The sequence below is a fragment of the Mesorhizobium huakuii genome, assembly GCF_030160235.1.
Lineage (GTDB): Bacteria > Pseudomonadota > Alphaproteobacteria > Rhizobiales > Rhizobiaceae > Mesorhizobium > Mesorhizobium huakuii.
On sequence record NZ_BSNY01000008.1, the window covers coordinates 1 to 57,671 of the forward strand.

The 57,671-nt window shown below is 62.5% G+C and carries 46 protein-coding genes, 1 tRNA gene and 2 pseudogenes (1 of these 49 running past the window's edge); 16 read left to right on the top strand and 33 right to left on the bottom strand.

The window, feature by feature from the left end; all coding sequences use genetic code 11:
- Window positions 1-214 precede the first annotated feature (214 nt).
- A complete protein-coding gene (locus QQK95_RS02050; RefSeq protein WP_284268330.1) occupies window positions 215-463 on the top strand; it encodes a helix-turn-helix domain-containing protein in 249 nt (82 codons plus the stop codon).
- Window positions 464-1,876: 1,413 nt separating this feature from the next.
- Here the strand turns inward: QQK95_RS02050 and QQK95_RS02055 are convergent.
- The 4 genes from QQK95_RS02055 to QQK95_RS02070 form a co-directional block, all read right to left on the bottom strand.
- The gene (locus QQK95_RS02055; protein WP_284268333.1) at window positions 1,877-2,068 is read right to left on the bottom strand and encodes a hypothetical protein; all 192 of its coding nucleotides are present in this window, start codon (window positions 2,066-2,068) and stop codon (window positions 1,877-1,879) included.
- Between the two features lie 290 nt (window positions 2,069-2,358).
- Complete coding sequence (locus QQK95_RS02060; RefSeq protein ID WP_284268048.1) at window positions 2,359-2,607, bottom strand: DUF6894 family protein; 249 nt, start codon at window positions 2,605-2,607, stop codon at window positions 2,359-2,361.
- On the bottom strand, window positions 2,604-3,329 hold the full coding sequence (locus tag QQK95_RS02065; protein ID WP_284268335.1) for a Crp/Fnr family transcriptional regulator: 726 nt from the start codon (window positions 3,327-3,329) through the stop codon (window positions 2,604-2,606). The genes QQK95_RS02060 and QQK95_RS02065 overlap by 4 nt, the downstream gene beginning before the upstream one ends.
- Before the next feature lie 1,001 nt (window positions 3,330-4,330).
- Window positions 4,331-4,606 (bottom strand): hypothetical protein, encoded by a 276-nt coding sequence (locus QQK95_RS02070; RefSeq protein ID WP_284268337.1) that lies wholly within the window; start codon window positions 4,604-4,606, stop codon window positions 4,331-4,333.
- A 988-nt stretch (window positions 4,607-5,594) separates the two neighbouring features.
- Between QQK95_RS02070 and QQK95_RS02075 the strand changes: the two genes are divergently transcribed.
- The 3 genes from QQK95_RS02075 (at window position 5,595) to QQK95_RS02085 (ending at window position 10,222) form a co-directional block, all read left to right on the top strand.
- Window positions 5,595-6,221: a helix-turn-helix domain-containing protein gene (locus QQK95_RS02075; RefSeq protein WP_284268339.1), complete on the top strand. Its 627-nt coding sequence runs from the start codon at window positions 5,595-5,597 to the stop codon at window positions 6,219-6,221.
- A 156-nt stretch (window positions 6,222-6,377) separates the two neighbouring features.
- Window positions 6,378-6,734 (top strand): hypothetical protein, encoded by a 357-nt coding sequence (locus QQK95_RS02080; protein ID WP_284268341.1) that lies wholly within the window; start codon window positions 6,378-6,380, stop codon window positions 6,732-6,734.
- An 812-nt stretch (window positions 6,735-7,546) separates the two neighbouring features.
- The gene (locus tag QQK95_RS02085; protein ID WP_409371646.1) at window positions 7,547-10,222 is read left to right on the top strand and encodes an erythromycin esterase family protein; all 2,676 of its coding nucleotides are present in this window, start codon (window positions 7,547-7,549) and stop codon (window positions 10,220-10,222) included.
- Between the two features lie 895 nt (window positions 10,223-11,117).
- Here the strand turns inward: QQK95_RS02085 and QQK95_RS02090 are convergent.
- From QQK95_RS02090 to QQK95_RS02140, 11 genes and pseudogenes are all read right to left on the bottom strand, one after another.
- Window positions 11,118-12,160: pseudogene (locus QQK95_RS02090) on the bottom strand (IS110 family RNA-guided transposase).
- 633 nt (window positions 12,161-12,793) lie between these two features.
- Window positions 12,794-12,997: a hypothetical protein gene (locus tag QQK95_RS02095; RefSeq protein WP_284268345.1), complete on the bottom strand. Its 204-nt coding sequence runs from the start codon at window positions 12,995-12,997 to the stop codon at window positions 12,794-12,796.
- A gap of 73 nt (window positions 12,998-13,070) precedes the next feature.
- Complete coding sequence (locus tag QQK95_RS02100) at window positions 13,071-13,382, bottom strand: hypothetical protein (RefSeq protein ID WP_284268347.1); 312 nt, start codon at window positions 13,380-13,382, stop codon at window positions 13,071-13,073.
- A gap of 67 nt (window positions 13,383-13,449) precedes the next feature.
- A complete protein-coding gene (locus QQK95_RS02105) occupies window positions 13,450-13,671 on the bottom strand; it encodes a DUF768 domain-containing protein (protein WP_284268348.1) in 222 nt (73 codons plus the stop codon).
- A gap of 45 nt (window positions 13,672-13,716) precedes the next feature.
- The gene (locus tag QQK95_RS02110) at window positions 13,717-13,917 is read right to left on the bottom strand and encodes a hypothetical protein (protein ID WP_284268350.1); all 201 of its coding nucleotides are present in this window, start codon (window positions 13,915-13,917) and stop codon (window positions 13,717-13,719) included.
- Window positions 13,914-14,132, bottom strand: coding sequence for a hypothetical protein (locus tag QQK95_RS02115; protein ID WP_284268537.1), 219 nt, complete (start codon window positions 14,130-14,132; stop codon window positions 13,914-13,916). Before QQK95_RS02115 ends, QQK95_RS02110 begins: the two co-directional genes overlap by 4 nt.
- A pseudogene (locus QQK95_RS02120) lies at window positions 14,119-14,508 on the bottom strand (ArdC-like ssDNA-binding domain-containing protein); the annotation flags it as partial. The pseudogene QQK95_RS02120 and the gene QQK95_RS02115, both read right to left, overlap by 14 nt.
- A gap of 762 nt (window positions 14,509-15,270) precedes the next feature.
- Window positions 15,271-15,498, bottom strand: a complete 228-nt coding sequence (locus tag QQK95_RS02125) for a hypothetical protein (protein WP_240565061.1) — start codon at window positions 15,496-15,498, stop codon at window positions 15,271-15,273.
- A gap of 7 nt (window positions 15,499-15,505) precedes the next feature.
- Window positions 15,506-16,867 (bottom strand): DUF6538 domain-containing protein, encoded by a 1,362-nt coding sequence (locus QQK95_RS02130; RefSeq protein WP_284268353.1) that lies wholly within the window; start codon window positions 16,865-16,867, stop codon window positions 15,506-15,508.
- A gap of 129 nt (window positions 16,868-16,996) precedes the next feature.
- Window positions 16,997-17,073 (bottom strand) — tRNA-His (locus QQK95_RS02135).
- A 356-nt stretch (window positions 17,074-17,429) separates the two neighbouring features.
- Window positions 17,430-17,888, bottom strand: coding sequence for a phasin (locus QQK95_RS02140; protein ID WP_019860319.1), 459 nt, complete (start codon window positions 17,886-17,888; stop codon window positions 17,430-17,432).
- A gap of 250 nt (window positions 17,889-18,138) precedes the next feature.
- Here QQK95_RS02140 and QQK95_RS02145 point away from each other — a divergent pair, with 250 nt between their 5' ends.
- Window positions 18,139-22,182, top strand: coding sequence for a PAS domain S-box protein (locus QQK95_RS02145; protein ID WP_284268360.1), 4,044 nt, complete (start codon window positions 18,139-18,141; stop codon window positions 22,180-22,182).
- 246 nt (window positions 22,183-22,428) lie between these two features.
- Here QQK95_RS02145 and QQK95_RS02150 read toward each other — a convergent pair whose 3' ends face one another.
- Window positions 22,429-24,387, bottom strand: a complete 1,959-nt coding sequence (locus tag QQK95_RS02150; RefSeq protein ID WP_284268362.1) for an acetoacetate--CoA ligase — start codon at window positions 24,385-24,387, stop codon at window positions 22,429-22,431.
- Window positions 24,388-24,584: 197 nt separating this feature from the next.
- Between QQK95_RS02150 and QQK95_RS02155 the strand changes: the two genes are divergently transcribed.
- Entirely contained in the window at window positions 24,585-26,438 is a 1,854-nt protein-coding gene (locus QQK95_RS02155) for an AsmA family protein (protein ID WP_284268365.1), read from the top strand.
- A gap of 12 nt (window positions 26,439-26,450) precedes the next feature.
- Here the strand turns inward: QQK95_RS02155 and QQK95_RS02160 are convergent, their stop codons facing one another.
- From QQK95_RS02160 to QQK95_RS02185, 6 genes are all read right to left on the bottom strand, one after another.
- Window positions 26,451-27,269 carry an ABC transporter permease gene (locus tag QQK95_RS02160; RefSeq protein ID WP_284268367.1) on the bottom strand — a complete coding sequence of 273 codons (819 nt, stop codon included), beginning with the start codon at window positions 27,267-27,269 and terminating at the stop codon, window positions 26,451-26,453.
- Entirely contained in the window at window positions 27,266-28,234 is a 969-nt protein-coding gene (locus QQK95_RS02165) for an ABC transporter permease subunit (protein WP_284268369.1), read from the bottom strand. Before QQK95_RS02165 ends, QQK95_RS02160 begins: the two co-directional genes overlap by 4 nt.
- A gap of 9 nt (window positions 28,235-28,243) precedes the next feature.
- The gene (locus QQK95_RS02170) at window positions 28,244-29,386 is read right to left on the bottom strand and encodes an ABC transporter ATP-binding protein (protein WP_284268371.1); all 1,143 of its coding nucleotides are present in this window, start codon (window positions 29,384-29,386) and stop codon (window positions 28,244-28,246) included.
- Between the two features lie 81 nt (window positions 29,387-29,467).
- Complete coding sequence (locus tag QQK95_RS02175) at window positions 29,468-30,565, bottom strand: polyamine ABC transporter substrate-binding protein (RefSeq protein WP_284268372.1); 1,098 nt, start codon at window positions 30,563-30,565, stop codon at window positions 29,468-29,470.
- 326 nt (window positions 30,566-30,891) lie between these two features.
- Window positions 30,892-31,842, bottom strand: a complete 951-nt coding sequence (locus QQK95_RS02180) for a DMT family transporter (RefSeq protein WP_284268374.1) — start codon at window positions 31,840-31,842, stop codon at window positions 30,892-30,894.
- A 136-nt stretch (window positions 31,843-31,978) separates the two neighbouring features.
- Window positions 31,979-33,427, bottom strand: coding sequence for a helix-turn-helix domain-containing protein (locus QQK95_RS02185; RefSeq protein ID WP_284268376.1), 1,449 nt, complete (start codon window positions 33,425-33,427; stop codon window positions 31,979-31,981).
- 238 nt (window positions 33,428-33,665) lie between these two features.
- Between QQK95_RS02185 and aceA the strand changes: the two genes are divergently transcribed.
- From aceA to QQK95_RS02200, 3 genes are all read left to right on the top strand, one after another.
- Entirely contained in the window at window positions 33,666-34,955 is a 1,290-nt protein-coding gene (gene aceA, locus QQK95_RS02190; protein WP_202356091.1) for an isocitrate lyase, read from the top strand.
- A 57-nt stretch (window positions 34,956-35,012) separates the two neighbouring features.
- Window positions 35,013-35,255 (top strand): SMc00767 family acetate metabolism repressor, encoded by a 243-nt coding sequence (locus QQK95_RS02195; protein ID WP_006202762.1) that lies wholly within the window; start codon window positions 35,013-35,015, stop codon window positions 35,253-35,255.
- A gap of 242 nt (window positions 35,256-35,497) precedes the next feature.
- Window positions 35,498-35,941 (top strand): ANTAR domain-containing protein, encoded by a 444-nt coding sequence (locus QQK95_RS02200; RefSeq protein ID WP_284268445.1) that lies wholly within the window; start codon window positions 35,498-35,500, stop codon window positions 35,939-35,941.
- Window positions 35,942-36,029: 88 nt separating this feature from the next.
- Here the strand turns inward: QQK95_RS02200 and QQK95_RS02205 are convergent, their stop codons facing one another.
- Entirely contained in the window at window positions 36,030-36,746 is a 717-nt protein-coding gene (locus QQK95_RS02205) for an HAD family hydrolase (protein ID WP_284268446.1), read from the bottom strand.
- Window positions 36,747-36,887: 141 nt separating this feature from the next.
- Between QQK95_RS02205 and QQK95_RS02210 the strand changes: the two genes are divergently transcribed.
- From QQK95_RS02210 to QQK95_RS02220, 3 genes are all read left to right on the top strand, one after another.
- Window positions 36,888-38,324, top strand: a complete 1,437-nt coding sequence (locus QQK95_RS02210) for a glutamine synthetase family protein (protein WP_284268447.1) — start codon at window positions 36,888-36,890, stop codon at window positions 38,322-38,324.
- 132 nt (window positions 38,325-38,456) lie between these two features.
- Window positions 38,457-39,743, top strand: coding sequence for an NAD(P)/FAD-dependent oxidoreductase (locus tag QQK95_RS02215; protein WP_284268448.1), 1,287 nt, complete (start codon window positions 38,457-38,459; stop codon window positions 39,741-39,743).
- 356 nt (window positions 39,744-40,099) lie between these two features.
- Window positions 40,100-40,972 (top strand): SH3 domain-containing protein, encoded by an 873-nt coding sequence (locus tag QQK95_RS02220; protein WP_284268449.1) that lies wholly within the window; start codon window positions 40,100-40,102, stop codon window positions 40,970-40,972.
- Window positions 40,973-41,085: 113 nt separating this feature from the next.
- On the opposite strand, the gene QQK95_RS02225 is transcribed toward QQK95_RS02220, so the two are convergent.
- Window positions 41,086-41,832, bottom strand: coding sequence for an SDR family oxidoreductase (locus tag QQK95_RS02225; protein ID WP_284268534.1), 747 nt, complete (start codon window positions 41,830-41,832; stop codon window positions 41,086-41,088).
- Window positions 41,833-42,141: 309 nt separating this feature from the next.
- On the opposite strand from QQK95_RS02225, the gene zwf reads away from it, so the two are divergent.
- The 3 genes from zwf (at window position 42,142) to edd (ending at window position 46,203) form a co-directional block, all read left to right on the top strand.
- Window positions 42,142-43,611, top strand: coding sequence for a glucose-6-phosphate dehydrogenase (gene zwf, locus QQK95_RS02230; RefSeq protein ID WP_284268450.1), 1,470 nt, complete (start codon window positions 42,142-42,144; stop codon window positions 43,609-43,611).
- Window positions 43,593-44,309 (top strand): 6-phosphogluconolactonase, encoded by a 717-nt coding sequence (gene pgl / locus QQK95_RS02235; RefSeq protein WP_284268451.1) that lies wholly within the window; start codon window positions 43,593-43,595, stop codon window positions 44,307-44,309. Before zwf ends, pgl begins: the two co-directional genes overlap by 19 nt.
- Before the next feature lie 70 nt (window positions 44,310-44,379).
- The gene (gene edd, locus QQK95_RS02240; protein ID WP_284268453.1) at window positions 44,380-46,203 is read left to right on the top strand and encodes a phosphogluconate dehydratase; all 1,824 of its coding nucleotides are present in this window, start codon (window positions 44,380-44,382) and stop codon (window positions 46,201-46,203) included.
- Between the two features lie 64 nt (window positions 46,204-46,267).
- Here the strand turns inward: edd and QQK95_RS33410 are convergent, their stop codons facing one another.
- The 6 genes from QQK95_RS33410 to QQK95_RS02265 all read right to left on the bottom strand — a co-directional run bounded on the left by QQK95_RS33410 (window position 46,268) and on the right by QQK95_RS02265 (window position 54,273).
- Complete coding sequence (locus tag QQK95_RS33410) at window positions 46,268-46,528, bottom strand: hypothetical protein (RefSeq protein ID WP_322791203.1); 261 nt, start codon at window positions 46,526-46,528, stop codon at window positions 46,268-46,270.
- Between the two features lie 11 nt (window positions 46,529-46,539).
- Window positions 46,540-47,925, bottom strand: coding sequence for a vWA domain-containing protein (locus QQK95_RS02245; protein WP_322791204.1), 1,386 nt, complete (start codon window positions 47,923-47,925; stop codon window positions 46,540-46,542).
- Between the two features lie 85 nt (window positions 47,926-48,010).
- Window positions 48,011-49,405 (bottom strand): TPR end-of-group domain-containing protein, encoded by a 1,395-nt coding sequence (locus QQK95_RS02250; protein WP_284268455.1) that lies wholly within the window; start codon window positions 49,403-49,405, stop codon window positions 48,011-48,013.
- A 199-nt stretch (window positions 49,406-49,604) separates the two neighbouring features.
- Window positions 49,605-50,603 carry a GlxA family transcriptional regulator gene (locus QQK95_RS02255; RefSeq protein WP_032938715.1) on the bottom strand — a complete coding sequence of 333 codons (999 nt, stop codon included), beginning with the start codon at window positions 50,601-50,603 and terminating at the stop codon, window positions 49,605-49,607.
- A gap of 28 nt (window positions 50,604-50,631) precedes the next feature.
- Window positions 50,632-51,531: a bifunctional methylenetetrahydrofolate dehydrogenase/methenyltetrahydrofolate cyclohydrolase FolD gene (gene folD / locus QQK95_RS02260; RefSeq protein WP_284268457.1), complete on the bottom strand. Its 900-nt coding sequence runs from the start codon at window positions 51,529-51,531 to the stop codon at window positions 50,632-50,634.
- A 183-nt stretch (window positions 51,532-51,714) separates the two neighbouring features.
- Window positions 51,715-54,273: a GumC family protein gene (locus QQK95_RS02265; protein ID WP_284268459.1), complete on the bottom strand. Its 2,559-nt coding sequence runs from the start codon at window positions 54,271-54,273 to the stop codon at window positions 51,715-51,717.
- Between the two features lie 198 nt (window positions 54,274-54,471).
- On the opposite strand from QQK95_RS02265, the gene QQK95_RS02270 reads away from it, so the two are divergent.
- Window positions 54,472-55,767: a lipopolysaccharide biosynthesis protein gene (locus tag QQK95_RS02270; RefSeq protein WP_284268461.1), complete on the top strand. Its 1,296-nt coding sequence runs from the start codon at window positions 54,472-54,474 to the stop codon at window positions 55,765-55,767.
- 39 nt (window positions 55,768-55,806) lie between these two features.
- Here the strand turns inward: QQK95_RS02270 and QQK95_RS02275 are convergent, their stop codons facing one another.
- The 3 genes in view from QQK95_RS02275 to QQK95_RS02285 are tightly spaced (each overlapping or abutting the next) and all read right to left on the bottom strand, a layout consistent with a single transcriptional unit that may run on beyond the window.
- Window positions 55,807-56,730: a DUF6492 family protein gene (locus QQK95_RS02275; protein ID WP_284268463.1), complete on the bottom strand. Its 924-nt coding sequence runs from the start codon at window positions 56,728-56,730 to the stop codon at window positions 55,807-55,809.
- Window positions 56,727-57,521, bottom strand: a complete 795-nt coding sequence (locus QQK95_RS02280) for a WecB/TagA/CpsF family glycosyltransferase (protein WP_284268465.1) — start codon at window positions 57,519-57,521, stop codon at window positions 56,727-56,729. The genes QQK95_RS02275 and QQK95_RS02280 overlap by 4 nt, the downstream gene beginning before the upstream one ends.
- Window positions 57,518-57,671, bottom strand: the 3' portion of a protein-coding gene (locus QQK95_RS02285) for a glycosyltransferase (RefSeq protein ID WP_284268467.1). Its footprint extends 1,019 nt past the window's final position; the window shows 154 of its 1,173 coding nt (coding positions 1,020-1,173); the start codon falls outside the window, past its right edge; the stop codon is at window positions 57,518-57,520. Before QQK95_RS02285 ends, QQK95_RS02280 begins: the two co-directional genes overlap by 4 nt.

Here is a 57,671-nt window from a genome sequence, read left to right on the forward strand (position 1 = left end):
TCGGAATGACTGGCCGGCTTCAAATCGGAATCGATGGCCGGCTTCGTCGGAATACGCAAACAATCGGCTTTTTCGCTGCCACGTCATGGTCTCCTTCCGTGGAACAAGTTTCCCGCGAAGTGGTCCAAACCAAGCCCGGTACCCGGTTTGCTAAATGTGATTTGTTGAGAATACTCCGTGGTGAAATACTCTGCAAGGCACTGTTCTCGGAGGCATGGAAATCCGAGAAGCGTTTGCGCAAAACCTAAGAGCCTTGCGGCGGGCTAGAGGCCTGTCCCAGGAAGAGCTTGCGCACCAGGCTGGGATCGATCGCACCTATATCAGTGCGTTGGAACGCAACGTGTACAACGCGAGCATCGATGTCGTTGACCGGCTGGCTGAAGTGCTGGGTGTGGATGTCGGAGAATTGCTGAAACGACCCTCAGCGGATCCGCAGAGATCGAAGTCTGAGCCTGATGAATAGAAACGCACAGACATCCCGTCAGCTAACTTCGCACGTATTCAGCGAAAGACAGGCCCGAGGCAGGAAAACGTTGAAGCGTGCTCTGGGTTCAGTCAGCCTAGCCCGTTTCTATAGAAATATAAGTGCAAGCCGCGCGCCATTAACACGGCGCAGTAGCGTGCGAGCGGCGGCGGCGCGCTTCATGTTGGATAGCGAGGCTAAATTCTTAAGCGCCTTGAACCTGACAATCGCAGCGGCATTCCTGCCAAACAGGCTCGCCGCCTACATGAACGAAATCAAAACCTTCCGACCTGGTCGAGGTCTAGCCCCCAAAAAGCTTCTTTCAGAAAGACCCGAACCTCACCTTCCAATTCTTGGGCCGCAGCCCCATCCGGTAACCGTAGTGCTCGATGCCAACCTTTTGTAATGGGGAGTCAAATGCATGACGGGCGCCCTTGAGGACTTCAAGCTGCACGGCCCTTCCCTTGCCGCTGCGCTCTGCCACCATCTCTTGGCATTTTTGACCGAGAAAGCATAATCAAGCTCGCCGATCACAATCAAGGTCGGAGCCTCCATGTTGCCATGTATGCGAGCAGTCAGGATAATAGGCTACCGCTGTATTGAACGTGCGCTCCATAAACTCCTCGGCTCCGCCAAGCGGCTAGAGGAGAACTTGATCAATGCTATGCGCCGCAGGTCTACAAAACTATCTTTAGACAGGAAGCCCAGAGCGCTGTTGGCGTCATCGAGGCGCGCTTCTGAAAAGAGCGCCATCATTTGTAGCTCAGGATTGAAACACCGATGCGGTCGTCGGTCACGCGCGAATGAAGTGGCCATGATTGCCATCTCGTCGACGACCTTGATGCTCCCCCGTGCCATGCCTTGATTGTGGAGTGGCCAATTTAATCGCAACGCGCCGTGATGGGCGCTGGGCTAGTTTGACAGTGTGTCGCGCTAGCTCGCCTCGCCGTTCGAATGATGCCAGTCCCTTGGGCTCGGTGCACACCCCAACAAAAGCCGGTTACCCGAGAGCTGACCGAGTGCCCCAAATCGCCGACCGCCGGGGCCGTCAGGTTTTATGCTCCATGCGGAGGGAAGCGCCGAATTGATTGATCCGCCTGATGGGCCAGACGTGATGGCGCCCCGCGGCTGCCAGGCTGTTGCTGAAATTTCAGGTGGGCTGCAAAAATCGAAAGCTTCTTTTCATAGCCTATACGCACCATAGATTTGCAGCTGTCGCATCTGAAACTTCCGACTGTGCGGAGCCAGGAACCAGACCTGACCATAGGGTGTGAACAGGCTGGACAGTGGAACTGCATCGGCACGTTGCTCAGCTCATCGCACAAAGCCATTTCCGTCGTTCTCCCCAACCGGTGTTCCGGCCCAGTTCGGCGTACGTCCACCAAAGCCCCACTCGCATCCCCAGCAGTCAGCTTAAAGCCGGTCGAAATCGACAAGTCCGAGACGTCTTCGCTGGCCCTCGGCATAGGCCAGGGCGAATGACTCCAGTTCGAATGCTCGCGTTAGTTCTTCGTCGCCATCGACTACGCGGACGAACCACTCTCCGCAGGCTTCCATGACTTCAACGCAAGGATTGACATTGCTGCCAGGCGTCACGCTGTCCATCGCAAGCTCCACAGAAAGAATGGGTGTCTCAAGGTGACCAGAATATGATGATTATCCGCAACTTATGAGCGCCATCGCCATCGACAGGAACCGCGTTTTGCGTCGCGAGAGCACGTAGGCTTCGGCAGCCCTTTCAAGCGTCACTGTTTGAAAATCGTGGACCATCAACACTCCTCCCTTGAAACACGTTAGGGCGGGCTCTCTTCGCACTTCAAGGCTTGGTATGAATCCGAACAGTTAGGTTGAGGACATATTGAGCGATCTTCCAGGGGAGCTAGGTCGATGCCACATCAGGTTTCTGAAACCACCTCGCCGAACGGCATCACCAGCACAGTTCTGCCGCTCTCGTCGGTCACTTCGAAGTTGCAGTCGAACCAGCTGCGGAGCGCGTCCATGCGGTTGTGAAAGACGAGATCATAGGCGTTTGCGAGCGCATGGCCCCGCACAGCTTCCTCGTTCTCCAGCTCATCGCCGTCAGGGTCCGGTATGAGCCGGCCGCGATAGCGAACATTCATGAAGTAGCGCAAGATCCACCTCATCTGTCTCGCTTGATCGGGAACTGAAATACGTTGGAATATTCCTTCTCTGCGAACCCGTAAGCTTGGCCGGCGATCTGCTCCAGCTTCTCGCGATCTCTCACCGTGACGTGGCCGCGCGTGGCCCGGATCACGCCCGTTCCCTCCAGCATCTGCACCGCCAATGTTACACCAGGACGACGCGTGCCCAGCATGACGCTCATAAACTCATGGGTCACGGGCATATCGTCTTTTTCCAGACGATCGTGGGTCATCAGCAGCCAGCGGGCCAGCCGCTCCTCGATGGAGTAGCCGGCGTTGGCATAGGCGGTCTGACTGACCTGGACGATGAAGGTGTGCACGAAGCGCAGAAGCAGCGCGCGCAGCGTGGCGCTGTGGTCCATCGCTGCCTGGAGTTCGGCCACCCCGATGCGAAACGCTTCGCCCGCAGCCTGTACCATGCAGGTGTGAGGCGTGCGATCCACGCCGAGCACCACGGCCGTGCCCACCAACCCCTCCGATCCCACCATGCCGACCTCGAAGCGACCTTCTTCGGTATCGGCGACGATCGAGGCAATGCCATATTCGGGGAAGGTGACATGCGTGATCGTCTGTTCCGCCCGGAACAGGTGTTCACGCACCTCAAATGTGACGGCTTCGATATGCGGCTGCACGAGCGCGAAATCGTCGCGCGAAAGGGATGCAAGCAGGCGATTTCGGACGCTGGATTGCTGAAGCTGAGCCATGCTCTCGCCTCCCGTTTGGGGCAAGAGCACACGCATCTCTCAGCCGCTTGCGCCCACTCAGATCGGCAAGCGATGGCTCACCATCCTCTCAAGTCGGGCGGCAGGCAATTGCGAATGTCGCTTTTGGGCTTCGGAAATATCCTTGGGTACGATTTCGAACAGTGGGCGAAAGTGCAGGCGAGGTTTTCGAACCAGCACTGCATGGTTCTGCCGGAACAATTCCAAACTGGCCGGGTTTGAGAACAAAGGTGGCAACAATGGCCCGAGAGCACCCTCGCAACCTCGCCGAATTGTTGCGACGGCAATTTTCGAGTGAAGTTTTGAGACGGCATTTGCGCGGCCTGCCCATCTTTCGCGTCGAAAGATGGCTTCCCGATCGACTGCGCAATCTGATGGATCGCTTGTCGCGGAAGGCAACAAAAAAGTAGGCGCGGCGCGTTTGGTCTAGCTCTTGATGAAACCAGAGCACACCCTATTCGACCCGCTGGATACGGCCGTTGTTCAGGCGGAAGACGCCAGGTGACCGCTCTGTCTCTCAAAGTGGGTCTGGAGTTCATCCCAGGTGCCCAGATAAGTATGATGGCTGGGAAACGCTAGTCAAATCAAGTATCGGCCTTTGAGGACCATATTCGCGGCAGCTTCTACGCCATTCCCCTATGGCTGGGTAGCGCCAGAAATGTACGATTTCTTACCAAACAGACTGATTGCCTTCCCGGATGCTATTGTGGCGGCGTGACGTCTCCATGATAGAGGATCGCACGATGGCAAGCAGCGAAGCTGAGTTCGTGCACCGCGAAAATATCAAGCACTTCGAAAAGAAGCTGGAGACCGAAACGGACTCGGCCACTCGAAGGGTGCTCTTCAAGCTTCTGGACGAGGAACGGACGAAACTTGCTCGGGTACAGCATCGGACGCCTGGGCCATCTCATTCCGATCATTTAGAGCGTTAGCCAAAGCGGGGACTTTGGGGCAGCAATTAGGAATCGGTAGCCTGTGACGCACTACGCCAAGGCAAACGCCTTGAGGTTCGCTATGACGGCTTCTTTCGAGTGGTAGAGGTCCACATCGTTGGTGTCACCAAGGCAGGGAATGACGCCATGAGCGTCTACCAGATGCGTGGCGGCAGCGATAGCAATGGGCGTGTCGGTTGGAAGACTATGCGGCTCGATGAAGCATTCACCGTCACTGTGATCAACGAGAAATCCGAAGCGCCCGTACCGGGTATTGCCGTGGGCGAAAGCCTTCCGGGCGATGTATTGCCAGATCTGGACCGCCAAAGTCGCATGCCTCTTCAGCATGAAATGCGCAGTCTGATAGATAGATTATGGTGGCCGGCCTGTCGAGGACAGTATTCCTATCCTTCTTCGTGTTTGCCAGCCAGATAACAATCGCCGACGATGCCCGCGAGTGCTTCAAGCGGATGGCGTCATTGTAGCACACACGCCTGTTGATCGAAATCGCGAGCGTCATACGCAAAGGAATGTCTACTTTTCTGGTATCGCTTCCGAAAATCAGCCGTTCTGTTGACGGCCCCAAAGCCGTCGGACGGCAATGCGCCTGATCTCGGCCGTCCAGAGTGGCTTACGGCAGTTCCGATAGCTGCTGTTGGAGCGGAAAGAATTAGGGCACGTGCTTGTCGGGGATGACGTCACTGCGGCGAACTGCCGGCGTGTGATTTGCATCAGACAAGTGTGCGGAGACATGGTGACCGGTCACGACATCGCGGAGTTCCTCCGCGCCCCACGGGCCAATTCTGTGACCCTCTCCTCCGTCAGCGGCCGTTCTGTCGCGACTTGAACTCGCGACACGTGGTCCGAGAGGGGCTAACCGACTGCAAGTCCTATCCCTGTCACAATGATTGCAAGCGCGAAAACAGAACCGAGTAGCCATTCGCATCGTGGACGCTGTTCATGGTGTGCCTCTTCAATGAATATGAAACCACATTGAAGGGACGTGATCTCGGCACCTTGATGCGAGCCAATGGCGCGTCGACTCTGCGGGCTGTTGGCCCGGCTTTGGCTGTATGGGTCTCTCCCTTGACAGGATCGGCAAAGGCAAGACGTGCGTTCACCATCCCAGCGCGAATAACGATAGGTTTCCGCAAAGCACCTTTGGCGACGCTCGACTGGCATCGCCCCACCTCCGAAGCGGCATTGGCACCATGCTAACCGTCAGCCTAGGTAGTTTCCCGTAGGGACAAAACCGAATTTCGCCACCCCCCGATTCGCGCGATTTGTGTGTCACGGATCAACCGGGAAAACAGCCATGCACGCATACACGGCCTCCAGAACTGCCCTGTCATCGCCTGTGGCATTCGAGCCCACACTGCTGCAACCGCTTAGCTTCTATCCCGCCAGCGCGGAGATCTATGCCCACGGGGAGAAGGCCGGAGCCGTCTATCAGATCGAGTTCGGCGCCGTGCGTGTCTACCGCCTGCTTGCTGACGGCCGCCGGCAGATAAGCGCCTTCCACCTGGCTGGAGAGACATTCGGCTTCGAAGCCGACACGACGCACCATTTCTTCGCGGAAGCAATCAATGCCACGGGTGTCCGCGTCTTCCGCGCCACTGCTGGAACGGACATGTCCCATCAGTTGTTGCCATTGGCGCTCAAGGGCTTGACCAGGGCTCAGGAACACCTGCTGGTCCTCGGTCGTCAGAACGCCATCGAACGTGTTGCCGCCTTCTTGGTCGACATGGCCGAGCGGCAAGGCGGGTTGCGGCAGATCGAACTGCCCATGTCGCGCATGGACATCGGCGACTATCTGGGACTCACCATTGAGACGGTCTCACGGGTTTTCACCCGGCTGAAGGACAAGGGCGTCATCCGACTGCTCGGCCTACGAAGTATCGAGATCGTCAAGAGCGACGCCCTTCAAGACATGAGCGAATGACTGGACCTCGTCCAGCACATGGCGCTGAAAGCTAGGAGATCACGCAGGTAGCTCGATAGTGGGGTACGAACCGTCGGCAATTTCGACATTGACCGTGATCGGACGAAGCATTGGCCTCATCTATTTGGCGAGCGCACTGCAATCGGAGGTGACGCCATGAAGAAAACCGGACTTCAGATTATCAAGTTGGCAGTCTCGGCCACTGTTGCCGTGGCGAGCATCGGTATCGGTGTTGGATTGTCGGCGCTGTTGACCGGTTCCGACCTTCGTCAACATCAGCTTCATCCGGTCATCCGCGTTTCAAGGGCCGACGCCAGGATTTGGGAAGTGGCTCAGCCTGACAAACCGTACGAACCGCCGCCGTCATCCAGTGCCCGCTTGCTTTTGATGGCCCGGCTTTTGCCGAGTTGGGTTCGCATTCAGTGCGAGACGAACACCGGCAAGGAGAATTGCTCGAGCAGGGGTCTGGTCATCCCGCCGAACAAGGCCTCACGGATTCGCGAATGGCTGTAAGCGCCGGTCGGTCTCGGCTTTAACGCCATGCATAGCCTGCTATCAAATCGTGCCCTCGCTCATGGATCGTGGCATGGACTCTCGACGTCAGCTTTTGCTGCCTCTGGAACCCTCAGCCATTCGTGCAGGAAGTTGATCCGGCTGTCTTCGTCCTTTTCAGGCCAACGAAAGACTAGCGAGCAACACCGCGATCAAGATTGAAACGGGGACCGAGAGAAGCAGTCCAACCTCAACCAATCGCGTCTCCTTGTCGCCAAACATTGGGATCGCCCTATTCATGTTTTTCGTTCGGGTGAAGGCACCATTTGCCATGCAAACGCAACAGCAAAGCCCCGTGCGCCAAAATATGTCGAAACGAGGCCTGCGCCATTGATCCAAATCAATGGCAATGCGGCGGGCCTGGGAAGAATGTTCCTCAAATGAGGGAACTTCAATGCAGCACGAGGCGATTCATTTCCACTCTTCGAGGCGAGTGAATTTAGCTTGGCATGCACAACACCCGGCGCCTGCCGAAGGGACGTCCGAGGATGGCTTGGCGTGGCATCTAATGAATGCTGCTCGCTGCAACTGCCTTCAGCTTCCCACGGAAGTCGGACAGGAACTTGAGAGACGCCAGATCTTTACATTCATTTCTGAGCCGGCGTGATCGGGGCGGGCATACGCTGGACGGTGCCTGCTGACGCATCGCCTCCTTCACGGATTTGAACAGGGCGGCCGAAACACACCGCCAATTGTCGGCGCGACCGACTGGAAGACGATGCCTGTTGCGCGAAATCAATGTGGAGACGCCTGGGTCGGGTAGGATTTGTGTCATGATAGCGTCTAGCATCAGATTTGCCGATCGCCCCGATGCCGGAAGACAGTTGGCGGCGCGGCTGTTGCCGATGGGGCTGGACAAGCCGGTGGTCTATGCCCTTCCCCGCGGCGGCGTACCCGTCGCCTTGGAGATCGCGCGCGCCTTGCGGGCGCCACTTGACCTCATCCTTGTGCGCAAGATCGGCGCACCGGGCGCTCCAGAAGTGGCGCTAGGCGCCGTCGTCGACGGCGCGGATCCTCAGACGGTCATCAATGAGGAGGTGCGCCGACGCTCTGGCGCGGATGACATCTTCCTGGAGCGTGCCCGCGCACGCGAACTGGCCGAACTCGAGCGTCGCCGGTCTCGCTACTCGGGCAGCCGCCTGGGGGTGGACCCTGCCGGGCACACAGCGATCATCGTCGACGACGGCCTGGCAACCGGAGCGACCATGAAGGCGGCCATACTCGCGATGAAGCGGCGAGGAGCCAAAAAAATCTGCGTAGCGATACCGGTGGCGCCTGCCGAAGCTGTGGAGGCCATCGGCGAGCAGGCTGATCTGGTCGTATGCCTTCATCGCGCAGAGAATTTCTATGGCGTAGGCGGCTTCTACGACGATTTCCACCAACTGACCGACGAGGAAACGGTCGGTCTGCTGCGACAGGGTTGGGCAGAGAGCCCGGACGCCTCGCGAAGTTTGCCAGCCGGTCTTGCGAAACGACAGGTTGCGGTGCCGCCGCTCGGCCTGGTGGGAGACCTCTGCGTGCCCGCCGATCCTCGCGGCATTGTCCTGTTCGCCCATGGAAGCGGATCGAGCCGGCTCAGTCCCCGCAACGTCGCGGTTGCGGATACGCTCAATGCCCATGGCTTTGCCACTTTGCTGTTCGACCTGCTGACGCCAGCCGAAGCGCACGACCGGCGCAATGTCTTCGACATTTCCCTCCTGGCGGAGCGTGTGACCGAGGCCGCGCTCTACATCAGCAGCGAGCCCGACATCGCCGATCTGCCACTGGGTCTGTTCGGCGCCAGTACCGGCGCCGCAGCGGCTCTGCTTGCCGCGGCCGAACTCCGTAACCGCATTGCCGCGGTGGTGTCGCGGGGAGGCCGCCCTGATCTAGCCGGGACGCGGCTGGCCGAAGTCGTGGCGCCAACGCTGTTGATCGTTGGTGGTGAGGACCGCCATGTCCTCGAACTGAACCGGCAAGCTCTGGCGGCGCTGACCTGCGAGAAACTGCTGAAAATCGTTCCGAAGGCCGGCCACGTCTTCGAAGAGCCCGGCGCGCTCGAGACGGTCACGGAGATGGCGAACGCCTGGTTCCAGCACTACCTGTCGCCGGCCGCGCTGGAGCCCGCTCCAGTGGCGCCGTCGGCGGAGCCAGGCAAGCCCGCGCAGCCGGTGTCGATCATCAGTGCGCTTCGCGACGCAGTTGAGCCGCTGCCCGCTCCTGACGATCCGGCCTTTGCCAGTGCCTTCGACCGTTTTGCATCGTCACGTGTCGTTCTGCTCGGTGAGGCCTCTCACGGCACGTCTGAGTTCTATCGCGCCCGCGCCGCCATCACCCGGCGGCTAATCGAGCACCATGGCTTCACTGTCGTTGCCGTGGAGGCGGACTGGCCGGATGCCGCGACGATCGACCGCCACATACGCCAATTGCCTTACCAGCCGACACGGGTGTCTCCATTCACCCGGTTCCCGACCTGGATGTGGCGGAATCGGGATGTCGACGACTTCATCGGTTTCCTGCGCCGGCACAACGACGCGAAGCCGCCCGAAGAACGGGTCAGCTTTCACGGACTGGATCTGTACAGCATGACTGCCTCAATCGCCGCGGTACTCACATATCTCGACCGCGTCGACCCTGCTGCCGCAGCGGAGGCGCGCGCCCGATATGGCTGCCTCGCGCCTTGGTCGCGGGAATTGGCGGCCTACGGCCGGGCGTCGCTGAGCAAGGGCTACGCGCTGTGTGAACTGCCCGTGGCCCGCACACTTGTCGATTTGCTGCAAAACGAGTTCCGGTATGCAAGCAGGGACGGTGAGCAGTTCTTCGACGCGACGCAAAACGCCCGCCTGGTCGCCAACGCCGAGCGCTACTATCGGGTCATGTACTATGGCTCTAACGAATCGTGGAACCTGCGCGACCGGCACATGTTCGAAACGCTTCAGCGGGTGCTTGCTTGGGCCGGACCGGACGGGAAGGCTGTAGTCTGGGCCCACAATTCGCATGTCGGCGACGCCCGCTTCACAGACATGGGGGCTGAACGGGGCGAGGTCAACATCGGCCAGTTGTGCCGGCAGGCCTATGGCTCCGAGGTTGCCCTGATCGGTTTCGGCACCCATTCCGGCACGGTTGCAGCGGCTTCCGAATGGGACGCACCCATGGAGATCAAGACCGTTCGCCCCTCCCGTCCGGACAGCTATGAGTGGCTATGCCATCAACTCGGCCACGAGCGGTTCCTGCTGGACCTGCGCCGAGGTCTTGAGAGTAGCCTGCGCAGCGCTTTGGCGCAGCCCCGACTGGAGCGCTACATCGGCGTCATATACCGACCCGAAACCGAACGCTGGAGCCACTACTCTTCAGCATCGCTTCCCGATCAATACGACGCTTTCGTATGGTTCGATCAAACGCATGCAGTCGTACCGTTGCCGACCCAAGTCACGGCCGGCGAGGACGAAACATATCCATTCGGGCTCTAAAGAGACGCCGTCTGGCGTCTTTCGAAACCACGACCCATGACGTCATACCTACCGCCGCAGAGAGGTTCGATGCTCACGGTGGAAATCAGCGGGCACCTGCCGGCACTACAAAATTGTCCGCTGCGATCGCGTCGTTAGGAAGCGCTCGGTTGACCTGCCGACGGTGATCGGCACGCGCCAGTGAACTTGCCACCCTGCGCGTTGTCCCAGAGGAATTGGGCTGGACCACCATCAGAAGCGGAACGACCGCTTTTTTGTGTCGGCTTTGCCAAACCTGACAGTCCGGTTCCGGCCCAGTACAGACCTTTGAAGGACAAGCGGCGAGGACGCACTGTTCAGCGGACGCGCTTCGCACCTTTTAGATTCCCATACCATATCAATAGTTTAATACGACAACGTACATTGCAGCATAGGCTCGCAATGTGCGAGAAATGACGAAAAGTCAAACAAGAACAACCGCCCGACCGCCGCGCAATGTGCGCGCTTTTATCCTGCCGTCTTAATCGGTTGTGCTTCGCGAGATTTCTTCAACATCGTCGTTCCTCTTCTACAGTGCGATAATATACGAATCTATTCTCTGCGTCACGATCCGGGATTCCGAGGTCGAGTTCCGATGCGCCGTGCAGTCTTCCGCGCTCTGCGACGGGGTGTTTGGGCTGCACGAATGCAGCGCTCGAGCCGTCGTGGCGCAATTTGCCATCGGTCTGACGGAGCAGCGTCACAGGCAATCGAGCGCGGTCCGGCCGTCTTGCGATCGGCGCGGCCGCAGGCAGGATAACGTGCGTTCCGTCGTTCCTGGTCTGCATCGGTCCTCATCCGCCGGAGCGGATCTCCTTGTCTCAGATGGCGTCCGTCAGCGTGCGGACGCCATGCATTTGAACTGTCGGTCTTCTGCTCATCGATGTGCACCCAGCAGCTTGCGGGCCTTGTCGTGCGCGCGCCGACCGGCGTCCGCCTGACTTGCCGCCGGATCGCCGACATAGAACGTGCCGTCGCTCCAGAGCGCGTGCATGATCACGGCCAGCTTGCGTGCCACAGCCACACAGGCCTTGCGGTGGCATGAGCGCTTGGCGATCGCCTGACCCCAGCTCTTGACCTTGTCGGCGCCCTTGAAGCGCGTCATCAGGCCCGAGGCCGCCTCGTAGAGCGCGCGCCGCACATCCGCGTCGCCCGCCTTCGAGATCCGACCCTGGACGTCGATCGTGGAACCGGATTGCCAGCGTCGCGACGTCAGCCCGAAGGAGGCCGCGACGTCGCGCGAGCGGCGGAAGCGCGACGGGTCGTCGATCGCGGTCATGAAGGAGAGCGCCGTCACCGGGCCGACACCGGGGATCGCCATGAAGCGCCGGCACGTCTCGTTGCGGGCGACGATTTTCACGACGACATCGTGCAGCCGGCAGTACTGTTTCCACAGCGCCGCGCGCGCCGTCAGCATGGCGTCCATCAACTCGGCCGACAGCGGATCGTCCGCCACCGCCTTGCGCACCGCCTGCTCGAAAGCCGCGCGTCCGACCTTGCTCAGGCGGATACCGAATGACTTCAGCGAGTGCCGGATGGCGTTCTCCAGGTCGAGGAACTTGGCCTTCAAATTGCGCCGGTGCGTCAACAGAAGCTTCGTCCGGTAGCAATCTTGCGACTTGATGTAGGCCTGGCGGAACCAGCCCGTGCGCATCAGATGGGCGATGCCGAGCGCATCGGCCTTGTCGGTATTGTTGCGCTGCGCCGACATCGCTGCGCGCACATGCACGGTCTCCAGGCAGATCGCCGGCAGGCCTAGCTTCTTCAGCTCCGGATGCAGCCACGGCGACAGCGAGCCCGCCTCGTGGCCACGCGGCGCAGCCGCTCCAGGAAGGGTTTGAGCGCCTCGCCGGCGAGCAGAATGAAGCGCCTTGCGGCCAACACATCGTCTGTATCAGCGAGGCCGAGCCGGCCGCCCATGTCGGCGACCGCCACTACAAGAACGCACAGTGGGATCCGGCATTGGGGCGAAGAAGATGAGGAAGCCTAGTTCGGGTGCGTCTCCTTCCGCGATCACGCCATTATGCTCCCCTAATAAATCGGCCATCTGTGCGGCGCGGCGGACAAATTTCCGCCTGGCCGGCGCCTTTTACCCCAACACCCCCGCCCAACGAGGTGTCGGCCATTTTTCAAGGGAACATCCCGACATCAGGGCCGTTTTCACGGATGGCTCTCGTTACCGGGTTCGCGTCAGCAGTGGTGGTTCTCTTTGTGGTGTTGCTGTTCACGCATGCAGCCCGAGACCTTCAAAGCTCGCCGATCTATCACAGGATATGCCGCCGACTGCGCAGAGCCTTTTAGTCTTATATTTCCCTCAGCTTAAATAATGGCAGGACTAAAGTCCGGCGCATTACCAGATAAGGTCTGGCGTTACCGCTTTGGTTCCGGTAACATTCGTTGGACGTTCCAGTACTTTAGCCGATCAGCATATTAGGGCTTCATGAAACCGTCATGAAAGACGAGGCAAGATTGGCTAGCCGATGGGGCGCGATCCTCCCAAGTTCGGTGTTCCCGACTGACCTCCAGAGCCCGGCTAGAAACCGGGCTTTCTTTTTACGTCTGGTGGGCGAGCTTCGAGCGGATTTCGTTGACAGCGTTAGCGATCGCATCTGCGGTCGTCATGTCGACGGCCAAGTCCAAGATGCCCGCCGTGGTCTGGATCGAAAGGATGCCTAGAAGGCCACTCTCATCCTCGACCGTGCTGACGTGAATTTCGGTCGGCACGAAAGGCAGGGCCTTTTTTCCGGTACGCTTCATTGGAAACTCATTGCCTTAAGCAGCGGCGACAATCGCGCAATGCGTCAACGATTTCAAGCGGACCACATGGCGCTTAGCCAGCCGCGCGGGAGCCGCATCCTCGCTCGAAAGTCGGCTTCCAGTCGTGGTTGCGCTTCGCGTTTACGCCTTCGTAGTCAGGAATGCAGGTGAAGAACACCGGGCGCTGATCTCGGCCGTCCGCTTTGCAGTGCGAGCAGACGAACAGCCCGACAAGATCGTCATGCATTGAGCCGTGGCCTGGCCCGAGGCGGTCTATCAGCGCCTGGATGTCGAGTTTGGTCGATCTGCAGCACATGGGATGGCTACAGTTGACGTGCACGCTTTCGCGCGCTGCTAAGGTATCGGCTAGGGTCTTGAGAGGCATGGCGATCTCCGTTGGAGTTCGCCGCAACGGGAGGATTATATTCCTCGCCTCAAGGTCTGTGGCAAGCCTATTCGGGCAGGCCAGGCTCGTAATGCACAATCCAATCGAACAGTGTGCGGTATAGGCTCTCAACCTCTTCATCGATTTCTTCACGCTTGATCCCGACGGTTTTGGCGTCGGAAAATAGCATGTGGGTGATCTCAGAAATAGAAACAGCGTCCGGTTTCGCGGTCTCGGGCACGTTGTTAGCTATCCACTGATGCAGGAAGTTGATTCCGCGCGTGCTCATGTGACGATAAGTTCGCCCTGTCGCTTAGGTTCCGGCGAGCGGTGGTCAGCGTAGCGCATGCACGATGAATTCGTAGATCGTGCGGATTTCCTCGTCGATCTCTTGACCGGGAATGCCTTGGGCTTCAGCCGCGCGTTTCGCATCCACAGCCATTTCAATGACCAGCAGCACATGGTCCGTGATCGGATCGTCGGATAAATGGTCCGATATCCAATGGTAGACAAAATCGCTGCCTCGCGTGGTCATTCCTCACGGAAATCCTGCAGGGAAGCGTGCCCCAGATCCTCTTCGCCGCGCAAGTGCTTCACGCGGCCGACGATGCCGGGCCTCACCCACTGTGTCGCGGGCCGCCTCAGGCCCCTGGGCGCCGGCCCGGCATGCTCCTGGACCCGCTTCCACAGCCGCTCGCGGATAGCCTGGCTGGAATTGATGAAGACCAAGCCGACATAGCGTCCGGGCATCCTCGCCGGCGTCGCTTGCGCGCTTCCTCTCGTAGTCAGGAACAAAACGATCAGCATATACGACCGTTGTGCCGCGCTCGCCTTTCCGCACGTTTCCACCGAGTGTCAGGGCCTGGCGGAAAGTCAGCCATAATTGGGCAGTATAGCCCTGCTCGACGACAGCGCCCCAGAGGATAAGCACATTGATGCCGCTGTAGTCCCTGCCGGTGCTGGCGTTCCGCGGCAGCGACAGCGGCGCTTTGGCTGCCCCACTACCCCATGGCTGAACCCAAGGGAGCCGACCTGTCTCCAAGTCCGCGATGATCTTGTCGGTAATCTCGTCATAGAGGTTCGCCCGGCCGCGCGCGGCGCGCGGGTGGCGATAATGGCTGGACATCTTGATCTCTCCGCGACAGGCGCTGAAGGACTCTCCCCAGCTGTTGACCCGTCGTGGAACGACTGACCCAGCTCTCACTCTGTCACGGCGGCTTCAGCGCGAGACTGGGGAAAGAAGGTCTGCCGATCGTACCGCTTCTGGTCGGGGCATCTTTGAGCCAAGGAATACTTGGCGATCGCCTGGCCAGGGGTCAGTGGCGCATCGCTGGGCGAACTGCCTCGCACCGACCCGCGCGGTATCTTGCTGTCCCTGACCAATCTTTGAATACAAACTCTGGTCAGTAGATTGCCGCGCCGACGGACGTTGGCGCACAAAGAGAAACGGCGTATAAACCGCAGTCCTGTGCGCGTCCGCAGCAATGACGCTTGTCGCGCGCTGGACGGAGGAAATTCGCCCCCGCCGCGGGCGGTGATCAGGACAGCCGTAGGAGCGTCAGCATAGCGCCGGCCGCAGGACGGGACGCGGGATCGACTGTCCCCGTCCGCGGTGGTCCGCGTAAAGTGCGAATTGTCTATCTGCATAATGGCATTCCGGGCACGCCTGGGCACGGTATCGTCGACGACATGAAGCGGTCTCGAGTCGGAAGCAGGCGCGGAAGCTCTAGGTCGATCCCGACAACCGCTCTCATCTTCAACTGTCCAGGGACCGCCGCTGCCGCGTCACGACCTACGGCGCCCGTGCGCGTCCGTCCTGAACGCACGCCAGCGCCGCCGTTTGCCGCCCCAGCCAAATGCAGACCTTCCCTTCCTGATCAAAGGCCGTCTACGCAGAATTCATGCTGAGTTGGTGGTTGCACAGAAAGAACGAGCCGTGAAGCGACACGTGCTTGTTCCTGTTACAGCGGAACGCATAGAGCGCGCGCTCGACCGCGTCGCCGAAATAATCGTGGCGCGGGGCGACAGGGGCGTGCCATTGCTTCCACTGTATGATTACCTGGAGCGTGCTCTGGAGGATCACCACCAGAAGCAAGAACGGCTCGCTGCGGTTCACCGACGTGTCAAACGATCGCTGGGTCGAACGGCAACACGATCTTCATGAGTTCTTCCTGCCACATCTTCATATCGCCACCCTCGCCGTATTTCGGCCGATCGATTGTGTGTCCCATCAGCATGCGGCGGAGTTCCTCGTCCAGCCTGCCGTTTTTCATGCGATCTTCGAACGAATGGCGTAGCGAATAGACCGTATGTTTGTCGGTTGGGAACAGTTTGTGGTTCTCGAAATGCTTATTGAGCAGGGCTGAGAGGGAGGCCTCGCGATCCTTGTACCGCGGGAAGCCATTAGGGTGCTTTTTGAACACCTCAAGCGCCACACCGACCAGCGGTATTTTTCGCACGGATGAGGCCGTTTTGATTTCGCGCGGATCGTCAGGATCATCTCGCGGCTCGACCGAGATGTGAGGCACCTCGTGGTCGAGATGGATGACGCCAGCGTGTAAATTAGCAAGTTCGCTCGGTCTTGCCCCCGTCTCCGCGAAGGCGAGGACTATGCCTCGCGCTTCGTCATTGAGCGCGGTGAGCGCGCCCGGCGCGAAGATCTTGTCGCGAATCCAGTCAGTCGGGAAAGGCGGACGGCTGCGCTTCGACTTGTCGCTGAATGAAAGGTCTGCGAACGGGTTCTTCTGCTCGGGAGAGCCGAGGTGGCGATAGTAATCCGCGTATAGTGTTCTCAGATTCCCCATATTTCGGTTGCCGGTCGACGCCGAACGATCTGCCTTCCCCTTGACGGGCGCAATTCGATCCAACCAATATTTGTGCACCGCACGCGCATCGTCGCGCGTGATTTCGCCCATGGGTTTGTCGCCGACCAGTGCCACAAAGACATCGACGCTCATTTGGCGCTTGGCCTTCCATCGCTTCTTTTGATCAGCACTCTTCGTGCGGAGCTCATCTCGGACGATCTCGTCGAAATAGAGCTTGAGTGCTTCCGATATCTTGTCGTCAGGACGGGAGACGGTGCCGGTAACGGCCTCAACGACGGGTGACTCGTCAGGCTTCCCAATCGTCGCTTCGACACGCTGTACGATGGCGTCCAGCGGTTCGGCGACGAGAATATCGGCCAGTGGCCGATAGGAAAACCCTAGCGCCTCCGCGCGCTTGATAGCGCGCTTGTAGCGAAGGCGCGCAGCCTCCGGATTTTCGCCCAGCATGAGCGACGACCACAACGCGTTGTCGGCAGCCTCATGGAGGTCACGCGCGGTGCGCGCCTTGAACCTGTCGGTCGTATCCAAAGCACGCCGGACGTGCTCACCACGCTCGTCAACGCCCCGCAGTTCCTTTGGAACGCGTCGGTAGTAGTGAAAGTGACTGCCTCTCAATCGTAAAAAGCGGTCAGGATCTTGCTCTTCGCGGCGTCGTCCCATGATGCGATAAAGCCATTTGTAGCACAATAGGTAGCACAATAGGTAGCACAAATGTGCCAAACGGCGCAAGCTGAGCGACCGAAGATCGCAATTTATCTAGCAATTTCAATTAGTTATAGGAGAAGCCGATGGTACCGTTGGCTGGGATCGAACCAGCGACCTCCGGATCCACAATCCGGCGCTCTAACCAGCTGAGCTACAACGGCACATTTGCCTGAGCAGAACCCCTTCAGGAACTCGTCCCAAGTGATCCGCTCTGTCGTTCGGCGATGCGTCCATACGGGCTTATGGATTTTAATTCAAGGCTTTTGCGAAGCAAAGGCCACTTCCCCACATCTCGCCGCAACAGCGGCGGTTTCGCCGGGCAAAGAAAAAGGCCGGCGGGAGGAGGTGCCGGCCTTTTCCTGTTACGAGCCAGCGGGAGGAGGAGCTGGCTGGTCACCCCGGGGAGCAGAGGGAGGAGGTTCCACTCGCCGGGTATTCCTTGATGGTTACCATCATACGCCTGATCGTTTTTAAGAAAATGCGACCTTTTGTTGCATCTTCAGACCATGCGCAAATATTAGGCAGCCTTGATATCCTTGATCGCCTTCTCGAAGGCGGTCTTGATCGGCTTGGAGACGTCCTCGGCCGCCTTGGAGGCAACAGCCTGGAAGTCCTTGGCCTGCTCGACCGTCAACTCGACGCGCTTGCGCAGGAAAGCGGTCTGCAGCTCGACGACTTCCGACAGCGACTTGGCGCCGATCAGGGCCTCGAGATGCGAGAAGCCGGCTTCGGCATTGGCGCGCAGCGCGGCGATGGTCTTGAGCGACAGGTCGCTGGAAACAGTCTTGGCGGTCTCGTAGGTCGACTCCAGAGCCTTCTGGGTCTCCTCGGCGCCGGTCTTGAGCTTGGCATAGGCCTCCTTCGACTGCTCAACGCCCTTTTCGGCGAAAGCGCGGATTTGGTCGGTGGCCTTGGAGGCGTCGAAGCTCGGGAATTCAACGTTTTCGATCGTCTCGGCAGTTTTGGTCCTGGACATTTTCCATCCTTTTCAGCGGCAGCGGCTTTGACGGAAAGCCGTCTCGTTCAGTTATGATGGCAATATAAAGGCAAAATTTGTGCATTGCAATATCTTTGTTGCAGTGCACCATAATTTTCTTTCCGGCCGTTAACCAAAAGCCCAGAAACCAGCCTTTGCACGTTCTGGCTTGTGGACCTTCGCGGCTGCGGCTTTTATTAACAAAGCGTTAACTGCAAATTTCGCCGCTCCGTGAGGGTTCGCCAAGCGCATGCCGTCCGAATATTCCTTCCTCGACGTCGCCGTGCTCGATGCGGTCCGCAAGCGCTTTGCCGCCGGCGACGCGATCGCGATCCTGTCGGTGGATCTGGAGCAGGTGATCTGGGCCAATGGGCCGGGAGCCGCCGTGTTCGGCTATCCCGACATCGAAGCGATCATCGGCGCCTCCGCGCAGTTGCCGCTGATCGCCCGCCGCCAGATCATGGCGACCAGCGGCTTTCCCGAGATCGGCAGCGATCGCGGCATTACCGTCAGGCTGGCGACCGGCATGACCAGCCGCACCGTCGGCTTCCAGGCAAATGCGGTGACGCTGCCCGACGGCGAGAAGGCGATCATGCTAGCGGTGCCGGCGGCGCAGACGGGCTCGCGCGGTGCCGCCGAGATCGCCAGCCGGGCGATCAGCGGCTTCACCGAAGACGGCCATTTCATCGCCTTCATCGATGCCGGAGGCAAAGTCGAGGCCGCGTCGGACGGCTTTTCGAAGCTCGGCATCCAGCCCGCGACGCTGGCCGCCCTGGTGGCCGACGTGGCCGCCGAGGGTGAGCGCATCGTCAAGCGTCTCGTTCCAGGCGGCAACACTTCCTACCCCGCCGGGCTCGCGCGGCTGACGCCGGAGCGACATCTCCTGGTGGTGATCGATGAGGATCAGCTCGAGGACAATGCCGCCGTTGCTACAGGGGCTTCGGCAGACAGCCCCTCGGCGGCAATGGAAAGCCCCGCCAACGAGATTGGCCGCGCAACAGCGGCGGAAGGCGCTGCCGCGCAGTCCGATCCTCACCTGGACAATCAGCCGACGGCGGATGTTCCGCAGACGGAGGCCGTCGAACGGTCGCCCGGCACTGCCGAGATCGAGCCGGAGCCCGCCCCCTCCAAGCCCGTGGTCGAAGATATGCCGGAACGGGCAACGCAAGAGATTTCGGAGCAGGCCGAGCCGACGCCGGTTGCCGCCGACAACGATCAGCCGGCCGCGGGCACGCCGGCACAGCACGATCACTGGTACTTCCATGCCGGCGAGGACGATGCGCGACCCGCACCTGCGGCGCCGGACACGAAAAATGTGACCCAAGCGACCGGCGCCGAGGCTGCGGTGGACAGCGCGAAGCCGGACGAAGCCGCCTCCCCGGCCGCATCGACCACAACCCAAGCTCGCACGATAGACCGCTCGGCCGCGCCGCTGCGCTTCGTCTGGCGCACCGACGCCGAAGGCAAGTTCAGCGCGCTGTCGCCGGAATTCGCCGAGATCGTCGGCAAGCCGGCCGCCGACGTGATCGGCCGGCGATTCAGGGATGTCGCGGCGGCCTTCGGCCTTGACGCGTCCGGCGAGATCGCGGGCCTGCTGGAGCGGCGCGATACCTGGTCCGGCCGCTCCGTGCTTTGGCCTGTCGTCGGCACCGACCTGAAGGTCCCCGTTGATCTCGCGGCTTTGCCTGTCTATGGCCGCAGCCGCGCCTTCGAAGGCTTTCGCGGCTTCGGCGTCGCGCGTACCGGCGATGCTATCGTCGACCCGGAAGCGATCGGCATGGCGTTGGTGCCCAATGGCAAGGGGCCGGTAGCGCCGGAGCCGGAAGCCGTCGAACCTCCCGCTGAAGAACCGAAGACAGAAGGGTCGAAGGTCGAGGAACCAAACGCGGCGGACCCGTTCAAGGGCGAGGTGCCGGCGCTGACCATCGTGCCGAAACAAGAGCGGCGCTTTGCCGACAAGGTCATCCGCCTGGCCGAACACCGGCAGCCGGCCAACGACAAGGGGCTGTCGACGCTGGAACGCAGCGCCTTCCGCGAAATCGGCGAGCGGCTGAAGAAGGACAGTGCGCCGGCCGAACCGCAGGAAGCCGACAAGCCCGGCATCGAAAGCGCGCCGAAACCGGAGACCAAGACACCGGCTGAAACAGCGGTGGAAGCGCCGGCTGCCAGGACGGAAACTCCGATCGAGTCCGTCTCCGATGTTGCGTCGACGCCTGAAGCCGTCTCGGATCAAGAGCCGACAGAGGCCGGCGAGATCCCAGTGGCGGAGCCGGAGAGCGACGCGATACCGGTCGAGACATCCGAGACCGAGGACGAGGACGAGGCGGATCTCGCACGGCTCGACGGCGCCCATCCCGACGAAGTGGTTCGCCGGGAGGATAGTGACACGCCGGCCGGTGCGACAGGCTCGCTGCTCAGCTATGCCGACCGCAGTGGCGAGGCAGGCCCCGTCGCGGACAATGACGAGCCTAAGGCCTCTGAACCGGTCGCCGCGGAACCGGAAACTGCCGAGCCCGCCGCCATCGACGATGAACCGGCAGTTGTAGACGCCGGACATGTCGGGACCGACGACGACGACAGCATGACGTCGGCCGATTTTCGCGATGCCGAGGACAATGAGGACTGGGGCGACGGCGAGAAGGCCGCAGCCGCTGATGAGCAGGCCGCGACATTCAGCGGCGGAACCGCCAATGCGGCCGACGCCGTCGAGAACCCAGCCGAACGGCCGCGCCTGAAAGTGCCGCCGCTCAAGACCGAGGGGATCGTGCCGTCGGCCTTTTCCGTCGGCGACGAGAGCAAGGCTCCGGATACCTCGCTGCTCGGCAAGCTGCCGGTGCCGCTGCTCATCCATTCGGGCGACCAGTTGTACTATGCCAACGAGGAATTCCTCGACCTGACCGGTTACGATACGCTTGAGGACCTCGATGATGCCGGCGGCCTCGGTGCGCTGTTTGCCGATCCCTACGCTGACGACGGCACCTCCGACGGCAGCGACCGGGCACTGCGGCTGAAGACCCGCGATGGCCAGGAATTCCCGATCGACGCCATCCTGCGCTCCGTTCCTTGGCGCGACGGCAAGGCGCTGATGCTGGTCGTGCGCCGTACCGGCGAGGATGACGCACCGGTGGCCCTGCACGCGGTCGGGGAGGAGCCGACACAACCCGACATTTCCGAGCTCAAGGCCCGCATCGCCGAGATGCGCACCATCATCGACACCGCCACCGACGGCGTCGTGCTGATCGGCAGCGACGGTACCATCCGCTCGATCAGCCGCCCGGCCGAAGCGCTGTTCGGTTTCGACAGCGACGAGGTGACCGGCAAGCCCTTCGCCTCGCTGTTTGCCATCGAAAGCCAGCGCGCGGCGCGCGACTATCTCACCGGGCTTTCCGAACCCGGCGTGGCGAGCGTCATGAATGACGGCCGCGAGGTGATCGGGCGCGAGGCGCAGGGGCGCTTCATTCCGCTGTTCATGACCATCGGCCGGCTGCCTAATGACAGCGGCTTCTGTGCCGTCGTGCGCGACATCACGCAGTGGAAGCGGGCCGAAGAGGATTTGACGCAAGCACGCGCGGTGGCCGAACGGGCGTCCTCGCAGAAGACCGATTTCCTTGCCCGCATCAGCCACGAGATCCGCACGCCGCTCAATGCCATCATCGGCTTTTCAGAATTGATGGTCGACGAGAAGTTCGGGCCGGTCGCCAATGACCGCTACCGCGACTATCTGCGCGATATCAACCGCTCGGGCAACCATGTGCTCGACCTGGTCAACGACTTGCTAGACATCTCGAAGATCGAGGCCGGCCAGCAGGAAATGGCCTATGAGGCGGTCTCGCTCAACGACACGCTGGCCGAGACCGTGGCGATGATGCAGCCGCAGGCCAATCGCGAACGTGTCATCATCCGCTCGAGCTTCGCCTCACGGCTGCCGGAAGTGGTGGCTGACCTGCGCAGCGTGCGCCAGATCGCGCTCAACATCCTGTCGAACGCCATCCGCTACACCCAAGCCGGCGGCCAGGTGATCGTCTCGACCGCCTACGAGACCTCGGGCGACGTCGTCATGCGGGTGCGCGACACCGGCATCGGCATGAGCCAGGCCGAGATCGAACAGGCGCTGAAACCGTTCAAGCAGATCAACGCGCTGAAGCGCGGACGGGGCGACGGCACCGGCCTTGGCCTGCCGCTGACCAAAGCGATGGTGGAAGCAAACCGTGCCCGCTTCACCATCAATTCGACGCCCGGCGAAGGCACGCTCGTCGAGGTCGCGTTTCCGTCGACCCGGGTGCTCGCGGAATAGCCGGTCCAAAAGAAAAGGCGCCCTGGGGGACGCCTTAAGAGATGGGATTGCTGTCACAACGGGGGCTTGAGCGAATTCAGATCCTCCGGGGGCTGAGGAACGGGATTTCTCCCTCAAGTTACTTGCGACTATCGGGGCCGGCCCTTAACAAGTCCTTACCGGCTCGCTGAGAAATTTACGAATGTGTACCACTCGTGAAATCTAGGTAAATTCCCGCGAGATATTTCGTTAACCATTCCGATCAGGTCATTCGGCAAGCTGCGGCAGGTTCCTGAACAGCTCCAGCGCTTCCGGGTTGGCGAGCGCTTCCTTGTTCTTGATGGCGCGGCCATGGACGACATCGCGCACGGCGAGTTCGGTGATCTTGCCCGACTTGGTGCGCGGGATGTCCGTGACCGCGACGATCCTGGCCGGGACGTGACGCGGGCTCGCCCCGCTGCGGATCTTGGCGCGGATGCGTTTTTCCAGGTCCTCGTCCAGTTTCACACCCGCGGCCAGCCGCACGAACAGCACGACACGCACGTCATTGTCGAAATCCTGGCCGATGCACAGCGCTTCCAGGATTTCCGGCATCTGTTCGACCTGGTTGTAGATTTCCGCCGTGCCGATGCGCACACCGCCCGGATTGAGCGTGGCATCCGAACGGCCATGGATGATCATGCCGCCATGCACGGTCCATTCGGCGAAATCGCCATGGCACCAGACATTGTCGAAACGCTCGAAATAGGCGGCCTGGTACTTCTTGCCGTCAGGGTCGTTCCAGAAGCCGATGGGCATCGCCGGAAACGCCTTGGTGCAGACCAGTTCGCCCTTCTCCTGCCGGATCGGCTTGCCGTCGTCATTCCAGACATCAACGGCCAGGCCGAGGCCTGGCCCCTGGATCTCGCCGGTCCAGACCGGCTGGGTGGGCACGCCGAGCACGAAGCAGGAGACGATGTCGGTGCCGCCGGAAACCGAGGCCAGATGCACGTCCTTCTTGATGCCGTCGTAGACGAAGCGGAAATCCTCGGGCGACAGCGGCGAACCGGTGGAGGAGATCGCCCGCACATCAGACAGATCATGGCTGCGGATCGGCTTTAGGCCGGCCTTGCGCACGGAATCGATGAACTTGGCCGAGGTGCCGAAGAAGGTCATCTTCTCGGCATCGGCGAAGTCGAACAGCACATTGCCGTCGGGGTAGAAGGGCGAGCCGTCATAGAGCAGCAGCGTCGCCCCGGAAGCCAGGCCCGACACCAGCCAGTTCCACATCATCCAGCCACATGTGGTGAAGTAGAAGAAGCGGTCGCCCTCGACGAGGCCGGCGTGCAGCCGGTGTTCCTTGACGTGCTGGATCAGCGTGCCACCGGCCGAATGAACGATGCATTTGGGGATGCCGGTGGTTCCCGATGAAAACAGGATGTAGAGCGGGTGCGAAAACGGCAGACGCTCGAAACTGACAGGTTTGGCGGCAAAGGGCGACAGCGCCTCTTCCATCGCCGCCGCCTTGTCGATGGTTGCCGCCACATCGGCCGAGGTGCCGAGATAGTCGACAAGCAGGACCTTGCGGACACTGCCGAGCTTGGCCGCGACGGCGGCGACCTTGTCGGCGACCTCGATCGCCTTGCCATTGTACCAATACCCGTCTGGCGCGATGAAGATGACAGGCTCGATCTGGCCGAACCGGTCGAGCACGCCCTGCTCGCCGAAATCGGGGGAGCAGGACGACCAGACCGCGCCGATCGAGGCGGCGGCCAGCATGGCGGCAACGGTCTCGGGCATGTTGGGCATCATCGCCGCAATGCGGTCGCCCTTCTTGACCTTGAGCGACAGGAAAAGCTGCTGCAGGCGCGAAACCAGGCCATGCAGCTGGTTCCAGGACAGCCGCCGCTCGACCTTGTCCTCGCCGCGAAAGACGATCGCCTCGCCGGCACCGGTCTTCTTCAACAGGTTCTCGGCGAAATTCAGCGTCGCATCGGGGAAGAAGGAGGCGCCGGGCATCTTGTCGCCGTCGGCCAACACGCGCTCGCCCTTGTCGCCGACAATGCCGGAAAAGTCCCAGACCAAGCTCCAGAAGGCTTCGCGATCCTCGATCGACCAGCGATGAAGCTCGGCATAGGAAGAGAATGTGGCGCCGGCTTTCGTCTCCGCCGCCTTCTGAAAAGCCGTCAATGGCGAAGCGTCGATCCGGTCTTGCGTCGGGGTCCAGAGCGGTACTTCGGCAGCCATGATCGATCCTCCCACGGTCGTCATCGCTTATGCATATCGCAGCGCAGCAGAGCAAGATTTTGTTGGGCCGAAGCGGCCAGGTGTGCGCAAATGCCATCGCCGGGCCATAAAGACTTGAAATGCCTCAGTCCTAAGTCGTAGTGACGACTGGGGTTACACACCGGGCGATTAATCGGAACGCAAGCATATAGGGCGAGATGCCATCATCCTTGATCCGCCGCGGAGTATGGGCGATCGGCGCTGCCGTGATCGTCATCGCTCTGGTGGTCGCCACGTTGCCGCTGATCGCCTCGACGCGCATCGTGCGCGACCGCATTGCCTGGGAAATGAGTGCCTGGAGCGGCTTCCGGGTCGCTATCGAAGGCTCGCCGCGCATCGAGGTCTGGCCGAAATTCCGCGCGATCCTGACCGACGTGACGCTGTCGAAATGGACGGACAATGACGCACCGCCAGTCGTCGAAGCCGAACGCGTCGAAATCGACCTCTCAGCCATGGCGGCCTTGCAGGGCGATGTGGTGTTTTCCACGGCGCGGCTGGTGCGGCCTACGATCCGGGTCCAGCGCACGGCGGACGGCCTGTTCCTGCCCACCGCGCCGACCGGCGGTCGCATCGCGCGTTCCATCGACACGGCACGCGGTGTGGTCAGTGCCGATCCCGCCAAGCCCAACCTCGACAAGCTGCCGACAGATGCCTTCGGCACGGTTGAATTCAGGGACGGCCGCATGGTGGCTTCCGTCAACGGCAAGGACGTGGAGATTCTGAGCAGCCTCAGCGGTCAGGCGACCTGGGCGGCGATGAACAGCAATGCGACGCTGTCTGCAACCGGAATCTGGCGCGGCGAAAGCGTCACGCTCGACGCCGCGTCACAGAAGCCGCTGGTGCTTTTTGCCGGCGGCATGGCGCCGCTCACCCTTTCCTTCAAGGCCGCACCCGCCACCTTCTCCTTCGACGGCACGGCCAGCATGTCCGACAATGCCTATTTCGACGGCCAGGTGAAGTTCGCGGCGCCCTCATTGCGCCGTGTGCTGGAATGGTCGCAGGCCGCTGTCGCGCCAAGTGCCGCGATCGGGTCGGTCAGCATTTCGAGCAAGGTCACGGCGTCGGCCGGACGCGTCAAGTTCGAGAACACGGCGCTGACGCTGGACAACAATCCGGGCATGGGCGCGCTCGACCTGTCGCTTGGCGACGCCCAACCGGTAATCTCGGGCACGCTTGCCTTCGACACGCTCGACCTCAGATCGTTCCTGTCCGCCTTCACCCCGCTGGGACCGGCGAGCGGGGCCGGCCCAGGTGACGTCGAGGCAAGTTTCGCCGACCGGGTCAATCTCGATCTCAGGCTGTCGGCGGCGCATGCCACGGCCGGCACGATCCAGCTTGCCGATGTCGCCGCCACCGCCCAGGTCAAGGACGGTCTTTCCGTCTTCGATATCTCCGACGCCTCGGCCTTTGGCGGCAATATCCAGACCAGTCTTCGTTTCGACCGCAAGCCCGAGGGCACACAGGTCGAGATCCGGCTGCTTGCATCCGATGTCGATGGCGGCGCGTTCGGCACGGCAGCGGGCATGACCCGGCTGGTGCCGGTCGGCACGGGCACCGTTTCGGTCATCCTCAAGGGACCGGGCAGGACCTGGGATTCGATCTTTGAAAACGCCGACGGCTCGGTTTCGGCAACCTTCGGCCCCGGCGCGCTCAGCAAGTTCAACCTGCCGGCCTTTCTCAAACATACCGAACAAGGCGGCTTCTTCGCGCTCGACGACGTCTCGGACGGCACTCTGCCGATCGACGGCGCCGAAGTGAAGGCGACCATTTCGCGAGGTGTGGCGAGGCTGGACAAGGCCGAGGCCAATTCGGCGAAATACAAGATATGGCTTTCCGGCATCGCCTCCTATGCCGGGCGCGGACTGGCGCTGTCCGGCGGCGTCATCCAGCCGGACCAGGCGGCGGCGCAGAAGACCGGCCAGCAGGGCCCCAACCAGTCGTCCTTCTTCGTCGGCGGGACCTGGAGCACGCCGTTCATTTCGCCGATAAGCCGCGGCGTTTCGGGCGAATAGCTCTCGGTCCCCTCACCCGCGCTGGGCGGCCTGTTCGTCGAGTTGCCGCTGCACCTCGCGCCGCTTGTTGGCGATCGAAGCGATGATGACGCCGACCGCGACGACGGCGATCAGGATGGTGCAGGCGGCATTGATCTCCGGCGTGACGCCGAGACGGACCTGGCTATAGATCTTCATCGGCAGCGTCGTGGCGCCCGGTCCCGAGGTGAAGCTGGCGATGACCAGATCGTCGAGCGACAGCGTGAAGGCCAGCATCCAGCCGGACACGATCGCCGGCAGGATGACCGGCAGCGTGATCTGGAAGAAGGTCTTGGCCGGCGTCGCGCCGAGATCCATCGCCGCCTCTTCCAGCGACCGGTCGAAGGAAACAAGGCGCGACTGCACGACGACCGCCACGAAGCACATCGTCAGCGTGATGTGGGCGAGCGTCACCGTAAAGAAGCCGCGGTCGAGACCGACGGCAACGAAGAGCAGCAGCAGCGACAGGCCGGTGATGACTTCCGGCATGACGAGCGGTGCGAAGACCATGCCGGAAAACAGCACCCTGCCCCGGAACCGCGTGTAGCGCGTCAGGGTGAGCGCCGCCAGCGTGCCGAGCACGGTTGCCACCGTGGCCGAAATGACGCCGACACGCGCCGTGACCCAGGTGGCGTCCATCAGGCCCTGATTGTGGAACAGTGAGACGTACCATCTGGTCGAGAAGCCGCCCCAGACGGTGACGAGCTTGGATTCGTTGAAGGAGAAGACGATGAGCAGCACGATCGGCAGGTACAGGAAGGCAAAGCCCAGCACGATCGAGGTGACGTTGAAGCGGCTCCAGGTGGCGTTCATTTGCCCTGCTCCTGGGAACGTGCCTGTGCCTGCTGGAAGAGCATGATCGGCACGGTGAGCAGCAAAAGCAGGATGACGGCGACGGCCGACGAGACCGGCCAGTCGCGGTTGGCGAAGAACTCGTTCCACAACGTCTTGCCGATCATCAGTGTCTGCGATCCGCCGAGCAGGTCGGGAATGACGAACTCGCCGACGGCCGGGATGAACACCAGAAGGCAGCCGGCTATGACGCCCGGCAACGACAGCGGAAAGGTGATCTTCCAGAAAGCCGCGGTCGGCGGGCAGCCCAGATCCTTGGCCGCCTCGATCAGCGAGTAATCCATCTTCTCCAGCGACGAATAGAGCGGCAGAACCATGAAGGGCAGGTAGGAATAAACGATGCCGATGAAGATCGCCGTATAGGTGTTGAGGATGACCAGCGGCTGGTTGATGATATGCAGCGACAAGAGCAGCTGGTTGAGCAGTCCCTCGGGCTTCAGAATGCCTATCCAGGCATAGACTCGGATCAGGAACGACGTCCAGAACGGCAGGATGACCAGCATCAGCAATGTCGGACGGATGGTGGCCGGCGCGCGCGCCATGCCGTAGGCAATCGGATAGCCGACGATCAGCGTCAGGACGGTCGAGATCGCGGCAATGATGACGCTCGTCACATAGGCCTTGAAATAGAGCGCGTCCTGCGTCAGCCAGACATAATTGTCGAAGTTGAGGTCGCGAAACCCGGCGAAGAAGCCGGAGACGCCGTCGCTGAAATCGAGCACCGGCGTGTAGGGCGGCATGGCGATCGCCGTCTGCGACAACGAAATCTTGAAGACGATGACGAAGGGAATGAGGAAGAAGAACAGCAGCCAGAGGTAGGGGACGATGATGACGAGCCGGTTGACGAAGCCGGCACCCAGGCGCGTCAGGAACGGCTTGGCGGCGGTCGGTAGCGCGGCGGCATCGGTGACGGCGATGTTGGACATACCACCCCCCTACCGTGCCAGCACGACGCCGGCATCGGGCCGGAAGGATACCCAGGCGCGGTCGTTCCAGGTCAGCGGATCCTCGGTCACGCGCGCCGCGTTCAAGGCGCTTGCCCGCACGATCTGCCCATCGTCGAGCCTGATGTGATAGACGGTCATGTCGCCGAGATAGGCAACGTCGTAGACCTCGCCTTCCAGCGCGTTGACGGCATCGGCCGGCTTCTTCGACGAGACCTTGATCTTCTCCGGCCTGATAGCGAAGACGATGTCGGCATTGGGCGCGGCCGCGGCACCGCCATTCTCGACGACGATCTGGGCCCCGCTCGCTCCGGTTATGCGGGTGGTGTTGGCCGACCGCTCGGCGACCTTGCCCTCGAACATGTTCACATTGCCGACGAAATGGGCGACGAACCGCGAGGCCGGGGCTTCGTAGACTTCCGCGGGCGTCGCCACCTGCATGACCTCGCCCTTGTCCATGATGGCGATGCGATCGGCCATGGTCATCGCTTCTTCCTGGTCGTGGGTGACGACGACGAAGGTGAGACCAAGCTCCTGCTGCAAATCCATCAGTTCGAACTGGGTTTCCTCGCGCAGCTTCTTGTCGAGCGCGCCCAGCGGCTCGTCGAGCAGCAGCACTTTCGGCCGCTTGGCGACCGAGCGGGCGAGCGCGACGCGCTGGCGCTGGCCGCCGGAGAGCTGGTGCGGCTTGCGCTTGGCGAACTGCTCGAGCTTGACCAGCTTCAGCATCTCGGCGACGCGCTTTTCGATATCGGGCTTGGGCATGCCTTCCTGCTTGAGCCCGAAGGCGATGTTGTTCTCCACCGTCATATGCGGGAACAGCGCATAGGACTGGAACATCATGTTGACCGGCCGGCGATAGGGCGGAATGCCGCGCAGATCCTGGCCGTCGAGCAGGATGCGGCCTGATGTCGGTTCCTCGAAACCGGCCAGCATCCGCAGCAGCGTCGACTTTCCGCAACCCGAGGCGCCGAGCAAGGCGAAGAACTCGCGCTCGAAAATGGTCAGCGACAGATTGTTGACGGCGGTGAAGTCACCGAACTTCTTGGTGACGTTGTCGAACTGGATGTATGGCTTGGCGTTCGGGTCGTTCCATGGCGCGAAGTCCCTGCGGATGCTGCCAAGCGATTTCATATCCCCACTCCGTGCTGTTTCTTGCTTCGTGCCCCAAAAAACGCGACCCCGGCGGCTGTCCGCCGAGGTCGCTTCAGATGCTTATTGGCCAGTGACGATCTTGGTCCAGGTACGCGTGATGACGCGCTGGGTCTTGGGATCGTACGGGGAGACCGTGTAGAGCTTCTGCAAGGTCGCGTCGTCGGGATAGACGGCCGGGTCGCCCAGCAGTGCCTTGTCGACGAACTGCTGCGAGGCCTTGTTGCCGTTGGCGTAGAGCACGGCATTCGACGATTTGGCGATCACTTCCGGCGTCATCATGTAGTTGAGGAATTCATGCGCTTCGGCGACATGCGGCGCATCGGCGGGGATCGCCATCTGGTCGAACCACATCTGAGCGCCTTCCTTCGGCACGGAATAGCCGATCTCCACCCCCTGCTTGGCGTCGTTGGCGCGGTTGCGCGCCTGGAAGACGTCACCCGACCAGCCGACCGCCAGGCAGATGTCGCCATTGGCGAGCGCATTGATGTACTCGGACGAGTGGAACTTCCGGATGAAGGGGCGGACCTTCATCAGGGCTTCCTGGGCCTTGGCGATGTCGTCGGGCGAGGTGCTGTTCGGGTCGAGGCCGACATATTTCAGCGCCGCCGGAATGATGTCGGCCGGCGAATCCAGCACATAGACGCCGCAATCCTTCAGCTTGGCTAGGCTTTCGGGGTTGAAGAACACATCCCAGCTGTCGATCTTGTCGGTGCCGAGCGCCGCCTTCACCTTCTTAACGTTGTAGCCGATGCCGACCGTGCCCCACATATAGTTGATCGAATATTCATTGCCCGGATCGTATTTGGCGGTTCGTTGCGAAACCGTGTCCCACATGTTGGAGAGGTTCGGCAGTTTCGACTTGTCGAGCTTCTGGAACACGCCGGCCTGGATCTGGCGGGCAAGGAAATTGCCGCTCGGCACGACGACATCGTAGCCGCTGCCGCCGGCGAGCAGCTTGGTTTCCAGGATTTCGTTGGAATCGAACGTGTCGTAGACGACCTTGATGCCGGTCTTCTTGGTGAAGTCGTCGACGATCGTCGGGTCGATATAATCGGACCAGTTGAAGACATTGACGACGCGGTCCTCGGCATGCCCGGCGGGCGTGAACAATGTCAGAAATACCGAGGTCGCCGAAAGCCAGAGCGCTTTGCGGATCATGCTATTCTCCTTTGGTGAGTGTTCCGTCGCCGGCTCGTCGCGACATGCGCGCGGCCGGGCATTTGTTTCAGACTATTGAGCTTTCCAGGGGACAACAAGCGCCGATTGGCGCGCAGGGCGCTGCCGCGCAATCGTCCGGGACTGGAAGGAATCGCGGCGCCGTCAGAAGCTTTCGCCGCCGCGCGGACAAAAATACAGAAATATGGTCCGGTCTCGATCTGACCGGCGGGGAGACTTGGCAAGATACGCCTGTCTTGTTGTTGCCGTGGCTCCAGCCTGCCCGGGCGGCAGCAACATTGTCAATGGCAAAGCTTCAGCGGCCCGCATCAATTCGGCGACGGCACCCCGGTGACCCCTGCCCGCCGCGGCCGTGCCTGGCGCTTGAACTCGAGCCCGATATGGACGAGCAGCGCCGTGACCACCACCGCGCCGCCGATGATGGTGCGCCCGGACGGCACCTCGGAATGGACGAGCCAGACCCATATCGGCCCAAGGATCGGCTCGAAGGTGCCGAGCAGTGCCGCGATGGCTGCCGGGATCAGCCGCGCGCCGGTGGCGAAGAAGGCAAGACCAATGCCGAGATTGACCACGCCGAAGGCGAAGAGAAAGCCCATGTCGGCAGCCGACACCGTGAAGGTCGACGCCTGCGAGGCGGCAAAGCCCGCGGCAAGGAGCGTGCCGAGACAGGTCGCCGGCGTCATCCGCACCCTGGCGAACCGCCTTGTGATGACGGTGGCGATCGAGAACATGAAGGCGATCAGCAGCGCCAGCCCGTCGCCTATGGGCGAGACGGCGCCATCGAGCGATTCCGATACCATGATGGCAACGCCGGCAATGACGGCGGCGATCGCCACCCAAGTCACGGCACCAACCCGTTCGCGAAACAAGGCCCAGGCCAACAGCGCCGCCAGAAGCGGCACGCCAGCCTGCATCAAGAGGATGTTGGCGACGGTGGTGTAGGCAAGCGCCACGACGAAGGAGGTCGACGCGATGGCGAAACAGAACCCCACGGCAAGGCCAGGCAAGCCCATGTCGCGAAACGATCTCAGCATGCCGCGCCAGCCGTCACGCCAAGTCATGAACAAGACCAGGAAAGCGGCGGCCCAGACGGAGCGCCAGAAAATAACGGTCCAGCTGTCGCCGACGGTGATGAAGCGAGCGATGGTGCCGCCGAAGCTCCACATCAGCGCCGACAGGAAGACCAGAAGCATGCCGATGCGTTCCTCGCGCGGCGAGGCTGTCGAAGTAGGAAGGCCTGGTGATGCTGCGTCTGTCATGGGCGCGACTGTCGAGCTTTTGTGGACGGGACGATGCGCAAGGGACGACAAAAAACTGCTCTGTTCGCGTAACGCAAAGACTTAAAGAGTGGGTGATCCAGACACCGGCGACGATTGTGGCACCTTTGCTGCCGCGTTACTGGAAGTCGAAAGCGCTCAGGCCCGTCACCATCTCGTCGAGGCCAAGCGGACGCGTCACCGGCGGTTCGGCGCGCGCCAGGCAGCCGACGCGCTCGCAAAGCCGGCAGGCGGGTCCGACCGGCGTCGCCGTCAGAGCGCTCAGTCCAGCCTTACCGCCGGCTGCGGCGCCGGGCAGTGCCGCGCCATAGACGATGTCGTCGCGGAAGCCGATATCGCAACCGAGCAGCAGCGCGGTGCGGCGCGGACGCTCCGCGAACGCGCCCTGCGGCCCTTCCAGCGTGCGGGCGACGCATAGGAACTCGGCGCCGTCAGGCATTTCCACCGCTTCGACGAAGACCTGGCCCGGCTGAGAGAAAGCAGCATGGACGGGCAGCTTGGGACAGCCGCCGCCGAAGCGGCTGTGCGGAAAGCCCTGGCTGCCGGCCCTGCGAAAGCGATTGCCCGCATTGTCGACCTCCAGCATGAAGAACGGCACGCCCTGCGCGCCTTGCCTCTGTAGCATGGTCAACCGGTTCGCCGCCTGCTCGAAGGAGACGCCGAAGCGCGAGCGTAGCACGTCGATGTCGTAGCGGGCGCGCACGGCGGCGGCATGAAAGGCCTGGTAGGGCATCATCAGCGCATGCGCGGCATAGCGGCCGAGCTCGAAGCGGGCAAGGCGGCGGGCCTCGTCCGTGGTCAGCTTGAGCGCCTGGATCTCGCCGGCGACCGCGACCGTCATGCGGATCAGGCAGGCCTCCATCGCCACCTCGCGCAGCTGGTCGAACGGCGACAGCCTCTCGGACAGGAACAGGCGCTGCGAATGGCGGTCATAGCGGCGGCGCCAGTTCGGCATGGTGGCGACCGGCAGCACCTTGACCACGATGCCGTATTCGCGCTTCAGCCACGCCTTCAGCGCACCGAACAAATCGTCGCCGGGATCGAGCACCGCGGTGAACGCCTCTGCCTCTTCCTCAAGTGTCGAAAAATGGTTCGGCCGCCGCTCAAAGGTCTCGTGCACCTCGTCGATCGGCAGGCGGGCGCCGGACAGTGCGGTGGCGCGGCCCTCGCGCGCCAGGAGCTCGTTGAGGTCCGACAGTCGCTCGGCCTGCTCGCGGTAGGCGCGAAACAGTTTTATCACTGCCGCGGACGCATTGGGCGCCGCCTCGGCAAGTTCGATCAGTTCCTGGTCTCCCGGCAATTCGCCAACCAGCAGCGGGTCGGTGAACACTTCCTTCAAGGCCGCGACCGACCCCCTTGCCTCGCCCTGCAGCTCATGCGGGTCGACCTTGTAGACGGAGGCCAGCTTGAGGATCAGCTGCACCGTCAGCGGCCGCTGGTTGCGCTCGATCAGGTTGAGGTAGGATGGGGAAATGCCGAGCCCCTCGGCCATCGCCGTCTGGGTCAGGCCCTTGGCGTTGCGGATGCGGCGGATGCGCGGCCCGGCGAAAATCTTCTGCTCAGCCATCGACTGCTCTTGACAGGAATTTACACGACATTCGCAGCAATCTCGCTGCCGGCGATTTTTACAACTATGACAGATTTACATCAGCTCTTTGTCAAACGCAACACAGGTTTTCCCTTATCCTTGGCCGTATAGCGCGATTTCGCTGGCCGATTTCGCGCCGCAATGTAAATTCAGTCACATCCCGATGCACCAGAAGAGTGGCGCACGGACAAAGCCAAGCAATCCTTCGGAGTGACTCATGACTGATTTTTACAATCTCGTTCCCTCGGCGCCGGAAGGTCGCTTCGACGGCATCGAACGTCCCTATTCGCCGGAGGATGTGAAGCGGCTGCGCGGCTCGGTCCAGATCCGCCAGAGTCTCGCCGAAATGGGCGCCAACCGGCTGTGGAAGCTCATCCACGAGGAGGATTTCGTCAACGCGCTCGGCGCCATGTCCGGCAACCAGGCGATGCAGCAGGTGCGCGCCGGACTGAAGGCGATCTATTTGTCGGGCTGGCAGGTCGCCGCCGATGCCAACACCGCCTCGGCGATGTATCCCGACCAGTCGCTCTATCCGGCCAATGCCGCTCCGGAGCTGGTCAAGCGCATCAACCGGACGCTGCAGCGCGCCGATCAGATCGAGACCTCCGAGGGCAATGGGCTTTCGGTCGAGACCTGGTTCGCGCCTATCGTCGCCGACGCGGAAGCCGGCTTCGGCGGGCCGCTCAACGCCTTCGAGATCATGAAGGCATTCATCGAGGCGGGCGCCGCCGGCGTTCACTACGAGGACCAGCTGGCGTCGGAAAAGAAGTGCGGCCATCTCGGCGGCAAGGTGCTGATCCCGACCGCCGCACATATCCGCAACCTCAACGCCGCGCGCCTGGCCGCGGATGTGATGGGCACGCCGACCCTGGTCGTGGCACGCACCGATGCTGAAGCCGCGAAGCTTCTGACGTCCGACATCGACGAGCGCGACCAGCCCTTCGTCGACTACGATGCCGGGCGCACGGTGGAAGGCTTCTACCAAGTCAGGAACGGCATCGAGCCCTGCATCGCGCGGGCGGTCGCCTATGCCCCTCACGCGGACCTGATCTGGTGCGAGACCTCGAAGCCGGACCTGGCACAGGCCAAGAAATTCGCCGAGGGCGTGCGCAAGCATCATCCGGGCAAGCTGCTCGCCTACAATTGCTCGCCCTCGTTCAACTGGAAGAAGAACCTCGACGACGCGACGATCGCCAAATTCCAGAGGGAACTCGGCGCCATGGGCTACAAGTTCCAGTTCATCACGCTCGCCGGCTTCCACCAGCTCAACTACGGCATGTTCGAACTGGCGCGCGGCTACAAGGAACGGCAGATGGCGGCCTATTCCGAGTTGCAGGAGGCCGAATTCGCGGCGGAAGCCAATGGCTACACCGCGACCAAGCACCAGCGCGAGGTCGGAACCGGCTATTTCGACGCCGTGTCGATGGCGATCACCGGCGGCAAGTCGTCGACCACCGCCATGCATGAATCGACCGAGCACGCACAGTTCAGGCCGGCCGCCGAATAGCGGATCAGAAAACACCGAGGAAACGCCCAACAGGGCTTCAGACACAGGAGAAGACCAATGGCATCGATAAGCCGCGTCAAGGAGCGGGCAGAAGAACAATCGACCACGATGAGCGTCGACCAGCAGGCGACGATCCGCATGCTGGCCAACGATCTGCACAGGCTCAACCAGTCGGTGATGAAGGCGGTCGAGGCCGGCGTCTCGGTGGAGCTGGTGCGCTCGGCGAGGCACCATGGCGGCGACGGCAATTGGGGCGACCTGCTGATCCCGGTGATCGTCACGCAGCAGAGCCATGGCTGACCGGAAATCGTTGCAACCGACCCTTCACCTGCGCAGCGTATGCGCAGGTGAATTTTATTTTTACGCAACCAATCCGTGGACAGGGCAGTACAGTACTGTTGCTTGACTCCACTGTCGCAGGAGACGTTTTCGGAAGCTTTTTATTTCAACTTGACATGGGGGGGCGATCTCACGCCAATTGTCGGCCAGATTCAACTCTGCATTGAAATAGGGGCGAACTTCTTGGCCGACTTGGGTGCCCAGTGAGTAACGAGGGCGAGACCGCAAAACATCCGAATCTGGTGACCCAGGTTTCAAGCACCGAGACGATACGCAGTCCCTCGCAAGTGCTTGTTGTGGGGAAATCGCCGATCAATCGTGTGGTGGTGTCGAAGATCGTCGAGCGATCCGGGCTCAAGCCAATCTCGGAATCGCCCGACATGGCGGCGAAGACCCTGCGAACGCTGGTGCCAGGCGTGATCGTGCTGGATGGCGGCGCGGACAACAAGGACTGCGATACCCTGATGTCCGGCATCGAAACGTTGCGACGGGCTTCGGGAAAATCGTTTCCTCCCGTGATCCTGCTTTCGACCAAGACCGGTACGCCGGAGAGCCTGGGGCTGTCGAACGTGATCGACGTCGTCGTCGCCAAGCCGATCACGCCCGAGCGGCTGCAACCGGTGATCGATCGCCTGATAAGCCGCTGAAGCGCGTCACCTGACGCGCTTCGGGTCCTTGTTCCATGCATGTCGTTCGCCCAAGACCGAGGTCAGTTTTGGGCGACGTGCAAAGCGATCAACTCCCTTCGATGATGGTTTGGACCAGTTCGGGCAATTGCCCGAGGTCGGATATCTGGCGGAATCGCGGCTCGGCGAGCGGCGCCTCGACATGTTCGAGCACCCAGGTCAGTTCGTGCGGCACATGGACACCCCAGCCGCCGGCCTCGATGGCCGGCACAACGTCCGATTTCAGCGAATTGCCGACCATCATGCTCTTTGCCGCGCCGTCGCCGTGACGGCGGAAGAGGCGCGCATAGGTCGCTGCATTCTTGTCGCTGACGATCTCGACCGCGTCGAACAGGTCGCCGAGGCCTGATCCGGCCAGCTTGCGCTCCTGGTCGAAAAGGTCGCCCTTGGTGATCAGCACGAGGCGGTATGCGCCGGCGAGCTTCTCCACCGTCTCGCGCACATGCGGCAAGACCTCGATCGGGTGGCTCAGCATCTCGCGGCCGGCCTCCAGTATCTCGGCTATGACCGAAGCCGGTACGCGCCCGTCAGTGACCTCGATCGCCGTTTCGATCATCGACAGCGTAAACCCCTTGATGCCGAAGCCGTAGACGGCAAGATTGCGCCGCTCGGCCTCGAGCAATCGCGCCGAAATCTGTTTCTCCTCGCCATGGTCGGCAAGCATGGCGGCGAAACGCTTCTCCGTCATGCGGAAGAACTGTTCGTTCTGCCAAAGCGTGTCATCGGCGTCGAAGCCAATGGTCGTCAGTTCGTTGTGGTTTCGCATCGATGCCTTCCGGATTGGGAGCCGCCGAACCTAAGCCGACCAGCGTGATTTTCAACCGGAACGAGGAATGCCGGCAGCGCCTCCCTTCCCTTCCACAGTGGGGCACGGCTATACTCGGCAATCCGCAACCCAATCTGGTGAATGATGCCGCCTGCAAAAAAGGAAGTCCGTCCGTCGAGCCGCGGAGGACGAGCGCGTACGCCTGCCTTCGTGAAAAACCTGCGTGGTGTGAAGAACTGGAAGGAAGTCAGCGAGTGGCTGGAATGGCGCGGCATCGAGGACATCGAATGCATCACGCCTGATCAGGCCGGCGTAGCGCGCGGCAAGATGATGCCGTCGAAGAAATTCACCTCCAACACCTCGCTGGCGCTGCCGTCGGCCGTCTTCATGACGACGATTTCCGGCGGCTATCCCGAAGACGGCAACGGCTTCCACTATCCGGAAGACGACGGCGACCTCAAGCTGATGCCGGACCTGTCGACGCTGACAGTGGTGCCCTGGGAAGAAGACCCGACGGCCGCCGTCATCTGCGACCTCGTCCACCAGGACGGCCGTTCAGTCGAATTCACGCCGCGCAATGTGCTGAAGCGCGTGCTTGCCGCCTATGACAAGCTCGGGCTGAGGCCGGTGGTGGCACCCGAGATCGAATTCTACCTGGTGCGCAAGAATCCGGACCCGGACTATCCGCTCACTCCGCCCGTCGGCCGCTCGGGCCGTGCAATCGGCGGCGGCGCCGGCTATTCGATCGCCGGCGTCAACGAGTTCGATGAACTGATCGACGACATCTACCATTTCTCCGAGAGCCAGGGCCTGGAGATCGACACGCTCATCCATGAAGAGGGAGCCGGGCAGCTTGAGATCAATCTGCGCCACGGCGACCCGATCGAGCTCGCCGACCAGGTGTTCATGTTCAAGCGCACCATCCGCGAAGCCGCGCTCAAGCACGAGATCTACGCCACCTTCATGGCCAAGCCGATCCAGGGCCAGCCGGGTTCGGCCATGCATATCCACCAGTCGATCATCGACAAGAAGACCGGCAAGAACATCTTCTCGGCCGAGGACGGCTCGGAGACCGAGGAGTTCTTCCATTTCATCGGCGGCATGCAGAAACATGTGCCGAACGCGCTGGTGATGTTCGCGCCCTATGTCAATTCCTACCGCCGGCTGACGCAGGCGGCCTCGGCTCCGGTCAACAACAAATGGGGCTACGACAACCGCACCACGGCGTTCCGCGTGCCGCGTTCGGATCCGGCGGCGCGGCGTGTCGAAAACCGCATCCCGTCCTCCGATGCCAATCCCTACCTGGCGCTGGCGGCTTCGCTTGCCTGCGGGCTGATCGGCATCACCAGGAAGATCAAAGCCGAGCCGCCGGTGCTGACCACCGCCAATGCGGACGAGATCGACCTGCCGCGCAGCCTGCTCGAAGCCGTCGACCTGTTCGAGGGCGACGAGGAACTCTGCGCGCTGCTGGGCAAATCCTTCGCCGCCACCTATGCGGCGATCAAGCGGGCGGAATTCGAGACATTCATGGAAGTGATCAGCCCGTGGGAGCGGGAGTATCTTCTGCTCAACGTGTGAGCGGCGACTTCTGCGCGTAAGTGGTGAATTGTGAATGGTGAGTAGTTTCATACTGGACGGATGAGCGCAGACGACGCGCTTTCTCGCGGCCGTTCACCCTATTCACCATTCATTGGATTCACCGGCGTTCCCATGCCCTATCAATCTCCGATTTCTCCCGGCCGCTCGTGGTATGAAGACACGGCGGGACCCAGACCAGAATATCGAGCGCTCGATGGCGACCGGAATTGCGATGTCGTCATCATCGGCGGCGGCTTTACCGGGCTGTCGGCGGCGGCCCACCTTGCCAAGGCGGGGACCAATGTCGTCTTGATCGAAGCCTATCGCTTCGGGGACGGCGCATCGGGTCGCAATGGCGGCCAGCTCGGCACCGGGCAGCGCGCCTGGGCAGAAGATCTGGAGGCCGAATACGGTCTGTCCCGCGCCAAGGCACTGTTCGATCTCGCCGAGGAGGCGAAGGCGCATCTCATCGAATTTGCCGCCGCCAACCAGATCGATATCGACTACATGCCGGGCCAGCTCTCGGTGGCGCACAAGCCGCGCTATGTCGATGACTACAAGGCGCATGCCGACATCATGGCCAGCCGTTTCTCCTATCCGCATATCGCCTTCATGGATGCGAAGGAGACGGCGGAGCGGCTCGGCTCGACCGCCTATTTCGGCGGCACGCGCGACACTGGCACCGGCCATATCCATCCGATGAAACTGGTGATCGGCACGGCGCGGGTGGCGGCGCAGGCCGGCGCGCAGCTGTTCGAAGGGACGCCGTCGACGGGCATCGTTTCCGCTGGCGGCAAGGTCAGGGTTTCCACGCCAAGGGGCACCGTGACGGCGCAGAAATGCCTGATCGCGGTCAACGCCTATGGCGGCACGCTCGAACCGGTAAGTGCGGCACACATCATGCCGATCGGCTCCTTCATCGGTGCGACCGTGCCTTTGGGGGCGGATTCGAAAGTGCTTCCCGGCGGCGAGTCCGTCGATGATTCCCGCTTCGTGGTGCGCTATTTCCGCAAATCGAGGGATGGCCGGCTGCTGTTCGGCGGACGGGAGGTCTATGGCGTCAACGACCCGAAGGACATCCACATCCACATTCGCCGCCAGATCGTGGATCTCTATCCGGCGCTGAAAGATATCGAGATCACCCATGGCTGGGGCGGCTATGTCGGCATCACCGTGCCGAGGAAACCGTTCGTACGCGAAGTGATGCCGAATGTGATCTCGGCCGGCGGCTATTCCGGCCACGGTGTCATGCTGTCGAACTTCTTCGGCAAGCTCTATGCCGAGACCGTTGCCGGCAATCGCGACCGGCTGAAGCTGATCGAGGATCTGAAAATTCCGCCATTTCCCGGCGGCCGGCGTTTCCGCACGCCGCTGCTTTTCCTGGCGCTCAACTGGTTCGCGCTGCGCGACCGCATCTAGTGCGTATCGACCAAAAGCGCCCCGGTCAGGGGAAGCGACATAGGCCTGAAGCGAGTCGCATGGACCTGTTTCGACGCGACGCGCCTCGCGCTGGATCCAATCGCCATCACGATCTGATGTAATATTGTAATATTCATTGCCCTTGCGACACATTGCGGAAATGGCGGCAAAGGCGCAGAATCCACTATAATGGCGTACTGATGCCACAATCGGGGGCGAAAGGTTCGCGCTTCTGGGCGACTATTCGGGGATTGCTGCGGGCTTGCCCGTGTTGATTTTTGGGACCGATGCCGATCAGACACCGGACTTCCGGCAACGATCGAAAGAACATCGGCCCGCTTATGGAGGTGGCGAGAGTGAGAGAGCCCTTCAGTTTCGGTGTTCCGGAACGTCGGCGCTTTGCCATGCAGTTTGGATACGACATGCGGCCGTCCTTCTGGCAGGAAGTCCGTTCGAACTCGCATCTGGTGATTGCCGCGGTGGGCACCGCCGCGCTGCTCGGCGTGGCCGCGGTAGCGCTTTGGCTGGCATTGCCGACGAGCGAGCGGCAAGCAGCCGCCAGCCAGGAACAGAGCATTCCGACCATTCCGGTGAAAACGACGAAGATCGTGCCTGCCGGAACCACTGTGGCCGCGGCGACCGTGCCGCAGCCCGCCCGCAAGTCCGATCAGGTCTCACCGACCGTGGCGGCGGCGAAAGCAAACATACAAGCGCTAGCGGCCAATGATCCCCGCTGGACCGGGACACAGCCGAAGACCGCTTCGGCGGCACCCGATCAGGCGGTTGCCCCTAGCCAGGTGGCCAATCAGGCTGAGCCGGCGCCGGACAAGCCGGCTGTCACGGCGGCATTCGCGCAACCGGCGACCAATACCGATGCCGCCAGCGAACTTGCCAAGGTTGCGGCGCCGGCACCTGCGGCAAGCAGCAATCCGGATGGAGCAAAGACCGCCGCCATCCCTGAAGTGCAGCCACAAGCGCCGGAACAGCAGCCGACGGCGAGCGATGATGGCAAGGCCAAGGCCAAGCCACACAAAGTGGCGGCGGCCGGCAATGGGCGCATCCTGAGACCGGTGACCATGCGCAGCGGCCCGAAGAAGAACGCTGCCGCTATCGGCACTGTGCCGGCAAGGACCTCGGTGCAGGTGATGAACTGCAAGCAATGGTGCCAGATCGTCTACAACGGCAAGACCGGCTGGATCTACAAGAGCTACATCAAGACCGGCGGCTGATGTGGCGGCGCATTTGCGGCTGAGGTCGGGCTCGCCGCCGCACGTTGCCGGTACAAGTCAAATCGAAGCCGCGGGCACGGTCGAACCGACCTGCGCCACAATGACGGTGCGCTTCAGATGCAGCGGCCGCCATCGACCTCCAGCGCCACGCCGGTGATGAAGGCGGCTTCATCCGATGCCAGCCAGAGTGCGGCATTGGCGATATCGAGCGGGGTCGAAAGCCGGCCGAGCGGAATCGAGGCGCGGAAGGTCTCGCGAATCTCGGGCGTGTCGGCGCCCATGAATTTCTCCAGCATGCCGGTTTCGCCGGCGACCGGGCAGAGGCAGTTGACGCGGATGTTCTTCGGCGCAAGTTCCACCGCCATCGATTTGGTGGCGGTGATCGCCCAACCTTTCGAGGCATTGTACCAGGTGAGGCCGGGCCGTGGCCTGAGGCCAGCGGTGGAGGCCGTGGTCAGTATGACGCCGCCGCCTTGCCGCTCCATGATTGGCACCACCGCAAGAGCCGCGTGATAGATCGCCTTCATGTTGACAGCGGTGATCAGGTCGAAGGTTTCCTCGTCGACTTTCAGCATGTCGCCGTTGCGGTGGGTGTAACCGGCATTGTTGACCATGATGTCGATGCGGCCGAAGGCGCTTTTTGCGGCATAGACCATCTCGTCGAATTCGGAGCGCAGCGAGACGTCGGTCTGCGTCCAGATCGCGGCCTTGCCGATCTCCCCGGCGACGCGCTCCGCGCCCTTGGCATTGAGGTCGGCGACCACCACGCGAGCGCCCTCTTCGGCAAAACGCTTGGCCATGCCTTCACCGAATCCGGATGCCGCGCCCGTGATGACGGCAACCTTGTTTTCCAGACGCATGCTTTTCCCGCTCATCGATGTCTTCCTGGAACCAATAAGGCGACAGACCGGCACGGTCCATGCCGCGACAGACAAGGCGCCATTTCTCCCTTAGCTTTCGTCACATTCACGTTCTATGCTGCAACTGCGAAAGCTTCCGGAGTCTTCGTTCACCGACAAGCCTCCGGCAAGCGCCAGTGTCAAGCGCACAGGTGGACCCAATCAATATCCAGCGATTGGTCCTCGATGTGACACCATGGCACTGGAAAATTTAAATCGATTAGAATATATCAGCCGCGTACTCGCGACCGGTGTCAAAGCGGACAGACCATGACCAGCCAGATCATTCCCGTCGACCCTTTCGACTTCATCATTTTCGGCGGCACCGGCGACCTGTCGGAACGCAAGCTCCTGCCGTCGCTCTACTATCGCCAGCGCGACCACCAATTCTCCGAGCCGACGCGCATCATCGGCACCTCGCGCTCGAAAATGAGCGACGAGGAATTCCGGGCCTTCGCCAGCCAGGCGATCTCCGACCACGTCAAGCCGGCCGATATCGACGCCAAGGAATTGAAGACCTTCCTGGCGCGGCTTTCCTATGTCTCGGCCGATGCGACGACCGGCGCCGGCTTCGACAAGCTTAAGAAGGCGATCGGCGAGAGCGAGAGCATCCGCGCCTTCTATCTGGCGGTTGCGCCGGCGCTGTTCGGCGACATCTCGCACAAGCTCAAGGAGCACAAGCTGATCACGCCGAACTCGCGCATCGTGCTGGAGAAGCCGATCGGCCGCGACCTTGCCTCGGCGCAGGCGCTCAACGATCTGGTCGGCGACGACTTCCACGAAAGCCAGATCTTCCGCATCGACCATTATCTCGGCAAGGAGACGGTGCAGAACCTGATGGCGCTTCGCTTTGCCAACGCGCTCTATGAGCCGCTGTGGAACTCCGCACATATCGACCACGTACAGATCACGGTCGCCGAGACCGTCGGCCTGGAAGACCGCGTCACCTATTACGACAAGGCCGGCGCGCTGCGCGACATGGTGCAGAACCACATGCTGCAGCTGCTCTGCCTCGTCGCCATGGAGGCGCCGTCGTCGATGGACGCCGATGCCGTGCGCGACGAGAAGCTCAAGGTGCTGCGGGCGCTGAAGCGCATCAACGGCAACGAGGCGCCGAAGCACACGGTGCGCGGCCAGTATCGTGCCGGTGCATCGGCCGGCGGGCCGGTGAAAGGCTATGTCGAGGAACTCGGCAAGGATAGCAACACCGAGACCTTCGTCGCCATCAAGGCCGAGATCGGCACCTGGCGCTGGGCCGGCGTCCCGTTCTACCTCAGGACCGGCAAGCGGCTGGCGACCCGGGTTTCGGAAATCGTCATCGAGTTCAAGCCGATCCCGCATTCGATCTTCGGCGACAGCGCCGGGCCGATCTTCGCCAACCAGCTGGTCATCCGGTTGCAGCCGGACGAAGGCGTCAAGCAGTTCATCATGATCAAGGATCCGGGCCCAGGCGGCATGCGGCTGCGCCAGATCTCGCTCGACATGAGCTTCGCGCAGTCCTTCGACGGCCGCGCGCCCGATGCCTATGAGCGGCTGATAATGGACGTCATCCGCGGCAACCAGACGCTGTTCATGCGTCGCGACGAGGTCGAGGCCGCGTGGAAATGGATCGACCCGATCCAGAATGCCTGGGAAGGCGCCAAGCAGGAAGCGCAGGGCTATACGGCAGGCACTTGGGGGCCGTCGGCTTCGATAGCGCTGATCGAACGTGACGGGCGGACATGGCACGAGAGCAATTGAACGGCGCCAGCTACAACTGGAACGCTTTCCCTGACCGGCCGCAACTGGCCGCGGCGCTGGCCGGCCGCGTGGCCGATCGGCTGGCAAGGGCGATCGCCGAGCGCGGCACGGCCGTGCTGGCCGTCTCCGGCGGCACGACGCCGGCAAAATTCTTCGCCGCCCTCTCGGCGATGCCGATCGCCTGGGACAAGGTGATCGTGACGCTGGTCGACGAGCGTTTCGTGCCGGCCTCCTCGCCGCGCTCCAATGCCGGGCTGGTGGCCGCCAATCTCTTGCAGAATGCCGCAAAAGCGGCGCGTTTCGTGCCGCTCTACCATGAAGCATCCGGCATCGAGGATGCGGCGGCATCGGACGATGCGGCGCTGCGCTCCCTGCCCTGGCCGCTCGACGTCGTGGTGCTCGGCATGGGACCGGACGGCCACACAGCCTCGTTCTTTCCCGACGCCGATGATCTGGCCAAGCTGCTCGACCCTGCCTCGGACAGGATCATCCTGCCGGTTCACGCGGCGAGCGCGGGCGAGCCGCGGCTGACCCTGACGCTGGCGCGCATCATCGATGCCGGCTTCATAGCGCTGCACATAGAAGGCGAGGACAAGCGCACCGCCTTCGACGGCGCGGTCGCGCCCGGGCCACGAAAGCCGATCCGTGCCGTGCTCGACGCCGCACCCAGACCCGTAGAGGTTTTCTGGGCGCCCTGATTTTACGTTTAGTGGTCCCGGCAACGGCGGGAGGATGTTTCCGGGACCTCGCCTGAAAGGACCGACCGCCATGACCGCAAGACGTGACATCGAAGCCATCACGGAGCGCATCCGCCAACGTTCGAAGGCAGGCCGCGAGCGCTATCTCGGCCGTATCGCCGAAGCGTCGAACCAGACCGCCAACCGGTCGGTGCTGTCCTGTGGCAACCTCGCTCACGGCTTTGCCGTGTGCAGCCCCTCGGAAAAGCTGGCGCTCGGCGGCGAGAAGGTGCCCAATCTCGGCATCATCACCTCCTATAACGACATGCTGTCGGCGCATCAGCCCTTCGAGACCTTCCCTGCCCTGATCAAGGAGGCAGCGCGCGAGGCCGGCGGCATCGCCCAGGTGGCCGGCGGCGTGCCGGCAATGTGCGATGGCGTCACGCAGGGCCAGCCCGGCATGGAATTGTCGTTGTTCTCGCGCGACGTGATCGCCATGTCGGCGGCGGTCGGTTTGTCGCACAACATGTTCGACGCCGCCGTCTTTCTCGGCGTCTGCGACAAGATCGTGCCGGGGCTGGTGATCGCGGCGCTGACCTTTGGCCATCTGCCGGCGGTGTTCATTCCGGCCGGACCGATGACGACCGGGCTGCCCAACGACGAGAAGGCGAAGGTTCGCCAGCTCTATGCCGAGGGCAAAGCAGGGCGCGCCGAACTCCTGGAAGCCGAGTCCAAATCCTACCATGGGCCGGGCACCTGCACCTTCTATGGCACGGCGAATTCCAACCAGATGCTGATGGAGATCATGGGCCTGCACACGCCGGGCGCCTCCTTCGTCAACCCCGGCACGCCGTTGCGTGATGCGCTGACCCGCGAAGCGACGAAGCGGGCGCTGGCCATCACCGCGCTCGGCAATGCCTATACGCCGGCCGGGCGGATGATCGACGAGCGTTCGATCGTCAACGGCGTCGTCGGCCTGCATGCCACCGGCGGCTCGACCAACCACACCATCCACCTGATCGCCATGGCGGCGGCAGCCGGCATCGCGCTGACCTGGCAGGATATTTCCGACCTGTCGGAAGCGGTGCCGCTCTTGGCCCGCGTCTATCCGAACGGGCTTGCCGACGTGAACCATTTCCACGCCGCCGGCGGGCTCGGCTTCCTGATCCGCGAACTGCTCGACGAGGGCGTGCTGCACGAGGATGTCCAGACGGTGTGGGGCGAAGGCCTGCGACCCTATGCGGTCGAGGCAAAGCTCGGCGTCGATGGCTCCGTGGTGCGCGAGGCCTCGCCGCGGGCCAGCGGTGACGAAAAGGTGCTGGCGCCGTTCCACAAGGCGTTCCAGCCGACAGGCGGCCTGAAGGTGTTGGCGGGCAATCTCGGCCACGCCGTCATCAAGACCTCCGCCGTCAAGCCGGAACGGCGCATCATCGAGGCGCCGGCCAAGGTGTTCGACAGCCAGCAGGGCCTGAACGAGGCGTTCAAGGCCGGCACGCTGACCGGCGACTTCATCGCCGTCATCCGCTTCCAGGGCCCGAAGGCCAACGGCATGCCGGAACTGCACAAGCTGACCACCGTGCTCGGCATCCTGCAGGATCGCGGCCAGCGCGTCGCACTGGTGACCGACGGGCGCATGTCGGGCGCATCCGGCAAGGTGCCGGCGGCGATCCATGTGACGCCGGAGGCGGTCGAGGACGGGCCGATCGCCCGGATCCATGACGGCGACATCATCCGCCTCGACGCCGATGCCGGCACGCTGGAGGTGCTGGTGGAGGGGACCGAGTTCGCGCTGCGCCGTACCGCCGAGGCCGACCTCATCGGCAATGAGTTCGGCTTCGGCCGCGAGCTTTTCGCCGGCTTCCGCCAGCTGGTGGGCCGGGCCGACCACGGCGCCAGCGCCTTCGGAACGGCCTGATATTCCTGACTTTCAAATGAAAAGGGCGGCCTTGAGCCGCCCTTTTTGTTCGTTCTGCCGGATGCTACTCGACTTTGAGTTCACTCCGCTCCCCGGCCTTGACCGTAAAGGGCGTCTCCTTGTCGGCCTTGTCGGAGGTGAAGTTGGTCACGAGCACGTAGTCGCCCGCCACCAGCGTGGTCTGCATCTTCTCCCCATAGGCGTAGGTCACCTGCTTGCGTTCGCCCTGGATGTTCTTCTTGGCCTCGTAGATCTTGAAGCCATCCGCCCCTGGCGCGTCGACGGCCAGGACGCCCGCGTTCAGCGTCACGCTGACATCGGTCATCTGCCCGACCGTCACGCTGAAGGGCTGTTCGTCACGGCCTGCACATCGACGCCCATCACATAGTCGCCCGGGGGCAGATCGAACTGGCTGTCGGGGCCGTAGGCGTAAGTCACCTGATCGCGGCTGCCGTCGAGTTTCTTGGCGGCCTTGTACACCTTCCAACCCACATCGGTTTCGGCCTTCTCGCCGCCCTGAGTGTAGAAGGCATTGGCCTTGGCCTTGCCGACACCGACGATCATGTCCTTGTCGACCACTTGGCCGGGGGCAAGCTGCAGGGTTTCGCTCGCCTCGCCGGCTCCCAGCTTCACGGTGACCTTCGTCTCGCCAGCCGGGACGACGAACTTGACCTCGCCATAGTTGCTGTCCGACGTGCCGCCAGGATAGGCAATGCTGATCTGCGCATTGCGGTCGACATCGGCTCCCGGCGCCGGCCGCGCGTGGATGGAGATCTCGGCGGCGTTCAGATTGAGCGCCAGCTCCGTAGCCTTGTCCGCCGTTAACGAAACCTTCTGCTCGGCCTTGGCGGCGCCACTCGAGGCGACGACGATGTAGTTGCCAGCGGGAACGTGAAATTTGACGGCGTTGTAGCCGTCGTTGACATGGTCTCCACCGACACCCTTGGCATCGTCCGGAAAGACTTCATAGTAGACGTCGATCTTCGGCACCTCGCCGCCCTCTTTCAAGAACGCTTGCGGGATGAGGTTGTAGTCGACCTCGGCTGCTTTCGGCGCAGGCGCCGGTGCGGGAGCCGGTTCAGGCGCGGGTGCCGGTGCCGGGGCAGCGACGGTTTCGACCAGGGCTTCCTGCAGCGCCTTCTCGTCGGAGGCCTGGATGTACTTGCCGCCGGTGTTTTCAGCCAGGCAGGCGATCTGCTTGCCCTCGTCGGCTGTCAATCCGAAGCCGACCACATCGGCCGTGAAATCGACGCCGGATGCCTTGAGCTCCTTGCCCAGCGCACAGGGGTCGCCGCCGCAGGTTTCCAACCCATCGGTGATGAGGACGACCGTTGCCTTGTCCTCGGTGTATTTCAGCGCTTCGGCCGCCTGCTTGACGGCCGCCGTCAACGGCGTCTTGCCAAGGAATTTCAAACTGTCGGCGGCATCCGTGATGGCGCTTGCCGAGCCTGCCTGGGGCGGCACGATCAGCTGGATGTCGTCGCAGCTGCCTTTTTCGCGATGGCCATAGGCCATGAAGCCTATCTCATCGTCGGCGGGAACCGATTGAAGCACGGTCCTCAGGGACTCGCGGGCGATTTCGAGCTTGGGCTTGCCGTCGATCTGCGCCCACATCGAGCCGGAAGCGTCGAGAATGATGATGACCTTGTTTGCGGCAAAGCCGAACGTCGTCATCGACAAAAGGAGGATCGCCGCAGCGATGCTCCGTGAAAGTCCCACCATCAAGATCTCCTGAGTAGCCGCCCCGCCTGCGGCCCAAAGCTATTTGAGCGCGTGCCGGGACACAAGCCCGGACGCAGCCAGCGGCTCAGGCGCCAACCGGCGGAGCCGGCCTGAAGCCCTCGTGCTCGACGATGGCGCGGTATCGGGCATCGGACCGCAATCCCTTGAAGGCAGGCTCGATGCGGATGCCCAGCATATCGTCCTCCTTGCGCCGCATCGCCTCTTCGAGGTAGCGGACCGCCTCGTCGTTGCGCCCCAGCATCGCCGCCGTGCACGCCACCTTGTAGGCGGGCTCCAGGTTCCTTTCATATTGGCGGATCTGCTCGGCATACATGGCTGACAACAGTCCCTCGCCGCCGTCTTCGCGCAGACCTTTCTCGGCCGCGTCGGCAATGGCCAGGCGGGCGCTGTTGCTGGCGATGTCGGCAGCGCGCCGGTATTCGCGCAGGAAATCGGTGAAGCGGCCCTGATCGAGATAGATGGTTGCCAGATATTCTGGCGGAGACCGCAAGTTAGGTTCGGCCTTGGCCAGTTGCTGCAGGATCATCACGGCATCATCGACCCGGCCGGCATAAAACAGGATGAGCGCCTTGTTGGCGATGATGGCGCGGGATTCCGGGTTCAGCGCCTGGGCTTTGCCAATCTCCGCCAAGGGGATGGCGGTCTCGCCTGTCACCATCAGGGTCAGGGCATACCAATGGTGGGTCTGCGCGGCATTCGGATCAAGCCGGATGGCACGTTCGAACAGCTCCCTCGATCGCGGGAAATCCTTCGTCCAGTAGAAGGTGGTGAAGGCAAGGGCGGCATGGGCACCGGCATTGTCGGGGTCGAGCGCGATCGCTCGTTCGGCGGCGGCGACTGCGCGTGGATAGGCCTCGTTGGCCGGCATCAGCGTGAACTGGCTGATCGTGTTGTAGGCCTCGGCCAATTTGACATAGGCATCCGCATAATTCGGGTCGAGCGTCGTCGCCTCTGTCAGCAGCTGGATCGCATGGGTGAAGCCGTCGGCCTGGCGGGTGCCGAGATGATAAACGGCGTCGAGGTAGAGATCCTGGACCCGGGAATCGGGTCGGTAGACGACCCGTGCCGGAGGCGCATCGGCATGTTGCATGACCAGCGTGCCGGCAATCGCGAGCAACACCAATCCAACCGCGCCGAAGGCGAGCGGCAAGACTTGGGGCCATTTCGAAAATCTGGCCGGAGCGGCTGGGGCGGTCGTTCGCGCAACCGTAGCCAAGGGCGGCACGGCCGGTTCCTCGGCCAGGGGCTCGACATCGTCGGATGCGGCCGGTTCACCGCCACGCAGCCACGTTTCGAGCTCGTCCGTATAGGCAAACACCAGGTTCCTGGCACCGCCGGAGATCCGGTGCACGGGCAGACCGCGCTGCTGTTCCCAACGGCGTACAGTGCGCTCGTCGCGTCCGAAGAACGCGGCGATTTCCTTCCAGTCGCGAAGGCGGCGGTCGCGCTTGCTCGTCAAGGCCTGCCCCATTGTCCCCTAACGCCCGTATCTGCCCGCATTCGCCTGATGCCCTCCAACATCAGGCCGGGCTAGCATCGCCATCGACATCAATGTCTCGATGCCAGCCGACGACCCCCGCCGGCGGGAGCATTGCTTGGCCTGTCGCGGTTTTCAACCCGGCGAAAAGGTGGGGGTATTTGGGCTGTTTCCGGGCCGCTCAGTAGGTGGTGCGGCGCTCTTCCGAGGGCGGTCGCCCAAACTGCAGCCGGTAGCTCTGGGCAAAATAGGAATGCGAGGTGAAGCCGGTCGCGATCGCCACGTCGAGGATCGGCATGTTGGTCTGGCGCAGCAATTCGCGTGCCCGCTCCAGCCGCAGCCGCATGTAATAGCGGCCGGGCGTCACGTTGAGGTGGCGCAGGAACAGACGTTCCACCTGCCGCACCGAAAGGCCGGCCGATTTGGCGAGCTGAACCGCTGAGAGCGGCTCGTCGAGGTGGTCGGCCATCAGCTCGACGATGCGCCTGAGCTTCTCCGACTTGCCGGTCAGGTCGCGTTCCGGCCCGACGCGCTGGCGGTCGCCGGCCGAGCGGATGCGCTCGTGCTGGAACTGGTTGGCGACGCCATTGGCGAGGTTCGAGCCGAAATCGCCGCGCACGATCTCCAGCATCAAATCGATCGAGGTGGTGCCGCCGGCGCAGGTGTAGCGCTTGCGGTCGATCTCGAAGACATTGCCGGTGCAGTTGATGTCGGGGAAGCGCTCCATGAAGCCGGCGCGGTTTTCCCAATGGATGGTGCAGCGGTAACCGTCGAGCTGGCCGGCTTCGGCCAGCAGGTAGGACCCAACCGACAGCGCGCCAAGTGCGTTGCCGCGCCGGCCCCAGCTGCGCAACGCCGCCAGAACCTTGCTCTTGCCGGGAAATTCGGTCGTCAGCCCAACCGAAACGAACAGGATGTCGACCGGCGGCAGGTCGGCGACGGCATAGTCGATCTTGAGCGGCAGGCCGTTGGACGCCATCACCGGATCGCCATCGGCCGACACCGTGGTCCAGCCATAGAAATCGCGGCCGAGCAGACGGTTCGCCGACCGGAACGTGTCGATCGCCGCGGCCAGCGAGAACATGGAAAACTTGTCGACCAGCAGGAAGGCGAACTGCCGGCCACCTTGAACGGGATCACTCGTGACCGGCCGTTCCGGGGAAATGGTGGGGTTCGGCAAAACTGGCGCTTTCAGGGTCAACCCGGGCTCAGAAGGAGGGCCGCTTCAGTCCGGCCGCAAGGTAGGCAGAAGCTAACGTATTGGCCATCAGCATGGCAATGGTCATCGGCCCGACACCACCAGGCACCGGCGTGATGGCGCCAGCTTGCTTGGCCGCCTCGGCGTAGGCGACATCGCCGACGAGGCGCGACTTGCCCTCGCCCTTCTCGGGCGCCGGAATGCGGTTGATGCCGACATCGATGACTGTGGCGCCGGGCTTCACCCAGTCCCCCTTGATCATTTCCGGCCGGCCGACGGCGGCGACAAGAATGTCGGCGGTGCGGGCAAGCGCCGGCAGGTCCTTGGTGCGGCTGTGGGCGATGGTGACGGTGCAGTTCGCGGCAAGCAGCAGATTGGCCATCGGCTTGCCGACGATGTTGGAGCGGCCGACGACGACGGCGTTGAGGCCGGACAGGTCCTTGCCGCGCACGCGCTCGATCAGAAGCATCGAGCCGGCCGGCGTGCAGGGAACAAAGGCCGTGTCGAGTTCGCCTGTGCCAAGCTTGCCGACATTGATGAAATGGAAGCCGTCGACATCTTTCTGGGGCGCGATCGCCTGGATGATCTTGCCGGCATCGATGTGGCCGGGCAGCGGCAACTGCACCAGGATGCCGTTGACCGCCGGATCGGCATTGAGGTCGGCGATGATCTTGAGCAACGCCTCTTGGGAAGTCTCGGCCGGCAGCGTGTGCTGGAGCGAATGAAAGCCGCATTCCTTGGCGGTGCGCGACTTGGAAGCGACATAGACCTGGCTCGCCGGATCCTCGCCGACGATAACCACGGCCAGACCAGGCTTGGCCTTGCCCTTGGCGACCAGCTCGGCGGTCAAGGCCTTGACCGTCCGCACCACATCCTCGGCAACGCTCTTTCCGTCAATCACTTCGGCCATGAACCATCCTCAACCCTGTTTCGCCCGACACCGCTTTCGGCAACGCAATATCCCGGCGCCGGCAGCATGCAGCGCGGCATTGTCACGAAAATTCCCGCACGCAATCCCGTCAAAGCGCCGTCCCATGCCGTTTACGCGAAAACCGGGATGGTTTTGTTCGGCCTCCGCGAAGTATTCGGTGGCTCAGAAGTAGCGGCGGCGGGCGCGGCTCTCGGTGAGTTCGCGCACCGCCTCACGGAATTCGCGCAGGCTGGCACGAATTTCCTCGATCGGCGCCTGTTCGGCGCTTTCCTCGACCTGCGAAGGCTCAGCCGGCGGCTGGGTTGAATAGGCCGGTGGCTGCGGCGGCGCAGGCTGCGGTGGGTATGGCATATGCCCGGCATTGGGCGCCATGTCCTGGGTATAGGGGTAACCTGCGGGCGGCGGCGCCTGCCGGGGCTGCGGATAGCCCGCCTGCTGAGCAGGGGGATAGGGCGGCGGAGCCGGATAGAGCGGCTGCAGCGGCATTATCGGTGACCGCGACGGCGGCCCCATCGGCTGGGAATAGACGGCATCGAAGCCTGGCGGGAAAGGCAGCCGCGAATAGTCCGACGACCGAGGCATGAAGGCGGCATCCGGGTTCGGGAAGCCGGAGGGCATGGCGGCATCCGCCGGCCGCGCATTGCCGCCGAATGCGGCGAATTCGCTGTCATCGTCCGCCTCGGTGGATGGCTTGCGGGATACGGCATTGCGCAGTTTCGCCATGAGCGCCGCGACACGCCCTGGCCGTTCGGCGGGAGCAGTTTCGGCCTGCGCCAGGGGTGGTGGCGGTGCTGGCGGCGGGGGTGGCGCCGGCGGTACCGGCACGGCCGGCATTGGCGGCGCGGGCGGCGGCGCTGCCCGGAATGCCTGGTCTTCGACAGGCGTCTTGCGATCGCGGCGCGAACGCGATGTGGCGGTCTCGCGCAGGCTTTCATAGGCGCCACGCATCGCACCGAGACCAACGCCGGAGGCAAAGCCCAGGAACAGGCCGGCAAGCGCCATCACGACCCGCGATGGACCGTTCGGCTCGAGCGGGACGGAGGGCGGCGAGATGACGGTCATATTGGCGGTATTGATGCCCTTCTGCTCGCCAATCTCCTTGGCGCGCAGCAGATATTGTTCATAGACCGAGCGCTTCGCGGCGGCGTCGCGCTCCAGTTCGCGCATCGAGACGAGGTCGCCGTTGACGTCGCCGCTGCGGACCTTCATCTGCGCCAGTTGCGATGCCAAGTCCTGTTGGACCTGGATCGAGCGTTTCAGGTCAACCTGCAGCGACGAGGCGATGCGACTGAGTTCCGCGGCGATGCGATCGCGTGCTCCGGCCAGCTGCGCGTTGAGCGCCTGGAGTTCGGGATGGCGCGGACCCAGCCGGACCGCCGCTCGATCGGCCTCCTGCTTGAGCGTGGCATATTGCGCGCGCAGATCGCTCATCGTGTTGGAATTGATTTCTTCCGGCAAAGTGCCGCCGAGCACGGAATTGACATTGATCGAGCGGGCGGAGGCCGCGCGGGCGTTCAGTTCCGCCGTACGGGCGCGAGCAACGGACAGTTGCTCGTTGACCTTGAGCATCTGATCATCGCTGATCAGGTGGCCCTGCGCGTCGACAAGGTCGTGCGTGGCCCTGAAATCCTCGACCTTGCGCTCGGCCGTCTCGACGCTTTTGCGCATTTCCTCGAGTTTCGCCGTCAATTCGTTGTTGGCCCGGCCGGCGGTGAGGGATTGAAATTCACCCGAGGTCTGCAGGAAGACATCCGTCATCGTTTCTGCGATGAGCGCCGATTTCTGGGCGTTCTGCGTGGTGACGCCGATCACGATCGTGGAGGTCTTGCCCGCGCGCTCGACCGAAAGGCTTTCAGCCAGATTGCCGACGGCAAGCGACAAGCGACGCGGTTCATCGCCACCGCCTGGTCCGTCGTGGCGCAACAGGATCGAGCGGATCAGTGACATGACGCCCAGGCCGCCCGTGCCTTGGCCATTGAACTCCGGATCGTCGGCGAGATTGAGCTTGTTGACGACCTTGCCCAGCACCGTGCCCGAGGTCAGCAACCTGATCTGATTTTCGACATTGACGAGTGTCGCGTCGGGAACAACCGCCATCTGGGTGAGATCACGGTCCGAAAGTTTCAGATCGCGCGGATCGACGACCAATTCCGTCATCGATTCGTATTTCTTCGGCGTCGACAGCGCGATCGCGATGCCGAGCCCGGCACCGATCAGGGTGGTGGTGATGATCAGCAGTTTCGACCTGGCAATGCCACGCACGACCTGCATCGGATCGATCAGAGGCTTCCACTGCTGGTCGTCCCTGCGATTGTCAAAGGGTGCATTGGCTTCGCCTGCCTGACGGGATCCGGACCTGTCATCCGAGCGAGCGCTGCCGGAAGGCTCTTCAGCGACCATCCGTGCGTGCGGCATGGCCGGCGGCAGATCGCCGGTGCCGGCGTCCGCCGGTGAGCGCCAGGTGTCGTTTCGTGCAGTTGCTTCCGGCTGCCCATCGGGCGGTAACCGCTTTTCGTCAGCGGTGGACGGCGTTGGGTTCGCCCGCGCCTCACGCCGCGAACGGGCAAGGCGATGGCGCGTGGCGGCATCCTCGCGCCATACCGAATCCGCGCGATCGCCTATCGAGACCAGGGATGCGTCATCCTCACCGCGCATGGCCTGGCCCAGCGCCAGCAAGGAACGCTCGCGCCTCCAGTCTTCACGGTTTTCCCTGTCGACCATTGTCTTGGAGCTTCACTCTTGGCCGCTGGGCGGCGGCGGTCGGCTATTCGTTAAGCCACGCTAAACAGGCATAGGAAACAAAAGGTTAATTTCGCATGCCGGGATGTAAGCTTTTCATAACCTTCAAGTGCCGGAATCTCAGCGCTTTCGGGCCTCAGAACGGCACGTTAAGCTTTCCCGCCTATGGCTTCCCGGCACATGACCGAAGCTCGCGGCATACCGCAAAGGCGCACTTTCGCCCGGATCGGCACTTTCGTGGCCGAGCGACGGGGGCTGGTGCGCGACTATTTTTCGGCGATCAGCGGCGCCGGCGGGCGACTGGTGTTCTCGCTGGCCTATTTCATCGCGCTCGCCAACACGCTGTCGATCTCGGAATTCGGCATGTTCGCCACCGCTTCGGCGGCGGGCGTGATGCTGTCGCGGATCCTGGCCTTCGGTTTCATCTCGGCGCTCTACCGCACCGCCACCATCCGCCCCAATCTGATCGGCACCTTCACAGCCGGCTTCCTGCTGCTCGCCATCGTCTCGCTGCCGTTCCTGGCGTTGGCCTCATTCGGGATCTACCTGATCTTCTTCGCCGGCACCGTGCCGCTGTCGGTGTTTTCGGCGATCGTGTTTGCCGAAGCGCTGTTGTGGCGGCCAGTCGAGGTGGCGCTGATCGTCAACAACGGGCTCGGCAAGTTCGGCCGTGCCGCGATCCTGGCGATCCTGGCGACGGCACTGCGGGCGCTTGGCGCGGGGCTGTTCATGGTTTCGGCGCAGCACAGCATCTGGGTTTGGTCGTGGTTCTATATCGGCGCCAACGCCGCCTCGCTGCTTCTGGCTTTCGGCTGGTTCTATCCGCGCCAGAGACTGCGGCTGCGCATCGAGCTTTATCTGCGGCGGCTTGCCGATTCCATCTACGTCGCCGGCGCGGAAGTGTTGTTCTACCTGCAATCGGAATTCGACAAGCTGCTGGTGCTGGCGATCGGCGGCCCGCATCTGGCCGGCATCTATGCCATCATCATGCGACTGGTCGACCTGACCGCGATCCCGATCCGCACCTTCTCGATGATGCTGGTGCAACGCATGATGCGCGCGCCGGACCTGTTGTCGCGGCTGGCGGTCAAGAGCGGCATCGAGGGCGGCGTGTTCCTGGTTTCGACGCTGGCGCTGCTGGCGCTCGGCATCGTGCTGCATTTCTTCCCCAACGCCCTCGGCAGGAACGTCTCCGAGGCCGCGCCGCTGGTGGCGCTGGCGATCTGCGTTCCGGGATTGCGCAATCTGGTCGAATACCAGGCGGAGCTCCTGTTCGCCCGCGGCCAGACGGCGGTGCGGGCGCTCAACCTCGGTTTGCTCGCCGCCCTGAAGGCACTCCTGCTGACCTATGTGCTGACCACCATCGCCGATACGTCGAAGCTGGTGCTGTCGCTCAACATCGTTTTCCTGCTGCTCTATCTCGCCTCGATGCTGCTGACTTATTCGGCGCTGCGCAGGCCGGCGAAGGCGATCTGAATTCAGGTGAGGCCGGCCTGACCTGAATTCCTGCTCAGGCTAATCCAATCCGATCAGGCGGCGGATGCGGCCGATATCGGTGCCGATGAAGGATTGCATGCCGATCGCCACCTGCTCCGGCGCCATGCCGGCAACGAAGCGGCGGAACTCATCGTCCGACAAGGCTTCGCCCGTCCAGTGGACGCGGCAGAATTCTTCCGAACCGTGGAAGTGGCCGGCGCCATCAAGCACATCGTCGACATAGCGGCCATAGATCATGCATTCGGAGAATCTGCGCGCCGAGCCGACGACTTCGACCCAGTCGCGGCCATGGACCTTCTCGATCTGGCCGCACATGGCAAGCACGGTGTCGCGGCGCCAGGCGATCAGCGTCGAGATGTAGTCATGGGTTGATACGCGAGACGGATCAATGCCGAGCGCCGAACCCGCATTGCGCGACCAGATGCGATGCTCGTCGTGACCGTCACCGGCCAGCACGCCGTCGCGGCGGAACAGCCGCGCCTTGCCGTCGCGCCAGAACGCGGCGCAGTCGAATGCTTTCAGGAAAGCGACGTCGGAATCGCAGAAGACAAGGACGTCTTCGCTGGCATGCGCCGCGATGGCGATGCGGCGCAATTGCTGCACGTGCCAGCCGCGCAGCGGTTGCGTCTTCAGGCTGAACCAGACCCGCCGGCGGAACAGGCTGAGCGGATCGTCGAAAGCGCGCAGCCAGCGTGGCAGCAGGTCGCGCTCGTCGACAACAGTGCGCCGGTCTGTCTCCAGCTGACGGAAAAGCTTGATATCGCGGTGTTCGACCAGGATGTAGTGGTGCGCGGCGCCGGAGACATGCCGGTCAAGCGTCTCGCACAACAGCCGGCAGCGCTCGAAATCCGGCGCATAGCTTGCCGTCACCACCGCCACCGTCGGCGTCTTCGGCAACAGGCCCGAGCCGGCAAGGGCATCTGGAACGAACCGCTTGTTCAACGGAGTTCTCCAGCCGTATCGGCGCCACGCGACCATCTCTGCTTGACGACCCGCCACAGGAACACAGGATTGCCGACCACGTAGCGGCGCCAGAGCCGGCCTGGTTCGACCGCCAGCCGGAACAACCATTCCAGGCGCAGGCGGCGCATCCACAGCGGCGCGCGCGGCACCGAGCCGCTCAGGAAATCCAGCAGCGCGCCGACCGCGACCGGCATCGTGCAGTGGCGTTCGTCGATATGGCGGGCGATCCACAGTTCCTGGCGCGGCACGCCCATGGCGACCAGCAGCATGTCGGGCCGCAGCGCCGCGATCCGGCCAATGATCTCCGGCTCCTGGGCGGCGGAGAAATAGCCGTCATGGATGACCACGAAATTGTGATGCACGGCAAGGGCTGCCAGCTTGACCGCCGCCGCTTCGGCGTTGACACGCGTCGCGCCGAGCAACCCGACGGTCAGCGGCCGCGTCGAGGCCTGCAGGAAGGCCGGCACGAAATCGGTGCCGTTGAGATTGTCCGGAAACGGCGCGCCATGGAGAAGCTGCGCTGCGAGATCGACGCCGATGCCGTCCGGCAGGATGAGGAAATCGTCGAGCGCCTCGGCGAAGACCGGGTCTGAATAGGCGATGTTGGCATTGTGCGCGTTGAGGAAACTGACCTTGGTGAAGCGCCGCTCGGCGATCAGGCGGGTAAGCAGGGCGATGGCATCGTCCCAGCGGATGGCGAGCACGGAGATGCCGAGGATCGTCTTCAAGCTGTCGAGCCCGAAGGCCGCGCGGGCGGTGTGCATATTCATGCAAGCACCTCCTGCCTGACGGCCCCGAGTTTTTCCAGGCCATGCCGGATGGCGACATCCAGCGCCTTGACCTGCTGGCGATGGAACGCGCCGCCATCGACGTCCTTGATATCGGCGGCCGCGGCCTCCAGGGCCCTGGCGAAGCCGGCC

Bases quoted from the DNA above. Each gene is read 5' to 3' on its own strand.
- QQK95_RS02245 (WP_322791204.1), bottom strand. From the start codon at position 47,925: ATGGTGGGACTTTCACGGAGCATCGCTGCGGCGATCCTCCTTTTGTCG.
- QQK95_RS02205 (WP_284268446.1), bottom strand. From the start codon at position 36,746: ATGCGAAACCACAACGAACTGACGACCATTGGCTTCGACGCCGATGAC.
- edd (WP_284268453.1), top strand. From the start codon at position 44,380: ATGACCGCAAGACGTGACATCGAAGCCATCACGGAGCGCATCCGCCAA.
- QQK95_RS02155 (WP_284268365.1), top strand. From the start codon at position 24,585: ATGCCATCATCCTTGATCCGCCGCGGAGTATGGGCGATCGGCGCTGCC.
- QQK95_RS02060 (WP_284268048.1), bottom strand. From the start codon at position 2,607: ATGAGGTGGATCTTGCGCTACTTCATGAATGTTCGCTATCGCGGCCGG.
- QQK95_RS02210 (WP_284268447.1), top strand. From the start codon at position 36,888: ATGATGCCGCCTGCAAAAAAGGAAGTCCGTCCGTCGAGCCGCGGAGGA.
- QQK95_RS02215 (WP_284268448.1), top strand. From the start codon at position 38,457: ATGCCCTATCAATCTCCGATTTCTCCCGGCCGCTCGTGGTATGAAGAC.
- QQK95_RS02270 (WP_284268461.1), top strand. From the start codon at position 54,472: ATGACCGAAGCTCGCGGCATACCGCAAAGGCGCACTTTCGCCCGGATC.
- QQK95_RS02225 (WP_284268534.1), bottom strand. From the start codon at position 41,832: ATGCGTCTGGAAAACAAGGTTGCCGTCATCACGGGCGCGGCATCCGGA.
- QQK95_RS02110 (WP_284268350.1), bottom strand. From the start codon at position 13,917: ATGACCACGCGAGGCAGCGATTTTGTCTACCATTGGATATCGGACCAT.
- QQK95_RS02065 (WP_284268335.1), bottom strand. From the start codon at position 3,329: ATGGCTCAGCTTCAGCAATCCAGCGTCCGAAATCGCCTGCTTGCATCC.
- QQK95_RS02050 (WP_284268330.1), top strand. From the start codon at position 215: ATGGAAATCCGAGAAGCGTTTGCGCAAAACCTAAGAGCCTTGCGGCGG.
- QQK95_RS02075 (WP_284268339.1), top strand. From the start codon at position 5,595: ATGCACGCATACACGGCCTCCAGAACTGCCCTGTCATCGCCTGTGGCA.
- QQK95_RS02145 (WP_284268360.1), top strand. From the start codon at position 18,139: ATGCCGTCCGAATATTCCTTCCTCGACGTCGCCGTGCTCGATGCGGTC.
- QQK95_RS02085 (WP_409371646.1), top strand. From the start codon at position 7,547: ATGATAGCGTCTAGCATCAGATTTGCCGATCGCCCCGATGCCGGAAGA.
- QQK95_RS02130 (WP_284268353.1), bottom strand. From the start codon at position 16,867: ATGGGACGACGCCGCGAAGAGCAAGATCCTGACCGCTTTTTACGATTG.
- QQK95_RS02185 (WP_284268376.1), bottom strand. From the start codon at position 33,427: ATGGCTGAGCAGAAGATTTTCGCCGGGCCGCGCATCCGCCGCATCCGC.
- QQK95_RS02160 (WP_284268367.1), bottom strand. From the start codon at position 27,269: ATGAACGCCACCTGGAGCCGCTTCAACGTCACCTCGATCGTGCTGGGC.
- QQK95_RS02195 (WP_006202762.1), top strand. From the start codon at position 35,013: ATGGCATCGATAAGCCGCGTCAAGGAGCGGGCAGAAGAACAATCGACC.
- QQK95_RS02055 (WP_284268333.1), bottom strand. From the start codon at position 2,068: ATGGACAGCGTGACGCCTGGCAGCAATGTCAATCCTTGCGTTGAAGTC.
- QQK95_RS02265 (WP_284268459.1), bottom strand. From the start codon at position 54,273: ATGGTCGACAGGGAAAACCGTGAAGACTGGAGGCGCGAGCGTTCCTTG.
- QQK95_RS02105 (WP_284268348.1), bottom strand. From the start codon at position 13,671: ATGAGCACGCGCGGAATCAACTTCCTGCATCAGTGGATAGCTAACAAC.
- QQK95_RS02150 (WP_284268362.1), bottom strand. From the start codon at position 24,387: ATGGCTGCCGAAGTACCGCTCTGGACCCCGACGCAAGACCGGATCGAC.
- QQK95_RS02175 (WP_284268372.1), bottom strand. From the start codon at position 30,565: ATGATCCGCAAAGCGCTCTGGCTTTCGGCGACCTCGGTATTTCTGACA.
- QQK95_RS02115 (WP_284268537.1), bottom strand. From the start codon at position 14,132: ATGCCCGGACGCTATGTCGGCTTGGTCTTCATCAATTCCAGCCAGGCT.
- aceA (WP_202356091.1), top strand. From the start codon at position 33,666: ATGACTGATTTTTACAATCTCGTTCCCTCGGCGCCGGAAGGTCGCTTC.
- pgl (WP_284268451.1), top strand. From the start codon at position 43,593: ATGGCACGAGAGCAATTGAACGGCGCCAGCTACAACTGGAACGCTTTC.
- QQK95_RS02170 (WP_284268371.1), bottom strand. From the start codon at position 29,386: ATGAAATCGCTTGGCAGCATCCGCAGGGACTTCGCGCCATGGAACGAC.
- QQK95_RS02180 (WP_284268374.1), bottom strand. From the start codon at position 31,842: ATGACAGACGCAGCATCACCAGGCCTTCCTACTTCGACAGCCTCGCCG.
- QQK95_RS02280 (WP_284268465.1), bottom strand. From the start codon at position 57,521: ATGAATATGCACACCGCCCGCGCGGCCTTCGGGCTCGACAGCTTGAAG.
- zwf (WP_284268450.1), top strand. From the start codon at position 42,142: ATGACCAGCCAGATCATTCCCGTCGACCCTTTCGACTTCATCATTTTC.
- folD (WP_284268457.1), bottom strand. From the start codon at position 51,531: ATGGCCGAAGTGATTGACGGAAAGAGCGTTGCCGAGGATGTGGTGCGG.
- QQK95_RS02080 (WP_284268341.1), top strand. From the start codon at position 6,378: ATGAAGAAAACCGGACTTCAGATTATCAAGTTGGCAGTCTCGGCCACT.
- QQK95_RS33410 (WP_322791203.1), bottom strand. From the start codon at position 46,528: ATGACCGATGTCAGCGTGACGCTGAACGCGGGCGTCCTGGCCGTCGAC.
- QQK95_RS02165 (WP_284268369.1), bottom strand. From the start codon at position 28,234: ATGTCCAACATCGCCGTCACCGATGCCGCCGCGCTACCGACCGCCGCC.
- QQK95_RS02095 (WP_284268345.1), bottom strand. From the start codon at position 12,997: ATGAAGCGTACCGGAAAAAAGGCCCTGCCTTTCGTGCCGACCGAAATT.
- QQK95_RS02100 (WP_284268347.1), bottom strand. From the start codon at position 13,382: ATGCCTCTCAAGACCCTAGCCGATACCTTAGCAGCGCGCGAAAGCGTG.
- QQK95_RS02140 (WP_019860319.1), bottom strand. From the start codon at position 17,888: ATGTCCAGGACCAAAACTGCCGAGACGATCGAAAACGTTGAATTCCCG.